49 protein-coding genes (2 of these 49 cut by a window edge) are annotated in these 57,671 nt (G+C 44.5%); 20 read left to right on the top strand and 29 right to left on the bottom strand.

The window, feature by feature from the left end:
• Positions 1-798, top strand: the 3' portion of a protein-coding gene (locus tag G493_RS0124595; protein ID WP_028582472.1) for an ABC-F family ATP-binding cassette domain-containing protein. Its footprint begins 822 nt before the window's first position; the window shows 798 of its 1,620 coding nt (coding positions 823-1,620); its start codon lies beyond the left edge, outside the window; it ends in the stop codon at positions 796-798.
• 108 nt (positions 799-906) lie between these two features.
• Positions 907-1,830, top strand: coding sequence for an RluA family pseudouridine synthase (locus G493_RS31200; RefSeq protein WP_161629889.1), 924 nt, complete (start codon positions 907-909; stop codon positions 1,828-1,830).
• A 255-nt stretch (positions 1,831-2,085) separates the two neighbouring features.
• Here G493_RS31200 and G493_RS0124585 read toward each other — a convergent pair whose 3' ends face one another.
• The 4 genes from G493_RS0124585 to G493_RS31195 form a co-directional block, all read right to left on the bottom strand.
• Entirely contained in the window at positions 2,086-3,135 is a 1,050-nt protein-coding gene (locus tag G493_RS0124585; protein WP_084813762.1) for a radical SAM protein, read from the bottom strand.
• Between the two features lie 893 nt (positions 3,136-4,028).
• Complete coding sequence (locus G493_RS0124580) at positions 4,029-4,457, bottom strand: single-stranded DNA-binding protein (protein WP_028582470.1); 429 nt, start codon at positions 4,455-4,457, stop codon at positions 4,029-4,031.
• A 75-nt stretch (positions 4,458-4,532) separates the two neighbouring features.
• Positions 4,533-5,657 (bottom strand): SPL family radical SAM protein, encoded by a 1,125-nt coding sequence (locus tag G493_RS0124575; RefSeq protein WP_035275874.1) that lies wholly within the window; start codon positions 5,655-5,657, stop codon positions 4,533-4,535.
• A gap of 75 nt (positions 5,658-5,732) precedes the next feature.
• On the bottom strand, positions 5,733-6,593 hold the full coding sequence (locus G493_RS31195; RefSeq protein WP_232363831.1) for a glycosyltransferase family 2 protein: 861 nt from the start codon (positions 6,591-6,593) through the stop codon (positions 5,733-5,735).
• A gap of 656 nt (positions 6,594-7,249) precedes the next feature.
• Here G493_RS31195 and G493_RS0124565 point away from each other — a divergent pair.
• From G493_RS0124565 to G493_RS0124545, 5 genes are all read left to right on the top strand, one after another.
• Positions 7,250-8,749 carry an Rne/Rng family ribonuclease gene (locus G493_RS0124565; RefSeq protein WP_028582468.1) on the top strand — a complete coding sequence of 500 codons (1,500 nt, stop codon included), beginning with the start codon at positions 7,250-7,252 and terminating at the stop codon, positions 8,747-8,749.
• A gap of 235 nt (positions 8,750-8,984) precedes the next feature.
• Positions 8,985-10,373 (top strand): M23 family metallopeptidase, encoded by a 1,389-nt coding sequence (locus G493_RS31190; RefSeq protein ID WP_035275872.1) that lies wholly within the window; start codon positions 8,985-8,987, stop codon positions 10,371-10,373.
• Positions 10,374-10,459: 86 nt separating this feature from the next.
• Positions 10,460-11,890: an LptF/LptG family permease gene (locus tag G493_RS31185; RefSeq protein ID WP_051309903.1), complete on the top strand. Its 1,431-nt coding sequence runs from the start codon at positions 10,460-10,462 to the stop codon at positions 11,888-11,890.
• Positions 11,887-12,792 (top strand): lysylphosphatidylglycerol synthase transmembrane domain-containing protein, encoded by a 906-nt coding sequence (locus G493_RS0124550; RefSeq protein WP_161629888.1) that lies wholly within the window; start codon positions 11,887-11,889, stop codon positions 12,790-12,792. Before G493_RS31185 ends, G493_RS0124550 begins: the two co-directional genes overlap by 4 nt.
• Positions 12,793-12,822: 30 nt before the next feature.
• Positions 12,823-14,040 (top strand): glycosyltransferase family 9 protein, encoded by a 1,218-nt coding sequence (locus G493_RS0124545; RefSeq protein ID WP_028582465.1) that lies wholly within the window; start codon positions 12,823-12,825, stop codon positions 14,038-14,040.
• On the opposite strand, the gene G493_RS32760 is transcribed toward G493_RS0124545, so the two are convergent.
• Positions 13,994-14,731: a phosphatase PAP2 family protein gene (locus G493_RS32760; protein WP_051309900.1), complete on the bottom strand. Its 738-nt coding sequence runs from the start codon at positions 14,729-14,731 to the stop codon at positions 13,994-13,996. The genes G493_RS0124545 and G493_RS32760 overlap by 47 nt on opposite strands.
• A 435-nt stretch (positions 14,732-15,166) precedes the next feature.
• Here G493_RS32760 and G493_RS0124535 point away from each other — a divergent pair, with 435 nt between their 5' ends.
• From G493_RS0124535 to G493_RS0124525, 3 genes are all read left to right on the top strand, one after another.
• Entirely contained in the window at positions 15,167-16,729 is a 1,563-nt protein-coding gene (locus tag G493_RS0124535) for a glycosyltransferase family 39 protein (RefSeq protein ID WP_028582464.1), read from the top strand.
• 142 nt (positions 16,730-16,871) lie between these two features.
• Entirely contained in the window at positions 16,872-18,479 is a 1,608-nt protein-coding gene (locus G493_RS31175; protein ID WP_035275871.1) for a bifunctional ADP-dependent NAD(P)H-hydrate dehydratase/NAD(P)H-hydrate epimerase, read from the top strand.
• Between the two features lie 259 nt (positions 18,480-18,738).
• Positions 18,739-19,197: a CBS domain-containing protein gene (locus G493_RS0124525; protein WP_028582463.1), complete on the top strand. Its 459-nt coding sequence runs from the start codon at positions 18,739-18,741 to the stop codon at positions 19,195-19,197.
• A 355-nt stretch (positions 19,198-19,552) separates the two neighbouring features.
• Here the strand turns inward: G493_RS0124525 and G493_RS0124520 are convergent, their stop codons facing one another.
• From G493_RS0124520 to rplU, 9 genes are all read right to left on the bottom strand, one after another.
• Positions 19,553-20,887 carry a two-component system response regulator gene (locus tag G493_RS0124520; protein ID WP_028582462.1) on the bottom strand — a complete coding sequence of 445 codons (1,335 nt, stop codon included), beginning with the start codon at positions 20,885-20,887 and terminating at the stop codon, positions 19,553-19,555.
• Between the two features lie 40 nt (positions 20,888-20,927).
• Positions 20,928-22,616: an ATP-binding protein gene (locus G493_RS31170; RefSeq protein ID WP_051309898.1), complete on the bottom strand. Its 1,689-nt coding sequence runs from the start codon at positions 22,614-22,616 to the stop codon at positions 20,928-20,930.
• Positions 22,617-22,619: 3 nt separating this feature from the next.
• Positions 22,620-25,913: a UvrD-helicase domain-containing protein gene (locus G493_RS0124510; protein WP_028582461.1), complete on the bottom strand. Its 3,294-nt coding sequence runs from the start codon at positions 25,911-25,913 to the stop codon at positions 22,620-22,622.
• A 7-nt stretch (positions 25,914-25,920) separates the two neighbouring features.
• Positions 25,921-26,565, bottom strand: coding sequence for a nicotinate (nicotinamide) nucleotide adenylyltransferase (nadD, locus tag G493_RS0124505; protein ID WP_028582460.1), 645 nt, complete (start codon positions 26,563-26,565; stop codon positions 25,921-25,923).
• Positions 26,566-26,578: 13 nt separating this feature from the next.
• Positions 26,579-27,838 (bottom strand): glutamate-5-semialdehyde dehydrogenase, encoded by a 1,260-nt coding sequence (locus G493_RS0124500; RefSeq protein WP_028582459.1) that lies wholly within the window; start codon positions 27,836-27,838, stop codon positions 26,579-26,581.
• 101 nt (positions 27,839-27,939) lie between these two features.
• A complete protein-coding gene (proB, locus tag G493_RS0124495) occupies positions 27,940-29,115 on the bottom strand; it encodes a glutamate 5-kinase (RefSeq protein WP_028582458.1) in 1,176 nt (391 codons plus the stop codon).
• Entirely contained in the window at positions 29,096-30,124 is a 1,029-nt protein-coding gene (gene obgE / locus G493_RS31165; protein WP_035275869.1) for a GTPase ObgE, read from the bottom strand. Before obgE ends, proB begins: the two co-directional genes overlap by 20 nt.
• A gap of 133 nt (positions 30,125-30,257) precedes the next feature.
• On the bottom strand, positions 30,258-30,512 hold the full coding sequence (gene rpmA, locus G493_RS0124485) for a 50S ribosomal protein L27 (RefSeq protein ID WP_028582457.1): 255 nt from the start codon (positions 30,510-30,512) through the stop codon (positions 30,258-30,260).
• A gap of 31 nt (positions 30,513-30,543) precedes the next feature.
• Positions 30,544-30,855 (bottom strand): 50S ribosomal protein L21, encoded by a 312-nt coding sequence (gene rplU, locus G493_RS0124480; protein ID WP_028582456.1) that lies wholly within the window; start codon positions 30,853-30,855, stop codon positions 30,544-30,546.
• A 404-nt stretch (positions 30,856-31,259) separates the two neighbouring features.
• Here rplU and G493_RS0124475 point away from each other — a divergent pair, with 404 nt between their 5' ends.
• The 9 genes from G493_RS0124475 (at position 31,260) to G493_RS0124430 (ending at position 38,225) form a co-directional block, all read left to right on the top strand.
• Entirely contained in the window at positions 31,260-31,418 is a 159-nt protein-coding gene (locus G493_RS0124475) for a rubredoxin (protein ID WP_028582455.1), read from the top strand.
• A 215-nt stretch (positions 31,419-31,633) separates the two neighbouring features.
• A complete protein-coding gene (locus G493_RS0124465) occupies positions 31,634-32,404 on the top strand; it encodes a metal ABC transporter ATP-binding protein (protein WP_028582454.1) in 771 nt (256 codons plus the stop codon).
• Positions 32,364-33,248 carry a metal ABC transporter permease gene (locus tag G493_RS0124460; protein WP_232363830.1) on the top strand — a complete coding sequence of 295 codons (885 nt, stop codon included), beginning with the start codon at positions 32,364-32,366 and terminating at the stop codon, positions 33,246-33,248. The genes G493_RS0124465 and G493_RS0124460 overlap by 41 nt, the downstream gene beginning before the upstream one ends.
• A gap of 67 nt (positions 33,249-33,315) precedes the next feature.
• The gene (locus tag G493_RS0124455) at positions 33,316-34,419 is read left to right on the top strand and encodes an MlaE family ABC transporter permease (RefSeq protein ID WP_232363829.1); all 1,104 of its coding nucleotides are present in this window, start codon (positions 33,316-33,318) and stop codon (positions 34,417-34,419) included.
• Positions 34,420-34,423: 4 nt separating this feature from the next.
• Positions 34,424-35,188, top strand: coding sequence for an ABC transporter ATP-binding protein (locus tag G493_RS0124450; RefSeq protein ID WP_028582451.1), 765 nt, complete (start codon positions 34,424-34,426; stop codon positions 35,186-35,188).
• Positions 35,185-36,201 (top strand): MlaD family protein, encoded by a 1,017-nt coding sequence (locus G493_RS0124445; protein ID WP_028582450.1) that lies wholly within the window; start codon positions 35,185-35,187, stop codon positions 36,199-36,201. Before G493_RS0124450 ends, G493_RS0124445 begins: the two co-directional genes overlap by 4 nt.
• A 91-nt stretch (positions 36,202-36,292) precedes the next feature.
• Entirely contained in the window at positions 36,293-36,913 is a 621-nt protein-coding gene (locus G493_RS0124440; protein ID WP_028582449.1) for a PqiC family protein, read from the top strand.
• Positions 36,914-37,417 carry a DUF3124 domain-containing protein gene (locus G493_RS0124435; RefSeq protein WP_028582448.1) on the top strand — a complete coding sequence of 168 codons (504 nt, stop codon included), beginning with the start codon at positions 36,914-36,916 and terminating at the stop codon, positions 37,415-37,417.
• Complete coding sequence (locus tag G493_RS0124430; RefSeq protein ID WP_028582447.1) at positions 37,407-38,225, top strand: ABC transporter substrate-binding protein; 819 nt, start codon at positions 37,407-37,409, stop codon at positions 38,223-38,225. The genes G493_RS0124435 and G493_RS0124430 overlap by 11 nt, the downstream gene beginning before the upstream one ends.
• A gap of 275 nt (positions 38,226-38,500) precedes the next feature.
• Here the strand turns inward: G493_RS0124430 and G493_RS31160 are convergent, their stop codons facing one another.
• The 8 genes from G493_RS31160 to G493_RS0124385 form a co-directional block, all read right to left on the bottom strand.
• Entirely contained in the window at positions 38,501-39,403 is a 903-nt protein-coding gene (locus G493_RS31160; RefSeq protein WP_035275867.1) for an ABC transporter ATP-binding protein, read from the bottom strand.
• A 2-nt stretch (positions 39,404-39,405) separates the two neighbouring features.
• Positions 39,406-40,239, bottom strand: coding sequence for an ABC transporter permease (locus tag G493_RS0124420; RefSeq protein WP_028582446.1), 834 nt, complete (start codon positions 40,237-40,239; stop codon positions 39,406-39,408).
• Positions 40,240-40,260: 21 nt separating this feature from the next.
• Entirely contained in the window at positions 40,261-41,328 is a 1,068-nt protein-coding gene (locus G493_RS0124415; RefSeq protein WP_028582445.1) for a putative urea ABC transporter substrate-binding protein, read from the bottom strand.
• A gap of 151 nt (positions 41,329-41,479) precedes the next feature.
• Complete coding sequence (locus G493_RS0124410; RefSeq protein ID WP_028582444.1) at positions 41,480-42,688, bottom strand: toxic anion resistance protein; 1,209 nt, start codon at positions 42,686-42,688, stop codon at positions 41,480-41,482.
• Between the two features lie 11 nt (positions 42,689-42,699).
• Positions 42,700-43,539: a hypothetical protein gene (locus tag G493_RS0124405; RefSeq protein ID WP_028582443.1), complete on the bottom strand. Its 840-nt coding sequence runs from the start codon at positions 43,537-43,539 to the stop codon at positions 42,700-42,702.
• A gap of 118 nt (positions 43,540-43,657) precedes the next feature.
• Entirely contained in the window at positions 43,658-45,229 is a 1,572-nt protein-coding gene (locus G493_RS0124395) for a phosphate ABC transporter substrate-binding/OmpA family protein (protein ID WP_028582442.1), read from the bottom strand.
• A 26-nt stretch (positions 45,230-45,255) separates the two neighbouring features.
• Positions 45,256-46,065, bottom strand: coding sequence for a vWA domain-containing protein (locus G493_RS31155; protein WP_051309896.1), 810 nt, complete (start codon positions 46,063-46,065; stop codon positions 45,256-45,258).
• 9 nt (positions 46,066-46,074) lie between these two features.
• Positions 46,075-47,796 (bottom strand): ABC transporter substrate-binding protein, encoded by a 1,722-nt coding sequence (locus G493_RS0124385; RefSeq protein ID WP_035275866.1) that lies wholly within the window; start codon positions 47,794-47,796, stop codon positions 46,075-46,077.
• A 159-nt stretch (positions 47,797-47,955) separates the two neighbouring features.
• Between G493_RS0124385 and G493_RS0124380 the strand changes: the two genes are divergently transcribed.
• The gene (locus G493_RS0124380; protein WP_035275864.1) at positions 47,956-49,455 is read left to right on the top strand and encodes an AAA family ATPase; all 1,500 of its coding nucleotides are present in this window, start codon (positions 47,956-47,958) and stop codon (positions 49,453-49,455) included.
• A gap of 276 nt (positions 49,456-49,731) precedes the next feature.
• Here the strand turns inward: G493_RS0124380 and G493_RS0124375 are convergent, their stop codons facing one another.
• The 7 genes from G493_RS0124375 to G493_RS31150 form a co-directional block, all read right to left on the bottom strand.
• On the bottom strand, positions 49,732-49,965 hold the full coding sequence (locus G493_RS0124375) for an antitoxin (protein WP_035275863.1): 234 nt from the start codon (positions 49,963-49,965) through the stop codon (positions 49,732-49,734).
• A 580-nt stretch (positions 49,966-50,545) separates the two neighbouring features.
• Positions 50,546-52,342, bottom strand: a complete 1,797-nt coding sequence (locus tag G493_RS0124370; protein WP_028582438.1) for an ABC transporter ATP-binding protein — start codon at positions 52,340-52,342, stop codon at positions 50,546-50,548.
• Positions 52,332-54,125 (bottom strand): ABC transporter ATP-binding protein, encoded by a 1,794-nt coding sequence (locus G493_RS0124365; protein WP_084813757.1) that lies wholly within the window; start codon positions 54,123-54,125, stop codon positions 52,332-52,334. The genes G493_RS0124370 and G493_RS0124365 overlap by 11 nt, the downstream gene beginning before the upstream one ends.
• Positions 54,122-55,123: a hypothetical protein gene (locus G493_RS0124360; RefSeq protein ID WP_028582436.1), complete on the bottom strand. Its 1,002-nt coding sequence runs from the start codon at positions 55,121-55,123 to the stop codon at positions 54,122-54,124. The genes G493_RS0124365 and G493_RS0124360 overlap by 4 nt, the downstream gene beginning before the upstream one ends.
• Before the next feature lie 47 nt (positions 55,124-55,170).
• Positions 55,171-57,150 carry an ATP-binding response regulator gene (locus G493_RS0124355; protein WP_028582435.1) on the bottom strand — a complete coding sequence of 660 codons (1,980 nt, stop codon included), beginning with the start codon at positions 57,148-57,150 and terminating at the stop codon, positions 55,171-55,173.
• Positions 57,143-57,511, bottom strand: coding sequence for a response regulator (locus G493_RS0124350; RefSeq protein WP_028582434.1), 369 nt, complete (start codon positions 57,509-57,511; stop codon positions 57,143-57,145). Before G493_RS0124350 ends, G493_RS0124355 begins: the two co-directional genes overlap by 8 nt.
• Positions 57,508-57,671 carry the 3' end of a hybrid sensor histidine kinase/response regulator gene (locus G493_RS31150; RefSeq protein WP_051309895.1) on the bottom strand. The gene runs 1,552 nt beyond the window's last position, so 164 of the gene's 1,716 nt are visible here — the last part of the coding sequence; its start codon lies off the right edge, out of view; its stop codon occupies positions 57,508-57,510. The genes G493_RS0124350 and G493_RS31150 overlap by 4 nt, the downstream gene beginning before the upstream one ends.

Here is a 57,671-nt window from a genome sequence, read left to right as displayed (position 1 = left end):
AATGCCTCCAAGGCCAGGCAGGCAACATCAAGAAAAAAACTTCTCGATAAACTCGAACTTGAAGACCTGCCAGCATCATCAAGAAGGTACCCTTTCGTGCTATTCAAAGCTGGGCGATCATGTGGCGACGTTATCCTGGAGATTACAAACCTTACTAAAGATATAGAAGGAACCAGGGTTCTGGATAATTTCTCCCTGCAAGCCAATAAAGGCGATAAAATCGGTTTTGTTGGCACTAACAGCCTGGCCATAACCACTCTTTTTCAAATCCTTGTTGAAGAACTGGAACCGGACAGCGGTAGTTTCAGGTGGGGGCAGACCATGTCCACATCCTATTTCCCCAAAGAAAATAGCGCCTTCTTTGCTGATGATGTAAGCCTGGTTGATTGGTTGAGCGAATATACCCCGCCATCAGAAGGTGAAAGCTATGCCCGAGGATTTCTCGGAAAAATGCTTTTCTCCGGAGAAGAAGCCCTGAAAAAAACCAGTGTACTCTCTGGTGGTGAAAAAGTACGATGCATGCTCTCAAAAATGATGCTGAGCGATGCCAATGCTCTCATTCTTGATGAACCGACAAACCATCTTGACCTTGAATCAATCACTTCACTCAACAATGGGATGAAAGCATTCAAGGAGATCATCCTATTTTCTTCACACGACCATGAACTGATGGCTACCGTGGCAAACAGAATCGTTGAGATTACCCCCAATGGGGTGATAGACAAGATGCTGTCCTACAACGATTATCTGATTGACCCTGATGTTCAACGGCAAAGGGAACAGTACTCACTCTCATGATAACCGTGTTTTCATTCCGCTCCCATTTAGTTGAATGTTTGGTTGGAAATGTAATACGTAAAAGATATCTGAATAGAAATGACAAAAAATACTAAATGCGGGCATCACATGACGCAAAAAAAGAAGCCCACTTCGTACACGGTTAAGACGGAGGACACGCTTCTGGCAAACCTCTTGACCAACTTGCCCCAGAAAAAACGTAAACTGATCAAGGCTGTTCTCAGAGACAGGCAGGTCTCAGTTGATGGAGAAATCATCACCCAATTTGATCATTCACTGACTCCCGGGCAACGTATCGAAATACTGTGGGATAAAATCGTACAAGAGAAGCATCCACGTGAACTCAACATTGTCTATATGGACGATGACCTTATTGTCATCAACAAGCCATCGGGTTTATTGACAGTTGCCACCAACAAAAAGGAAACAAAGACGGCTTATGCAATGTTGCACAAGTACCTCAGGGCTGAAAACCCTGAGAATAAACTATTTGTTATCCACAGGCTTGACCGGGAAACCTCCGGTCTACTCGTGTTTGCCAGAAGTGAATCTGTCAGAAATGCTCTTCAGGAAACATGGAACAGCACCATCGGGCAACGGGATTATGTAGGAGTGGTGCAAGGAGAGGTTGAGCCGGCGCAGGGAACTCTCTCTTCATGGTTAAATGAAAGTAAAGCATTTACAGTTTATTCATCGCAAAAGCAGAATGGCGGGAAAAAAGCTGTCACTCATTATACAACCATTCAGGGAAACAGCGAATTTTCACTTCTACAGCTTAACGTGGAAACCAACCTTAAGCATCAGGTTCGAGTACATATGCAGGATATACAACATCCAATACTTGGAGATAAAAAATACGGCTCAACAGCCGATCCAATTGGACGAATGTGCCTACATGCCAAAGTACTTGTTTTTACTCATCCAACTACTGGAAAAACATGCCGCTTTGATACAGGAGTCCCTACCCCGTTTCTGAAATTTTTTACTATTGAAAATGGCAATCTCCATTGTCCAAAGAGTGCAGGGAAATAACAAAAAAAGCTGCAAACAGCCACTTGCTGATTGCAGCTTGTCATTTTGCTCGAACAACCATTCTTGCCCTTTCAGCAAATCGACAAACACACGTGTAACTAGTTGAAATATCTGTATCGTTAACCCCGCGATCAGTTACGTTTCCCCAAAAAGATCAGAATGGTAGCTCCATTAAATCTGTTCGCATCAAATCCTAGTTTGGGTCAAAACGTATTATTATATCTTCATATGCAGCTCTTTTCTAAAAAGAAATTATTATTGCTTGTGTAGCTTCAATCGATTGATTATTTTTTTAATCCCTTCACCTTTGTGGTGCGTATAGAAAAAAGAATCATATGCACAGTTGGAGTAACAATCAATATTACATGTTTGTACTTTTTCTTTCAGTGCAAACCGCAATTTGCTAATTTTTTTGGGATCTAAATCAAGAAAGTGTAAATCAAGCTCATCCATTTTTTTTGTACAGCTTCTAATGTACCCTGATGGCGCGACATTGATCCATCCATATCGAGTGGGATAGTTACAGTTCCAAAATTTTTCACGACGAATAAACCTAAAAATATTTTCAAAATAAGAATCAGGATCTAAAATAGGGTAGCCTGATTTTTTCTTTTCTAGAATACCGGAAACAATATCATTTAAAATCGGCACATCGCCAGTCGAAAAATAGATGTCATCATTAGTCCTGTTTTCTGGATGTAATGGAGGTACAATGAATCCAAGTGATATTTGAATATCCCATCTTTTAGAGAATTCAATCAGTTTCAGTATTTCCTCAAAGTTATTTTTATAGATCACCGAGTTTATCCTGGTATGCATATGGTATTTTTTTCGTGCTTCTTTCAAAGCTTCCATCAATCCAGGTTGAAAAATAGAATTTTTGCTGGTTACTTTAGTAGACTGAACTCCATCAACAGAAATATTAAGGTAATCAAGGCCGCACTTCCCCAGACTTTCAATCGAAGATTCAGTTAGAAGAGTTCCATTTGTGGTCAAATCTGTCATCACATTCCGTTCAGTACAAAGCGCAAGTGCTTCATTGAGAGATTGCCAGATCATTGGTTCTCCGCCTAGAAAAGTCATTAACCCTACTTTGAGTTCTTTAGCTTTATCAAGATAAGCGCAGAAGGAGTTGATGGACATGTCAGTAGCGTTATTGTCGCGTTGCCAGCAATACGTACAATGCAAGTTACATCGGTCAGTCGGAAGCATCCTTACGAATGCGGCGGTGCCATGCCGATAACTGGACAGGTAAGCCTTGCTTAAGTTCTCAAATTTTGCAATTCGCTGAAGTCTTCGTTTCATTTCTATATACCTGACGGGTTAATAATAACTGATGCAAATAGAGCATAGCGCAATTTACATCCAGATTATTTGCTTTATAAAAAGGTCACCTCAATATTTTTTGGTAAATCACAGAGATGGCCCAAAGCCTGTTAAGCAACGGTTAACATTGCCACTACTCTTTTGCGTTCTGGGAGCTTTTTTCTAACAGCCCAAGGTGCGTAAGTGTGAGTCCAATGCTCCCCCATGAAAGAATGAATTTTCATCATCCTGCAAGGTTAATAGCAATTAAGATGCCAGGCGTACACAATACATATATGTCAATGATTTTACATATCATTTACCACTTTCTTGAAACGATCTCATGCCTTAGGCGGTATATATATTGCACAAAATGTACAGGCTTTATTCATTAATAGTCAGGTATGTACTGAGAAAACTCGCAGAAGAGTTGCTCGAATCAAAACACATCTGTTTGGGGTGAAACAGCGTAATGTTTAACTGTATTATAGGGTTGTCTATAATTTGTCGCGCCGCTAACGGTTTAACCAGAGTGTAAAATGGGTATGATTTCATAGTAAGGGGTCACGAAAAAATAAATAATCCAATAATCCGATCTTGCTTGTCTCTCAACTTGGTAACGTCATCGCGTCAATGGCTCAATACGGCCAGTATGGAACCATTGACGCGACGACGTTACCGACCCCATACCCTACGCAATTTTTGGATATTTCTTATTTTCAGCGACCATAAATACATACGAAAAGATGAGTAGGGGTGGGACCTTTAACATTTTTTGCAAAGTAGTTCATAAGCAAGATCAAGTTGAAATACTTTACAAACGCTAAAACAAAAAAGGCCGCGTGAAACGCGGCCTTGAGAGGTATTTTTTACGTTTTGGTCTCTGATGATTCTCAGAATGGGACATCCTCACCCATATCTGAGGGACCTGAATAGGATGGACCGGGATCGCCATAATCCCCACCAAAACTACTGCCTGCTCCACCACCGCCGCCGCCTTTAGGTGTGAGCATTTTCATCTCCCTGGCAACAATTTCTGTGGTATAGCGGTCATTGCCGTTCTGGTCCTGCCATTTTCGTGTCTGCAATTTACCTTCTATATAGACCCTTGAGCCTTTTGAAAGATATTCTCCACAAATTTCAGCAAGGCGTTGCCATGCCACAATTCGGTGCCATTCTGTCTGTTCCTGCATCTGGCCATCCTGACCTTTCCATCTTTCTGTAGTGGCAATATTGAATGTTGCCACAGCAGTACCGCTCTGGGTGTATCGAATCTCAGGGTCTGCCCCAAGATTACCTATTAAGATTACCTTATTAATCATTGTTTAAATCCTCGGCGTTGTTCTTTTCTTTAAAAGCGCACACTATACTGGGATAGATGTAAAAATCTACCACTATTAACATGGAGCAAGCCCAACTGCTCTGTCGAGCATGGCTGGAATACCTCCTTTCTCCTCTGGCACAAAGCCAAACACCTCCTGCCAGATCTCATCGTTTTCCATACAAAAATACACACAGGTGGAGGGTGCTGCATATTTTTGGATTTCGGCAAGAATAAAACGATACATGGCAACTCGTTCAGTACGAAAATACCGTTTCTTTCCATCCAGTCCATCAACGAATTCTTCGTAAAAAAACCTGGAATCAGAAAATCGAAGCCCTGCAATTTCTTTTAAAGCCGGAAGATAACGCAACGCACCAAGACTGATCCATACAATTTTTTTAGTCGGAACTGATGCAAATAACCTGCGGATAGTTTCACGATATCCTTCTTGCCATCCATCATGGTAAATAATGGGGTCAAAATGAAATGCTAAATGGTATCCCCATTCAGCAACCTGGGCAGCAGCCTGCAGTCTTTCTTCAAAAGATGCGGTACGAATCTCTTCTTGGGCCATCACTTGCTGACTGTTAAGTGACCAGGCCAGAATTGTCCGCCCATTGTGATCCAGTCCTTTCAGATTATCGATGACAACACTTTTACTCTTAAGTTCCAAAATGCAGTTTTCTTTATCTCGTATGTAGTTGACCAGTCTGGGACTCAGATGGGTAATACTGTCAATGGCCAGACTGTCTGTAAATTCACCTGTACCAATGCGAAACACCCTACTCTTGTCAGCGAGGCCCTGATCAAGTTCTGTAAACAACTTTTCGATATTTACAAAAAAACTCATCCAGGGATTATTGAGGTATGCCTGCAGGATACAATACACACAGTCCATGGGACAGCCCATCCCGATATTAAGCACCTGGTAATCGCAACATCGATATTCCTTTGTACCAGGACATGGTTTAAAAAATGTACCGAGATTCTTACAAAGCAGCAGGTGATGCTTACCCTCTGTCAGGTTACCAGGATACGTACCTTCAATGACAGGACGTTCAGCTGTTTTTAAAATGGTATACGGCAATCCTGTTCGCTCAAGAATCTCCTGAGTGTACCGATTGTCTTCGCAATCTTCGGTAATATGGAGGTGACGCACATATTTGGCAGGGTCACCATATGATTTGTTTCGTGTCATGATGTACTACTCGTGTATAAATATGACTGTAGAGAGCTTCGAGGGCAGGAAATCCATATGGCAGAATAATGGCACTCACCCATCCTGACTCGCTGTTTCAAGAGATTGCGCTATTTGCCCGGGTAAGGAAAGATAATAGTTTCCTTCACCTGGTCGGCCATGTTTCATACAACCGTTACCATAAATAGTACATTTCCTGCTGAGTTCTTCTAAAACCAGTTGCTTTTGCCCGGTTGCCAAAGAATGGTTTGCCAATAATCTACAAAGAGCCTCAATGCGATAAACATCCATACCAAGACGATATTGATATGAAAGCTGATCCTCCCTTCCTCCATCTTTACAGATGAGTTGCTCAGGGACAAGAAGAAACTCCTCGTGCGCTCCGATGCGAAGCCAGAGTTCATAATCTTCACAACATGGTAACCGTTCGTCAAAGAGCCCGAACCGGGTAAAGGTTTCCCTCCTGACCATGACTGTGGACATACCTACCATACACATTTGCAGACTCGGGATAAAAATATCTCCGTGGGGCGGATCATGCTTTTTTTTCTGGTTGACCCGCACCCCCCTCCGATACCATATCTCACGTGTATGGGATACCAAAAATTGTGTATGAGACGACATTGCTTGAAACTGCTTTTCCAGTTTATGGGGCAGCCACCAGTCGTCAGAATCCAAAAAGCTGAGATAAGGATAACGAGCTGCACAAATTCCACGATTTCTTGCAGCTGCTGCACCGCGGTTTGCCTGGTGAATCAATTCAATGGGGAAAGAGCAGTCATTGGCCATTTCACTTACCACTGCAGCTGTATCATCTGTTGAGCCGTCATCAACCACTATGATTTCCTGTGGTTGCAATGTCTGATGCTGAATGGAACGTATCGCACGGGTCAAACGGGAGGCACGATTGTATGTGGGAAGTATAACTGATATCAAGAGTTCTTGAATAAAGGCTAGAGTTAAGGTAACAACTAAACAGACGGCAATCCGCCGCCTGAATATGGAATGTCATTTCTCACTGTGTAAGTATGTGCCAAAAGTATGGAACATCAGCCACCATGAAATCCACAAAAGCATGTCCGAATACATAGTTGTCTTCACCCATTGTTGTATATATTCAACAAATAGTGGTGCGGTATTCAATTGAAATCAGCAGATGGCGCTCCGATCATTGCAAGAAAAACTATTTACTTTTGGCAGATTTATCCTCTCTATAGTATAGTGCGAGGTTATCAAAGGAAAACGATTTCAACCCGGATTTCTCACGAGTAGATTTTACAGTGCGGACATGCCGCCGCAGTGTTTTAGCGGTCTCTACTTGCCGTAAGTAATTGTAAATCAAGAAAATACCGCATAATATACTCGCACATTGGGAGCTTTTTTCAAGTTTCCTAAAAAGTGTTTTGCCTTTCAGGCATGTTTGACAAACGCTATTATTTCAAATACTTAAATATAACATTAGGAAATATCATAAAAAAATGCGGGCTTAAGCGACAAAGCACATTATTTCTGACTCCCAACAAACAGCACTTTCTATACAAAAAAAAAGCCTGACAATCTTCTCCCGCCGAGCTCAGGTAAATTACGCATATATGTACACAGACATACTCATCAATGCAACACCATATGAAAATCGAATTGCCCTTATTGAAAACGGCACCCTTATCCAATTTCACCTGGAACGTCTTTCAGAGAGAGGCCTTATCGGTAACATCTATCTGGGCCGCGTCGTCCGGGTGTTACCGGGAATAAATGCCGCATTCATTGATATAGGAATGGAAAGAACAGGCTTTCTATATGTGGATGATGTAGTTAACAATACAGAAAAATATATCCATTCTCCAGAAGAACCAAACCAGGAAAAGACGAGCGGGAAGTCCGGATCTACAGCAGCTATACAAAATCTTCTCAAGGAAAACCAAACCATCCTTGTACAGATAGCTAAAGAACCCATCGGTTCAAAGGGTGCCCGTCTAACCTGTAACATCACCCTGCCCTGCCGTAACCTGGTTTATATGCCGCAAACTGATCATATCGGCATTTCCAGAAAAATTGAAAACGAGGAAGTGCGCCAGCAGCTCAGAGATAAAATCAAACAGCTTCGCCCTTCCGGAGCCGGCTTTATTATCAGGACAGTTGCTGAGCATATCAGTAGTGAAGAAATAGAGGCTGATATGGAATTTCTCCTTCTACTTTGGGATGAAATTCTTTCCAAATCAGAAAAAGTGACAGCCCCCTGTCTCCTGTATCGCGATCTTGATATCATTCGCCGAGCTGTACGTGATTATTTTCATGAAGATATCAAGCAGCTTGTTGTAGACGATCACGATGTATATGCAGAACTCCTTAGATATGCTAGAATATTTGCTCCAAGCCTGGAACCAAGAATATTCCATCACGATTCCAGCTATCCATTGTTTGAAGCATACGGAATAGAGATGGATATCAATTCTGCCCTTGACAAAAAAGTCTGGCTTCGCTCGGGTGGATATATCATCATCGAACCTACAGAAGCTCTGACTGTTATTGATGTGAACACCGGACGATTTGTGGGCAAAAATGATCTGGCAGAAACCATATTCAAGACCAATATGGAGGCTGTAAAAGAGATAGCCTACCAGATATGTCTTCGTAATATTGGGGGCATTATCATTATCGACTTCATCGATATGGATGATGAACAGGATCGCGAGGAGTTATACGAAGCCTTTAAAAAGGCCATGCAGGATGATAAAAGTAAAGTCAACATTCTCAAATTATCTGAGTTTGGACTCGTACAGATGACCAGAAAGCGTCTTTCTGAAAGTCTGACCCAGATGATGTGCGAACCCTGCTGCTACTGCGGTGGTGACGGCTTTCTCAAATCACGCCGTACAATCTGTTATGAAATTTTTCGAAAAATCACTAAAGATGCGAGAAAAATTTCAGCCTCTGGGGTGGTTATCAAAGTACACCCAAAAGTTGCGGACATGATGCTTAATGAAGAAGCAGCACACATCGAGGAACTGGAAAAAATTACCGGAAAACAGTTTACCATTACCGCTGTTCCTGATATGCATATCAAGCGGTACGATATTCTCTGGAAGGAATAAACACCTACATGGTTTTACCCTGATTCAATATAGCCTCCATTTGCAACTATGAATCCAAGGGGCGGGTGACCTACCCAGGCTTGAAAGCAAGCCAAAAAAACGTGGAAAAACAACACCGTACAATCCACATCTCAACAAAATGGTATGAGCAAAACAAATCTATCCTACCAGAAATAGAACAAATCTCAAAATTTCGTTTCAGGATAGATATAAGATACACAAAGAGCAAAATAGCATGGCAAAAAGAAATAAAAGAAGATCACTTTCAGGTCATAGACGAGGTGGATTTCTCAAAAAATTTTCCTTAACCCTTATTATTGTTGCTGTTATTGCTGCAGCTGTTTCCGGCCTCATTCTTTTCGAAACTGAAGACCCCGGCTTAACCCTGGAAAAAGAAATCACCTATCTGGGAAGTAATGTTGAACTCCCGTTTAAGGTTTATGATAAACGCAGTGGTGTAAAGTCTATTGTTGTCAGTCTGGAACAGCAGGGTGTCAAAAGTGAAATTTTCAATCGAAGTTTCGAACGTCAGGCATGGTTCAAACCAGCCGGCCCTGCAACTGTCGCAGAAACCGTGAACATCGACACTAAAAATGCCCAGCTGCAGGATGGCAAAGCAGACTTGGTCGTCACTGTCCGCGACTTCTCGCTCAACGGGCTTCTCAAAGGCAATGAGACGGTAAAGCGTATCCCTGTCATCATTGACAGTGTTCCTCCGCGAGTATCCATTACCCATGCTCAAAATTATATTCGCCCAGGAGGAAGCGGGATTGTTATTTACGAGGTATCAGAGAATTCTCCCAGACACGGCGTGCAAATTGACGATCTCTTTTTTCAAGGCTTTCCCCTTGATCAACATCCCAAGCAGTTCATCAGCTATATTGCTCTTCCATGGAATAGTGAGGAACCGCAAAACGCAAGTGTCATTGCCAGGGATGAGGCCGGGAATGAAGGTAAAGCTTTAATACACATGAATTTTAAAGCAGTTGCTAAAAAATCAGACAGGATTAACGTCAGTGACAATTTCCTGAAAAACAAACTGCCCGAATTTCAGGAACGTTACCCTGGAATGCAGGGTACGCCTATTGAGCAATATCTGCATGCCAACAGGGATATACGCCAGCAAAATGCGGCAACAATATCTAAGATATGCTCCAATCCAGACCCAAAACAGTTATGGAATGATCGATTTTTGCGAATGGCTGGGGCAAACCGGGCCGGTTTTGCCGACCAGAGGACCTATTTTTACAATGGCAGCCCCGTTGACAACCAAACCCATCTTGGCATTGATATAGCCTCCACGGCCAGGGCAGAAGTCAGAGCTGCCAACAGCGGTAAAGTGGCATACGCTGATTATCTTGGAATCTATGGATATATGATTATTCTTGACCATGGTCAGGGACTTTACAGCTTATATTCTCACCTCAGCAAAATTGACACAACCGTAGGCTCTATGGTTGAAAAAGACGCTCTGATAGGGCATACAGGAGCAACAGGTATGGCCGGTGGCGATCACCTGCATTTTTCCATGCTCATTCACGGTATTTTTGTAACGCCAAAGGAATGGTGGGATCAGCACTGGATCGATGTGAATATCAAAGAGTTCCTGAAACCAGGCGCATAGCGTTTTCCAGGATACGGGGTTAATGCCCCCACGGGGGCAAAAATCAAATCTATCAAACATTTCATTATTGAAGCTTCTACACCTGCATGCGTTTGCCACGTTTACCGCTTCTGTTATATAGTTATGTAGCAACGGAGTTGCTTGCTCCTTTTTTTGCAAGCTTCATTATTCTATACTCTGTTTTTTTCCTGGTCAGACTCATTCCTCTGCTTGAAGTTGTCCTGGAACTGCGTATAGGTTTTGCCGACTTTATACGTCTTTTCTGCTACATTTTCCCCCATATGCTTTTGTATGTCATTCCCATGGCAAGCATGACCGGAGTTATTATTGGCTTCACCCGGCTGACCAACGACAGGGAAATTCTGGCGTTCAAGGCATGTGGAATCAGCCTCCTGCGCATGCTTCCACCAGTGGTGATTATTGCCGCGACCATAGCCACATTGACTGGTTTTTTCTCTGTACATCTGATACCTGCCGGTGAGCAGAACATGAAACTGCTCATGTTCCAGCTCGCTAAAGAAAAAATCGATAAGGGATTAAAAGAAAAAACTTTTACCGAAGCACTTGGGGATCTGGTCGTCTATGTAGATGATATAGACGAAAATGATCATTGGCACGGAGTCTACGTCTCCGACATGCGCGACAGGGATCAACCCATTATTACAATAGCGAAAGCTGGCAGGATGGAGGCAGAGGTTAAAAAAATGATGGTCACCATCATTCTAGAAGACGGTACCCTCCACAATGCCGAAGGAGTAGACAACCAGGTCATTCGCTTTGAAAAATACCAGCTGCAGATACCGCTTCAAGCACCTAAAACCGTTGACGGCGAAAGCATGGATCAAATCAGCAGAGGAGCTCTTACCCAGGAGCAGCTGATTCAAATGGCGGAACGCTTTGGACCGGATAATAAAAAAGGTATTGTCTTCCTGACAGAATATTGGGATCGCTATGTCATGCCCGTGGGTTGTTTCATCCTCAGTCTGCTTGGCCTTCCTCTGGGATTGCAGGCAGGCCCAGGAAAACGAGCTGTAGGTATTCCCATTGGACTTGGATTCTTTGTTGGCTTTTACGTTGTTTCTACGACCTGTAAGGTCATGGTTGAAGATCTGGTCCTGCCATTACTCTTGGGTATGTGGCTGCCGGACATCATATTTGCATTGCTGGCCATCTATATTTTCTACAGAGTGGAACGTGAGTACCCCATTTTGCCGGAAACAGTTCAGAATTTCCTGGCAAGCATATTTGACATTACTATAAAACCGATTCTGTATTATCTTGGTTTGTTCATGAAATGGTTGCTGCATCGCCGTACACCGGTTGAAGTGAGTGATGCAGATACCATCGGAACCAAGGTTCATGCGAATGCAACGACCAAGGAATACCATTTATCACAATGTGAAAACTACACTTGCAGCCAATGTACCATTGAATTCCTGAGTCCAGAGGTTGCAGAGGAATCAGGTTTCAGACCCTGTTCATATTGCCAGACATTGCTAAACAACCAGAAACCTTGAAATACTGTATTAAGCTTGCCCTCAGCGGAATCATTCTTTTTTTGATTTTCCGTCAGATAGATATCCAGGTTGCACTTCATGCCGTGCGTAAATTACCACTCTACATCCCGATAAGTGTGGTATTTTTACTGATATGCGGGACATCTCTTGCTGCCTATCGTTGGTCTCTCATCATGAAAAGTCTTGGTTGCCGTCAACCTTTGTCTTTTTATTTGATGAGTTATTATAAGGGCTGTTTTTTTAATCAGGGCTTGCCAACCAGCATAGGCGGCGATGCATTGCGTATCCTTGACTGCTCCCGCATACTTGACAACAAGGAAGACGCATTTTACGGTACCTTCATTGATCGCATTATAGGGTTGAGTGGTCTGCTCCTGCTGAATCTGTTCGCCTTGCTTTTCAACATGGAACTCTTGCCGGTTCAGATTTCTACTCTGCTGATACTGCTGACCCTGTGCCTCCTGATTGCTTTGATTTCACTTTTCTTTCTTCGCAATGTAAATATTCTCAAGCGATTAAAGTTTCTGGCATACATTCCCCGTCTATCACAGCGTTACAGGGATGTGTACGCCACACCTGTTGCCATATTAAACCAGCTCAGCCTCAGCATTTTTATCCACCTTATTACCATGTTTTCTTTTTATATGCTGGGAAATGGCCTGGGGCTGGAATTTGATCTTGCTGTATATATTACACTCGTACCTCCGGTACTTCTCCTGACGATACTGCCCATTTCCCTTGCTGGATGGGGCATACGGGAAAGTGCCATGATAGGATTTTTCCTGCTCATAGGGGCTGATAAGTCTCTGGTTTTATTGTTCTCTATTATTTTTGGTTTACTGTTACTTATTTCTTCGCTGCCGGGATTTGCTATATTTCTTTTCCAGAAGCGTCATATATAAAAGACCTCGGCCCACTACATACAAAAGATTATGACTGTTGACTCCATGCGAACCATCGACCGGTGGTTCGGAATACCTCTTACATTCATCCTTACCTGGCTCCTGAAACTGGCCCATGTTTACGGAAAGAAACAACCGGTTGAAAGCAGGAAAATTTTGTTCGTTGAACTTTCAGAGATGGGTTCTACCATTCTCGCCAACCCGGCAATGGAAAGGGCAAAAAAAAACCTGCAGGCAGAGATATATTTTGTAATTTTCCGAAAAAATAAGGCAAGCTTACAGCTGCTGAACACTGTTGAAGAAAACAACATTTTCACGCTGCGGGAAAACAACTTGCTTTCCTTGATAATCGATACTTTACGATTTCTCTTCTGGACTCGAAAAAAAGGTATTGATACGGTTATCGATCTGGAACTCTTTTCACGTTTTACCGCTCTGCTGACAGGTCTTTCAGGGGCGAATAAAAGAGTCGGATTCCACGCATTTCACAACGAAGGTCTTTACAGGGGTGAACTTCTAACCCACCGTGTGGCATATAATCCTCATATCCACATTGCAAAAAACTTTGTGGCTCTTGTCTATGCAATTGAAAGTAAAGAGGAGGAAGTCCCCTATTCTAAGATCCATATTTCTGATAAGGAGATCGGTCTGCCAACAATTCACCCGACGCTTCAGGAACAACAAACAATACAGAAAACCATAATCGATCGATTTAACGAATATAAACCTGGATACCACAAGATAGTCCTGCTGAATCCCAATGCAAGTGAACTCCTACCCCAGAGACGATGGATGCCCGAAAGATACCAGGAACTAGCGAGTAAAATCCTCTCACGGAACGACAAGTTTCTTGTCCTGATTACAGGAGCACCCTCTGAGAATGAAGAAGCAGATATGCTTTGCAGAAAAGTTGGCAGTCAACGGTGTGTTAACTTCACAGGGGCAACAACTCTGGCAGAATTACCTGTTCTCTATTCAATGGCTTTGCTTATGGTAACCAATGACTCCGGCCCAGGACATTTTTCATCGATAACCACACTGCCAACCTTTGTACTCTTTGGCCCGGAAACACCTGCTCTATATGGTTCACTCGGAAATTCAACGCCTATTTATGCAGGTTTGGCCTGCTCTCCATGTGTAAGCGCAGCCAATCATCGAAAAACCGCCTGCACAGATAATAAATGCCTCCAGGCCATCACCGTTACACAGGTCTTTGATCAGATAAAGGAATATTTGCACAGTGACTGATTTTGAAAGCAGCATTTCCCGGCGGCAACTCCGGCTTAAGCAAGATGGCAAGTATCTCTCCGGTTAGATAGACAAAGGCTCCTGCCCAAACAATATCACTGAGAAAATGGGCTCCCTGATAGATACGGGCATAACCGACAACTCCGCCCCAGCAGATAGAGGCTCCCAGTATTCCGTACTCCAATTTTCTGTTTCCTCTCCTACGTATAAGAAACCAGGGTCCCATGGTGGAAAAGGCTATAGCTGCATGGCCGGAGGGGAAAGATGAATTGGTACTGGTGGGGCCAGGCTCCCAAAACTGATGATACGCATAGTTCCCGTTGAAATCAGTTACCTCACGGGGACGCGGCCTGCCCAGATTTTCTTTGAAAACCACATTAACAAGAAGCCCTGGCCCGAGAAGAAGTAAAAGCAACATAAAAAGAGCAGCTCTTCTATAGTAACGTAATGAGATGTATTTAATACCAAGCAGGAGGACAAACAGGGCAATAACACCTAAAACTATTGAGGGAATTGGAGCCACCTGATATACGAAACACCATATATCCTGGGTAACTCCCGGACCCGGCCAACGCCGGCCAGGTACATAAAAAAGTGAAGAGATATACCTGTCTGCATTGGTCAGCCACATACAAAAAGTGAGTACTATAAAGGCTATGCAGATAAGAAAGATACGATTAAGACGGTCCAACAGAATAACTCCTGAAATACAATATAACTTACAACTTGTTTATACAAACAGGCTGCCACTTTGTGTGTAGATCCTATTTTAGCCTTTTTCTGCTTAAGAGAACAAGTATTCATTAACAACACTATGACTTTCATGAAAAAAATATGCCAACTGCCAATTCAACTAACTGATTTTTATAGAAAATTAATCAAAAACTTGAATATCACAGGCAAATATGTGAAAAATATGATGCATTGCTAATCTTCTAAGTTAAGGGCCACGAAAAATTACATGGTCCAGCCGTGTAGACCTCTCAACGTATTCTCATGGCTGTATCAATGGATCAATACGACATAGAAACATTCAGGAAAATGAACCTATACCCTGCACAATTTTTAGGTAGGTATTATTCCCCACGGCCTTCAATTCCCACCGAATATGACTTTCAGTTGCCCTATGGATAACAGTAATATAAAATCACCCCTTTATACAAGCCTGTGTATTATCATAGGTTTTACCCTGCTTCGAGCTCTTCTGAGCACCCAGTTTCTTCTTGCTCCAGATGAAACAAATTACTGGCAGTGGTCCAGGTATCTGGATCTCGGTTACCACGATCATCCCCCCATGATTGCATGGACCATATGGCTTTCAACCAAGTTGTTTGGCCATACAGCCTTTGGCGTACGTTTACCAACACTCATAGGTGGAGCAATATTTTCCATATATACCACCAGGTTGACCGGTCAACTGGCTGGCTGGCGTCTTGCTCCGGCAGCCGCTCTCCTGACGCAAGTCGTCCTCCTCTATAATGGCTCAGCACTGATTGCCACCCCTGACGGTCTACTCCTGCCGTGCTGGGCTGCAGCATGCTACCATGCCGCCATGGCTCTGACACTGCGAAATAAGTCTCACTGGATAGCAACAGGAATTTGGTTCGGTCTGGGGATGCTCAGCAAATACACAATGCTGCTTTTTCTCCCCAGCCTCTTTTTCTACATGATCTGTACCCCGCGATTTAGAAAAGAACTCGCCACGGCATGGCCCTGGGCCGGCTTGTTTTTAGGCCTTGTTCTTTTTTCTCCTGTTCTTATCTGGAACTGGCAGCACGAGTGGGCAACTTTCAGGCATGTTCTCTATCAGGGTGGTCTTGATGATGGTCCTTTTTTCACTCTTAGATTTGTTGGCGATTTCTTTGCGTCTCAAGCTGCACTATTATCACCATTCCTATTTCTGTTTATCCTCATATTGTGGTTTTACCCACCAATGAGTAAAAACCTTGGCAAGGAGGCACGGGCCTACCTCTGTTGGATGTCTTTACCAGGCTTTCTCATATTTTTACTACTCGCCTTCCATGTACGTATTTATGGTAACTGGCCAGCACCAGTCTTCACCACAGCCATTATTCTTTTTCTTGCCGTTTTTGCCCCGCCTCATAAAAAACCACAATCAAAATGGCCATGGCGTCTTTCTCTGTATGGTGGGATATGCATTACTTTACCAATTTTACTGCAGGTTACTTATCCATTACTCCCAATCCCCTTGAACCTGGATCGTACTGCCCGTGAGACTACCGGCTGGGATCAACTTGGTGCCATAGTCTATAAAGAGCGGGAAACCATGAAACGACCTGAATCAACTTTCATTTTCGGTCTTCGCTATCAATATGCCAGCGAACTGGCTTTCTATACTCCCGGCAACCCTCAAACCGTCTCCATAAATAGATGGTCGCGCCCCAATGTCTATGACTTCTGGTGGAATGATTCAATGTTGCAGGGGCAAGATGCCATTGGGGTTTTCAGTTACCGCCCCATGGAGCAGCAGTTGGCAGGTCTGTTTCAACGTATTGATCCTGTAAAAGAAATCAACCTTACAAGGAACTCTCCCTGGTTTGGCCTCCAAAATACACAGAAATTATATCTGTTTAAAGGATATGGATTTAAAGGTGGTATCCGTTGGATTCCTGAAAATAAAAACGATATTCGGGCCACCAGATATCAAACCACTGAGCAAAAGCAATAGTTCACAGGCCTTATTATAGTGAAAGGGTGGTTCCAGCTTTATTTGAACTGACAATCGGATTATACTGCACGCAGGAGGGAGGCCAAAGACACATAAACCTGGCCTGCATACAGTGTAGACACATCTAATCATACAAAAAATTATGTATATTGCTCAAGCTGCACAAATGAGGGAATTGGATAGGCTGGCCATTGAATCCATTGGGATCCCCGGAATGGTGCTCATGGAGAACGCAGGCCGTGGAACCGTTGATTACATGGTTGAAAGATTTGGCTCGCCTCGAGGTAAACATGTAGTCATTTTCGTCGGGCCGGGAAATAATGGCGGAGATGGTTTTGTCATAGCAAGAACCCTGCTGAACCAGGGTGCATGTCCTCTATTGTATCTTCTGGTACCTCCGTCTAAACTGACAGGCGATGCCCTGGGAAACTATACAATAATCAAAAACATCGGTTTACCCTGCACTATTCTCAGCTCGAACGAGGAAGTTCAGGAAATTTATGACCACATAATTAGCCACCATCGAAAAAATCCCGTATACACAGTAGTCGATGCTCTCTTTGGTACAGGCCTGACCAGGGAAGTTGAAGGGCATTTTCTTGAAGCCATCCACTGTATCAATTCACTGAAACAACAGGAACAGATTCCTATTGTCGCCGTTGATATTCCCTCCGGAATGAACAGCGATACAGGCCAGATACATGGGGGCGTAATACAAGCTGATTTGACGGTCACCTACGGCCTGCCCAAACCAGCCCACTTTCATAACGGTGGTGAGGGAATAGGTGATGTTCGAGTCGTGGACATAGGTATTCCTCCTCAGTTATACAGAAAAGTAAAAATACAGGGTAAAGCTCTGACAGAAGGAACTATCCCTGTTCCTGCCGGCAAACAGATCACGGCTCATAAGGGAAGTAATGGCCACCTTGTCGTTATTGCAGGTTCTATTGGTAAAACAGGTGCTGCAATTCTCTGCGCAAAAAGTGCTTTATATAGTGGTGTCGGCCTGGCCTCGCTGGCAGTACCTGCTGATTTGAATACGATATTCGAAATCTCACTGCCAGAGGCAATGACTCTTCCTTTACCACATTCCCAGGCAAGGTTGTCCATTGATGACCTGAATACCATCCTCGAATTTTGCGAAGATAAAGAAGCAGTTGTCCTTGGACCTGGAATCGCCACAGATCAAGTGACAGCCACCTTGGTTTATGAACTGTATAAGCGACTACAGATTCCCATGGTCATTGATGCCGACGCACTTAACATCCTGGCCACCCAACCAGAAACCATTGATAATCCGGGAGGGCCACGTATTTTCACACCGCATCCAGGCGAAATGGCCCGACTCTGCCAGACTTCCGTTCAAAAGCTTCAGCAAGATCGTCTTGAGTCGGCCCTCTGGCAAAGTACCCATTCAAGCGGGCATGAATTGATCACTATCTTAAAAGGAGCAGGTACTGTTCTTGCCTCATCTTCCGGTTGCTGGGCAATTAACACCTCCGGCAATCCAGGAATGGCCACTGGAGGTATGGGAGACGTGCTTGCTGGAATTATCGGCAGCCTGCTTGTCCAGGGCTATGCCCCATGGGACGCGGCCTGCCTTGGAACCTTCCTGCATGGATTTGCCGCCGATCGTCTGGCTCAGATAAGTCCATATGGCTACCTGGCTTCAGAAGTAGCAGAGCAACTCCCTGTTTGCATAGCAGAATTGGCAAAAGGTTGCCGAAAATTAGGAAAAGGTGTCAGGTAGTTTTGAGCGGTAGAATAATAGATTGTTTTTAAAGGTCGCGGAAAATACTAAATATCCAAAAATTGCGTAGGATATCGGTGGTTGGTAACGTCGTCGCGTCAATGGGTCCATACTGGGCGTATTGAGCCATTGACGCGACGACGTTACCAAATTGAGAAACAAGCAGGATTGAATATTTTTTTCCGTGCCCCTAACATTATGAGAAGTGCGGACTACTTGTCCCCTACTCTTTTATAATCCAGACAGATGAGGTTAATATATGCTGACAGCAAAAGATATTATGTCCACAGAAGTGATGGTAGTTAATGAATCAGATTCTATCCGTGATCTGGCTACAATTCTTCTGACCAATAAGATAAACGGAGTTCCCGTTGTAGATGATGAAAACAATGTGGTCGGGATTGTGACGGAAAGTGATCTGATCTTTCAGAATAAAAAAGTTCATATTCCAACAGCTGTAGCCATTCTCGACTCTTTTCTGTTTCTGGAACGGCCGGATAAGATGGAAAAGGAATTGCGAAAAATCTCAGGATCAAAAGTGAGTGATATCTGCACGTATGATCTGGTCAGTGTAACTCCTGAAACAACCTTGGAAGAAATCGCCACCCTTATGGCTACCAAGAATGTCCACACCATACCGGTCATTCAAGATGGCACCCTGCAGGGAATCATTGGCAATGCGGATATCATTAAAACCATAGCTCATAAACAGGGGTGATATCTCCTTTGCTGTTTTTACAGCATACTCATTTTCAGGAGTCTGTCGGAGAATTGCTTTTTTCTCAGCTCAACATATTTCAGTAAAATATGTTGAGCATAATTTTTCTGAAACATAACTACGCATAGGGGAGATGGATAAAAATTTGAAAAGCCCCTGTGTTTGTAACTGGTTACAGAGTGCCTGAAATTTTTGCAAATAGGCTGGCGAAGCGTATTGGATCATACGTAAGCCAGGCTGATAGGTGAAAAATCAGGTGCACAGAGCCGATTATGCAGAACCACTGCTTAATCGGTGAAGAGTTCACCTTCAGACAGCCTCCTGGTTGACAGCTGCCAATTAACCTGACACCTAATCAATTGGCAGCTTTTTTAGTACTCTTCTCTGTCGAAGAATAAAAAGCCCAGCAGTTGCGTCCATTTTTCTTTGCCTCATACATGGCAATATCTGCATGTCGCAACATGGCTTCCGCATCTGCACAATCATCAGGATAAACAGATATACCAACGCTTGCACCGATGTAACAGACATGGGCATTTACATCGATGGGCTCATTGAGTAAATCAATAGCTTTTTGAGCAACATGACTTGCTCCCTCAAATGTGTCTGTAGATTCAAGAAGAATAACAAATTCATCTCCCCCTAAACGGCATACGGAGTCAGATGCCCGCAACGTAGACCGCAGACGATTCGCGACCTGTATGAGAACCATGTCACCTATACCATGGCCATAGGTATCGTTTATGGGTTTGAATCGATCAAGATCAATAAATAGCAGACAAAGTTTTCTTCTTTGTCTCTGTGCCAGTGAAATCGCCTGTGGAAGACGTCTCTTAAAATAGTTCCTGTTGGGCAGGTGGGTCAAAGCATCATGATTGGCCATATAACGAATCAGCTCTGCAGCCTCCTGACGCTCTGTAATATCTTCGAAAATCAGTACACCACCGACAAGCCTGTTGGACTGAATGATAGGTGTTGAACGAAAGTCCGCTGGAAAACTGCTTCCATCCTTCTTTAATATACGGATTTCGTTGAAATATGTCGTTTCTTGAAGGGTTCTATCTGAAAAAAAGGGACAACTCTCCATATTAAAATCATCTTTTCCCGGAGAGGAGAGATAAAAGATGTCTTTGTAAGACTTACCTGTAACCTCTTCAAGGGTGTAGCCCAACATACCCAGGCCCACAGGATTGATGTAGCTGATGTTCCCTTGAATATTTACGCCGCAAATACCATTGGCAGCTGCATCCAGGATCATTTCGTAATTTTTTGATAGCAACTCAAGTTCAAGTTTTGCACGATGAGATCCCAATATGTAACGAATACGATTTTTTAGCACAGGCCAACGTATAGGCTTACGTATATAATCAACAGCTCCGGCATTAAAGGATCTATCAATGGTATCTTCATCATCCAAAGCAGTTACCATCAAAACAGGTGGCGGGTTGACAAGGGATGTGGAAATATGTTCACAAACACTTGGACCGTCAATACCAGGCATAGCTATGTCTAAGATTACCAGGTCAAATTGTTTTCCCCGAACGTATTCCAATGCGTCAGATCCGTTGTCAACCTCTTCAACTGCATAGTGCTCTGACTCCAGAAACTGGCGAAGCACCACACGGATAACCTCATCATCATCGACAATTAATATCCGTGGGATGGCTCCGGAAAAAAGCGGCTTCTTCATAATGACATATCTTTTTCTGCTAAAGATTCAATACAACAGATCAGTTACGTTGTTCCTTGAAAAAGTTAAGCACTTCCTTCACCATATGTTCGATTTTTGGCATGAGTTGCCGCACTTCTTTCAGGCTACCTCTTCTCCCAGCCTGTTCCATAGCCTCACATAATTTAGCGAGCTGTTCTGCGCCAACCTGGCTGCTGCTGCCTTTCAACATATGTGCGTATTTCTGTACTTCATCTGCTCTCCCTGCGAGAAAAGCAGCTTTTAGTGCTTTGGTTCGTTGTTCCAACGCACCAACGAACACCTTTACAACATTATCAATATTACCAACATGCTGTTCGAGCTTTTGTAACGCGGCCCTATTGATAACACTATTTTCTTCGTCGGTCTCAACGGCAGATTTATCATCTGTAGAAAAAATATGTATTTTTTCTTCAGAGTCAGGCAACCACACCTGGAGTACCTCCTGTAATCGTCTGAAATCAATTGGTTTCACAAGGTAGTCGACCATGCCAACATCATAACAGCGTTCGTGAGTACGTTTGGTTGCATCCGCGGTTAACGCAATGATTGGGGGGACTGGACGCTTTTTTTCTTTGAGTTCTTCTAGAATTCTGACAGTGGCCTCAAATCCATCCATGACAGGCATCTGGCAATCCATAAAAATCATGGCAAAAGATTGCTCGCTGCACATTGAAATGGCCTGTTGCCCATTTTCAGCAAAATACGTCTTGGCAGGGGTATCCTTGAATATTTCCTCCATGACTATACGATTTGTCTGATCATCATCAACAATAAGCAGACGCAGAGTATTACTCTTGTCATCCTGGCTCATGCCACAGGTTGTATTCTGGCCATGATGCAAGGGAATTGCAAAATCCAACTGGGGACCAGCAATGATGTCACCTGTTTTTTCGGGCTTGAAGGGTAATGTAAACCAAAACCTGCTGCCCTTTCCGCTTTCAGACTTAACTTCAATTCGCCCTCCCATCAGTTCAACAAGCTTGGAACAGATGGAAAGCCCAAGACCTGTACCTCCAAAACGACGGGTTGAACTTATATCAGCCTGGACAAACGGCTCAAATAACGTTTTAAGTGCATTTTCGGCAATCCCCATGCCTGTATCAATCACCGTAAACCGAAGCAGATCCGTATCTTCTTGACGATCCACATGTTCAACCGTTAGTGTAATCTGTCCATTATCGGTGAATTTAATCGAATTTCCAAGAAGATTAACCAAAATCTGGCGAAGCTTAACGCCGTCTCCGGTATAGTAGCGTGCAACATCTTCTCCCACCTCAAGCTTGACTGCGATTCCTTTTTGTTTACCGGAAACAATATAGAGTGTTAACAGCTGCTGCAAAAGATCTCTGAGATCAAATGAGATGATTTCCAATCCCATCTTATGCGCTTCTATTTTACTGAAATCAAGCAGACTATTGATAAGGGTAAGGAGACTTCGAGCCGAAGTGAGAATCAGCTGAGCAAAATGTTTTTGACGAGGGTGGAGTTCTGTGTTCAGTAATAATTCGCTAATCCCTATAACTCCATTCATAGGTGTACGAATTTCATGGCTTATCATAGCCAGAAAGTCTGATTTAGCCTTTGATGCGGTATCAGCCTGATTTGCCGTTTCCCTGAGTTCCAAATTCTCAAGACGCAGGCGCTCATTGGTCTTCTTGAGGATGATGATCTCCTGCTGGAGATCTTGTGTTGTGGGTAGATCAGGCATTGGCTAGCTAAACAGTGAAAGTTGTTTATAAGTTCTTTGTTTTTTCTGCGCTGTTCTCACAACAGGCGGAGACTCAAGATATTCTTCTGGCAATTCCGAATAAAATTGAGATACCTGGCTGATACATTTTTGCCCATTATGGACTCTTGTGGTACACCACGTCAGGTACAAAGTTTCCACAGCTCTGGTCAAACCCACATACGCAAGACGCCGTTCTTCTTCGATGTGGGCCTGCATGGCTGGGAGAGAAAGTTCTGTTCGTGGTTGAAGCGGAATGAGTTGTTCTTCAAATCCGGCAACAAACACGACTGGGAATTCAAGCCCCTTGGCAGCATGTAATGTTGACAATGTAATTACATCACTCATTTCATCATACAGTACACTATCACTGTAGCGCAAAAGATAGGTGGCAAAGCTATCGATATTCGGCCCATAATTTACCGCAAGTTGGCGTAATTGCTGCACACTATGCTGCTGTATTTCAAAGCCATAGTGTTCGGCAAGTTGTTCGACCAGATTTGCCATTGGCATGCCTTCTGCACACGCTTTCTTTATTTTATGGAAAAAAGATTGAAAAGCCAACAAAAGAGATGGAGTTGAGGATGAGAATAGTCCATGAATTTGCTCGCCAAGGATATCAGGAAGTTGGTCTACCCTACCCATCCACTTCGAAATTGTCCTGACAGCCCCTTCACCAACTCCCTTCTCCTGTCTGATGAGAAACAACTGATGTTCAAGCTGTGCCTTACCTGCCAGTAACAGGATAGCATAAAATAATGGCCGCATTTCGTTTTGCGCATAAAAGGCCTTTTGATCAACCCGTTGATAAGGAATGCCCCTTTGGTTCAACACGTTGCTGAGTGATTCCATTTGCCTGGATGTGCGGAACAGTACAGCAATATCCTGCAATCCGTAATCGCCATTGTCAGAGATATTCAATCCTTCAATGACACGGTGCGAAGTCCCGCCCAGGTGAGCTTCAATATGATCGAGAATAAACCGGGCTTCCTGTTCTGGAGTGGTACATTGCTGCACATAAATGGAACCGGAAGACTTGCTTACTGCAAGCATGGGTTTACGTTCCTGGTGAATGGTGTTTCGTGATATCAGCTCTTCAGCACACTTGATAATGTGCAGACCACTTCGATAATTATGTATTAATTGAATAACCTGTGCATGAAATGTTTCCACAAAGCGGGAAAACCATTGAACATCAGCTCCTCTGAATCCATAAATAGACTGATCAGGATCTCCAATCACAAAAACAGGGGAAGATGTAGCAAGTAAGGAGACGAGTTGATATTGCTCCTGATTTATATCTTGGAATTCATCAACGAAAAGTGCACCTGTCTCTGCTCGTATCTGTAAGCTCTGGGGTGTATTTTCCTGGAGAATTTCAATCAAGCCCGGAATAATCAGATCGATATCAATAATATGCTTTTGCTGAAGAGCGTCCCGGTAGATTTGAACTTCAACAGAATTTCTTCCATCAGGATCACCAAGGAGCTGTACGAGAACAACCGCTTTTTCCTTGGCCTGCTGGAGAGATAAATCCGGCTCTAGCCGCATCAGCATAAAGGGACGGTCGTTTCCACCAAGAACTGTCAGTGAAGGATCGTTTTTCCGTAACCAGCGTAGACAGTAGCCATGAAAAGTACTGACATGCAGTTTCTCTTTACCATTACCCTCCTCAAACTGTGCACTCAATCGGTCGTGGAGTTCATCTGCGGCCTTATTGGTGAAGGTGATTACTGTACACGGACTATCCTGCTCATCCAGGTGCTTTTGAACCCTGGCAACCAATGTATGTGTTTTACCGGTACCTGGCCCTGCCTGAACCGCAATTATTGGTGATTCTGCATCAACTGCGGTTTTTTGTTGCGGATTAAGCTCACGAGGCACCGCTGTACAGGCAGTATTATCTACTTTTTTTTTAGGCTGAGGTGTTACTTTGCGCTTTTTTTTTCCAGGGGGACTGGCCGCCATACCGAACAGGTTTCCCTGACCAATAAATTGCTCTTTTTCATCCTGTTCAAAAACTCGAATCACACCAAATTCACCATCATACCCAGGTTTACGGATAACTTCATTTTCTCTAATACGCCGAATTGCCTCCTGAAACAGCGCATTACTTTTTGCACCTATTTCCTCAAGAGGAACATCAATCAGAATAGAGAACTCCGAGCCAAAGGTTCCTATAGCACGTGCGTAAGCCTGGCTCACTTTTTTACTCGCAGGTCCGACATTCAGCAGTTCACTCAAGACTTCTGCCAGGGGGGTAATACTGTACACTGCAGGATCATAGGGCTGGTACTGTGGTGATGTTCGATCAGCAAGCTCCACAACGCGGTTGAGGACACCAATGGTCAGTGGCTTGTTACAGACCGGACACAGATTATCATGTTTAATACTTTCCTCAGGCTCATAGCATATTTGACATTTTCGATGTCCGTCGCAATGATATTTCCCCTCTTCCGGATAAAATTCAATTGTTGCTTCAAACACCTGTTTTTCCTCTGCATTGCGGGGCTTTCGAATGGCATCCCGCATATGATAGAAACTCAGCTCAGTGTTAAAAATATTTGCCTCTCTCCCTAACTTGGCAGGTGAGTGACAGTCTGAATTAGAAATCAGGGTAAAACGATCCAGAGATGAAATACAGCGGTTCATTTCCGGATCAGATGAAAGTCCTGTTTCCAAGGCAAAAATGTGTGGTGTAAGTTCCTCAAAACATTCTTCAATGGTATCAAATCCGGATTTAGAGCCAAACAGGGAAAACCAGGGAGTCCAGATATGTGCCGGGACTAAAAAGCCTTCAGGAGCAAGTTCCAACATAATATCAAGCAAATCCTTTGCATCGAGCCCCAGAATTGGCCTGCCGTCTGAATGGATGTTACCTATAGTAGCCAGTTTCCGGTTGATGCGACTGACCGATTCAAGGTCTGGGGCAAAAAGAATATTATGGTTTTTCCTCACCCTACCAGCTTTTTTGTAAATGGAACTGATTTCAGCAGTGAGTACAAAACGCACCTGTTCTACGGTTTTCATACCTTGAAGCTCTGGAGGCAAAAAGCTGTCACAATCAAGGTATTCATCACGTAGACGATACATTCCGGGCTCATCCTCTACCAGTTGCTCGCATAGGTGTGTATACCATTCCGGATGGGTAAAATCTCCTGTGCCGATAACGTTGATTCCTTTAATAGCTGCCCAGGCAGCCAACCCTTGCAGATTACTTGCTTTACTGGTAGCTCTGGAAAAGGCAGAATGAATATGCAAATCAGCAATATATTTCACTATTTTGTTACCTGTAGAGATTATGCTCACGAATATAGGAGTACACGGCGGGGTTCACTTCAGCAGGGCATCGGTTGTGACTGAGATCAGCACGAACTTGGGAAGAGGAAATCGGTAAATGGAGATTCCCATGGCACACAAGGCTTGTGCCAACATCGGAAAGGTAGCTATTGCTTTCTCTATGCCATCGAAACGCAGGTTTCAAGGAGATTATACAGCGTTCCAGATAGCTGGAGCTCATCAGATCACGCCCTACCACAATGATATTAACCAAGGAGAGTATACGTTCTGAACAGTACCAGGAGCCCAGATCCTTCAATGAATCCCCCCCTATAATCATAGAATATCGGGTATGGGGATTTCTTGCCATCAGTTTTTCAATGGTTTCGACAGTATAAGACGGCCCCTCATATTCGTTCTCGATAAGGGATATATGCAAATGTGGCTCATTGTGAAGGGCCAGCTCCAACATGGCCACCCGATGGGCAAAGGACGCTCCGAGGGAGTTTTTATGCGGTGGAGACGGGGCAGGTATATAAAGAATCTCTCTTAAACAGTGATGCATAAGTACATAACGGCCAATGGCAATATGACCGTTATGTACCGGATCAAAGCTTCCGCCAAAAAGGCCAACTTCCTGCTGGCATGACACGGAACCCCCCTCTTTATTGTCGGATTTCACCCTGTCCGTAAACGATAAATTTACGTGTGGTCAATTCTTTTAACCCCATGGGACCATAGGCATGCAGTTTTGTCGTGGAGATACCGATCTCTGCACCAAGACCAAATTGACCACCATCATTAAAACGGGACGAAGCATTAACCATCACAGCAGAGGCATCTACGCTGCGAAGAAACGTTTGACTCCTTTCATAGGAATCGGTGATGATGATTTCTGTATGCTGACTGCCATGTTCAGCAATATACTCCATGGCCTCGGTCATACTGGAAACCACCTTGACCACCATGATCAAGTCAAGGAATTCAGTTCCCCAGTCTTCGTCGGCTGCTGGTTTCATGGAAGGAACAAGACTGCAGCTTTTCAGACAACCAAGGAGTGTAACATTGCTTTCCTGTAATTTAGCAGCTATCTGTGGCAGGATGGTTGCCGCACACTCTTCATGCACAAGTAGGCCTTCGAGGGCATTGCATACCCCAGGGCGTTGAACCTTGCCGTTATATACGATATCCACTGCCATTTTCGGATCAGCTGAACGATCCACATATGCGTGGCAAACACCTTTATAGTGTTTGAGAACCGGAATCATGGATTTTTCAGTCACTGCGCGAATCAAGCCCTCACCGCCCCGAGGGATAACCAGATCAATGTATTCTTCCTGTTTGAGAAGAATATCCACAGCGGCACGGTCAGTCATTGGTAGAACCTGAACTACAGACGAATCAATATTATGATTTTCCAGCACCTGTTGCATTATTTTTGCCAGGGCAACATTGGAATTGATAGCTTCTGAGCCTCCCCGAAGAATAACGACATTTCCAGCTTTCAGACAAAGAGTGGCTGCATCTATGGTCACGTTTGGGCGTGACTCATAAATCATACATATCACTCCCAGAGGTACGCGCATACGACCAACAGAGATACCACTTGGACGTTGACGCATTTCTTCCACTTCACCTACAGGGTCTTCCAGAGCTGCAATTTCCTTAACACCCTGAACCATGGAAGCGATCCCCTGCTCATCTATCTGCAAGCGATTCAACATAGCCGGACTGAGACCTTTCTCCTTGGCAGCCTGTAGGTCTTTTGCGTTCTCAGCCATAATCTCTTTTTGTTCTTCGACCAAAGCATCGGCTATATCAAGGAGGATTTGATTTTTTGTCGCCGTTGGCAGATTTGCCATGATACGGGAAGCTTTTTTGGCTTTACCGGCAATTTCGATGATTGACTGTTCCAACTGCTCCATCACTCTATCTCCTCCTGTGTTCCCCCTTCACAGGGGGCTGTATAAACGATTGGTAAAGTGCTGCAACCCTCAACGTATTGATCAGTCACATACTGTATCGGTTATTCATATATTGCGTTGGTTTTCAGGACAAGATTATCACGATGAATCACTTCATCACTGTCCTTATGCCCCAATACACCAGAAATCTGGTTACTTTTCAATCCTTTAATCAGTTCAATTTCAACGGAACTGTAATTACTCAATCCTGAGGCAATATTCAGCCCCTCCTGATCCAGGCATCGGACTGGGGCCCCGACATCAAACTCTCCCTGTACGCTGATAATGCCTGAAGGCAGCAAGCTTGTCCCATTTTCCTGCAAAGCTTTGCAGGCACCACGATCAAGCACCAAATATCCTTCTGGTTTCAAAACGTATGCTATCCAGTGTTTGCGACGGTTAATCCTATCTTTGGCTGGCAGGAAAAAGGTCCCGATAAGTTCACCGCTGAAAAGCTCCTGCAGGATATCAGGATTTCTTCCGGGGCCAATAAAGCTGCATCCTCCGCATTCAGATACCATTTTAGCTGCCCGTAACTTGGCAAGCATACCACCTGTACCCAGTGAACTGGCTGAATGACCAGCCATTTTCTCCACAGCCTGGTCGATCTCGGCAACCGTATAAATCGGCCGCGCAGACTCGTCCGCCATGGGATTTGCGGTATAGAGACAGTCCACATCGGTGAGAATCATAAACATATCCGCGCCGATCATGTTAGTGATTAACGCGCCAAGGGTATCATTGTCACTGAAACGAAGCTCTTCACCAGATACAGTGTCGTTTTCGTTTATAATAGGGATAACACCTAAATCAAAGAGTGTTGATAAGGTGTTACGGACATTAAGATATCTGCCTCTATGGGAGAGGTCGTCGTGGGTAAGAAGAATCTGCGCGACCTTCTTACCATGCTCAGCAAAGGCATGTTCATAGGCCTGCATCAGCAGTCCCTGTCCGGTAGCTGCCAAGGCCTGTTTGATCCTCAGAGGTTCAAGTGGTGATTTTTCAACTCCAAGCACCTGACGACCTGCGGCAACAGCTCCGGAACTGACCAGAATTACTTCTCTGCCACTGGACTGCAAAAAGGCTATCTGCCTGCTGATGTTGGCTATGACATCTGAACGTAGCCCACATTCGTCTGTAAGTACTGCGCTTCCTACCTTTAGAACAACTCGTCTGGCCTTGTCAAAATATGTCTGACGATAAAATAACCCATCTTGTCTATTCACTTGAAAGGTCATCAGCTTCCCCTTCTCGTTGTTTCTCCAGGATATCTCCAATCAACTCTTTGAGAGCCTCGAGGCCTATCTCCATGTCAGCTGAAATGGCCAGACAATGATGAGCCTTATCTGCAAACCCTTCTGTCAACGCTTGTATGTCCTCTTCATCGAGCAGATCAATTTTATTTATGACCAGAATGTGAGTACGTGAAAGCAGTTCTTCATTATAGGCCGCGAGCTCAGTCATCAAGGTCTGGTAATCAGATAGTGCCTGTTCCAATCCAACGGAACCATCAACAACATGGAGAAGGATGGATGTTCGCTCTATGTGACGTAAAAATTGATGTCCAAGCCCTACTCCTTCATGGGCACCTTCTATGAGACCGGGTATATCAGCAATAATACACGGATCAGTATAAGGGAAATTCAGTACTCCAAGCTGTGGATCCAGCGTGGTAAACGGGTAAGCAGCTATTTTGGGGTTGGCGGCTGACAACTTTGACAGCAGGGTCGACTTGCCAGCGTTTGGGAGTCCTATGAGTCCGACATCTGCCAGGAGTTTCAATTCAATTTTCAGCCAGCGCTCCTCACCTTCTTTTCCGGGCGTGGCTTTTCGCGGGGCTCTATTGGTCGAAGTGGCAAAACGACTATTGCCATACCCCCCTTTTCCGCCCTGAGCGGCTAGAAATACCTGACCGTCTTGTATCAGGTCTACCAATACTTCGTCAGTCTCAGCATCTTTGATAACTGATCCCAAGGGAACTTTAATGGTACTGTCACTGCCACCTTTGCCATGCTTATCGCTCCCCTGACCATTGGTGCCACGCTCTGCCTTGAAATGGGAACGGTATCGAAAATCAATAAGTGACCTGAGCTGTCGGTCTGCTACCAGATAGACATCGCCACCTTTACCACCGTCGCCGCCATTGGGGCCGCCCTTGGGAACATACTTCTCGCGCCGGAAACTGACGCAGCCATTTCCACCGTCACCGGCTTTCACGAAAAATTTGGCCTCATCAACAAATCCCATGACTGTTCTTATTTTTTTTGAGTTAAATAAAAAAGACCCGACACCAATATCTCTATTGATGCCGAGTCTCGCAAGAATCGGTATGCAACCTGGTGCTGCCTATAGAGTCCTCTGATGCAGAGGCAATATACGTTTATTCAGGATAGACAGAAACTCTCTTTTTATCCTTGCCGAATTTTTCGTACTGAACAGTACCGTCGATTTTTGCAAAAAGGGTATAGTCGCGGCCGCAACCAACGTTCTCACCCGGATGGATTTTGGTTCCTAACTGACGAACCAAGATATTCCCGGCCTTGACAACCTGGCCACCGAATCGTTTAACGCCCCTTCTTTGACCGGCACTGTCACGTCCGTTCCTTGAACTACCGCCTGCTTTCTTATGAGCCATGGTTTTTTCTCCGTCTCAGATATCAGTGATCTTACGCTGTGATGTTTTCAATGGTCAACGCAGTATAAAACTGGCGGTGACCTTTTTTCACCTGATATCCTTTACGTCTTTTTTTCTTAAACACGATAACTTTTTTGTGCCTGCCCTGCTCAGTGATTTTTGCCATCACTTTTGCACCATCAACTACAGGCTGACCAACTTTAACAGTTTCACCATCAACTACAAGCAGAACATCATCAAGTTCTACGGTGTCGCCTACGGTACCTTCAAGTTTTTCAACCCGGAGTGTATCGCCGGCTTCCACCTGATACTGTTTTCCACCGGTACGGATTATTGCATACATGCGATTCCTCCTTCTATCCATTAAAACAAAAATATTTTTTACGTGCGTAACGAGAAATTTAAACACATCACAGGATTAATTGTCAAGCTGAATATGCACGTAACCATTTTTCAACCTCATTTTTTTTTGGGTATTCTCATGCCCAACCTGGCCAAATTCTTTTCCCGTTAACCTACACCAACTGTGTTTCTGTACCTAAAAGAAAGAACGCAGCAGATAATCACCTATATGTGTTGCGCGCATAATATACTGTAAAATCTGCATAAAAGACAAATTAAAGTACCACATCGTGGCGCATTCAATTTATATTACAGCCATCACTTTCTCTTGCCGAACATACCCCACGATAGTATGATGTAGTAACATGATATAAAGTGCCAATCTCAATTTACAGGAGAAGTGTTATGCAAAAAATGGAATGCCCTTGCGGGTACATTTATGATCCCGAAGAAGGGGACGCTGACAATGGTATAGATGCTGGTACTCCCTTTGAAGATCTTCCGGAGGACTGGGTCTGCCCCAAATGCGGTGCAGAAAAAGAATACTTTTATCCTGCAGACTGATCATATACAACATGCTGTGCAGGTCGATTCCCGGCCTGCATCCCCTTTTCTTCTTCCCCCTCTTTCAACGCGATTCCTGTTGAACTCATTCAGATTCCTTGTAAAAAAACGACGTTCCACTTGACCATTTCCCGACATAATGTCAAATAGAATAACATAATCATTAAATTACCTTTTCCTCTACAATTGGCCGTCTGCCACTCATTAACATATACATGACTGCAAATCAGGATTTTTCACCTGCCATTCAAATATCTCATTTATCCTTTGGCTATAACCAGAGGAATGTTCTCACAGATGTTAATCTGACAGTTGATGCAAATGATACACTTTGCATCGTAGGCCCCAATGGAGGAGGGAAAACCACTCTCATCAAACTGATTCTTGGTCTGCTTACGCCAAGCAGTGGGAACATATCCGTCTTTGGCCGCACCCCCCATGAAGCTCACATGGACTTCGGGTACGTGCCGCAGTACGCCAATTATGACCCCCAGTTCCCCATTTCAGTGCGTGATGTGGTATGTATGGGCAGATTGGGCCATATGACAAGTAATCGTTTCAACAAAGAGGATAAACAGGTGGCAATGGATGCACTGGAGCAGGTAACCCTTGCAGACAGGGCTAACAGTCCGTTTGCCGCACTTTCCGGTGGCCAGCGTCAACGCGTTCTCATTGCCAGGGCAATAGCCTCCACAGGAAGGATTCTCATCCTTGACGAACCTACAGCAAACATAGACCATGAGGCCGAAGAACATTTTTTTGACATGCTGGCCCGGCTCACGGACCGAATGACCATTCTCATGGTTACCCATGAAGTCGGCTTTGCCTCCACTTTCTTCAAACGTATCGCCTGCGTGAATAAAACCGTGGTTATTCACCCGACCAGCGAGCTCACAGGCGAATTAATTCAAAATATGTACGGAGGAGATTTGCGAATGATTCGACATGACCATAAATGCAGCTGTAAAGGACATACCATTGGCTGATCTGCTCTCGCTTCTTTCCAATCCAGACCTGCCCTTTTTTCGCTACGCCTTGCTCAGTGGCCTGCTTGCAGCCATCCCATTTGGGATTATCGGTACTTTTGTCGTTGTCCGTCGCATCAGTTATATCGCCGGGGCAATTTCCCACTGTGTACTTGGTGGCATTGGAGCTGGCTTATACTGCCAGCAGGTACTTGGCATTCCCTGGCTCAGTCCGCAGGTTGGCGCCATTAGCGTCGCTCTTGTGGCTGCTATCATCCTCACACTGGTGAGCCTTCGTGCCCAGCAACGAGAAGACAGTGTTATAGGGGCATTATGGGCTGCCGGAATGGCCATCGGCCTGCTGTTTATAGCTAAGACTCCAGGCTATATTGATCCGATGAGTTATCTGTTCGGGAACATCCTGCTCATCAGTAAAACAGATCTGTATTACATCATCGCCCTGGATATTATTGTTATTGTCCTGGTATACCAGTTTTACAGCCAGCTTCTGGCTGTCTGTTTTGACGAAGAATACGCAAGACTGCGAGGTGTTCCTACCCACTGGCTCTACCTGTTGCTGCTCTGCCTTACAGCTTTAACCATTGTGCTGCTTGTCAGGCTTGTGGGTATTGTTATGGTTATAGCCCTGCTCACGTTACCAGCAGCCATTGCAGGTACTTTTTCCCGTTCAATCCTGCAGATGATAATTGTAGCCACTCTTTTGTGTGGTATATTTATTACAGCAGGTTTAGGGATAAGCTATGAACTCGACCTTCCCAGCGGACCTGCTATTATAATCCTGGCCACCATCAGCTATCTTCTAGTGGCCATTGGTTCTACCCTGATACAGAAAATACGGTTGTAAGCAGGAACCATTTAATCTTTCGCAACCTCCCTATATGCTCCAACATTCTCCACCACCGGAATACAGAGTGCAGCAAATTACAGAGGAAGAGGTGCGACTGAAACTCCTTGGCAACTGGACGCTTGCCAGCACTATCCCAAGCCTGGACCCTATTCGTGATCTACTTGATCGAACTGCACTTCGCAGCATTTCTTTTGACACAAGCGAGCTCAAGACGTGGGACAGTTTACTGCCCGTATTTATCCTCCGACTGATTGATCTCTGTGCTCCCCCTGCTGTAGAGTTACAGTTCGACGGTCTTCCCGCAGGGGCGAAAAATCTCTTGCATTTAAGTTGCTCAACGCCACCAAAACCTCTGAAAAAAAAACCAGATACAAGCTTTATCACTCGACTTGGCCATACAACAATTTCTTTGGTCGATAAAGGAGAAGGACTCATTTCCTTTACCGGTGAAATAATCATAGCCTGTATACAGACCCTGAATGGGAAAAGTAAATTCAGGTACAATGACTTCTGGAACTTTATTCAGTCCACCGGTGCAGACGCTCTTCCCATTGTCTCTCTTATTTCAGTACTTGTGGGAGTTATTCTGGCTTTCGTAGGTGCAGTACAACTTCAAATGTTCGGAGTTCAGATATACATTGCCAATCTGGTTGGACTGGCCATGGTTATGGAAATGGGAGCCATGATGAGTGGTGTTATCATGGCTGGAAGAACCGGCGCAGCATATGCGGCACAGCTTGGAACCATGCAAGTCAACGAAGAAATAGATGCCCTCAGAACCCTGGGGATATCGCCGGTGGCTTTTCTGGTGCTGCCCCGAATGTTCGCACTGATGCTCATGTTGCCTTTACTCTGCGTCTATGCTGATCTCCTGGGAATTCTGGGAGGCGCAATTATCGGTGTCTCCATGCTGGATCTTTCATTGGTGGAGTACTTTGAATACACCCGGAAAGCAATTCAGCTTGATCAATGTTTGCAAGGGCTGATCAAAAGCGCTGTCTATGGTATCCTTGTTGGTTATGCAGGTTGTCTCCGTGGCCTGCAATGCGGACGGAGTGCATCTTCGGTGGGACAGGCTGCAACTTCAGCGGTGGTAACAGGTATCGTGCTCATTGTCATTGCGGATGCCATCATGACGTTTTTATTTAACTTCAGTAAAACCATGTGAAACGATGACAGCCGTGATCACCATTGACAACCTGACAATGTCATATGGCAGCGATATTATTCAGAAGGACCTCACTTTTACAATTAATCGAGGAGATATCTTTGCCATCATGGGCGGAAGTGGCTGCGGTAAATCCACCCTTCTCAGGCACCTTATAGGCCTGCACCGCCCCCGCACAGGTACTATTTATTACGGCACGGAAGATTTTTGGACGTTGGATGACCAGGAACAATCTCTGATTCTCCGAAAAACAGGAATTCTCTATCAATCCGGGGCACTCTGGAGCAGTATGACCTTAGCCGACAATCTCGCCCTTCCTCTGCAACAGTACACGAACCTCTCTGGATCTATGATACAGGATATAATCCATTTTAAACTATCTCTGGTCGGTCTGAAAGGATGTGAGGACTATTACCCTTCTGAAATCTCCGGAGGCATGAGAAAAAGAGCTGGTCTTGCCCGTGCCATCGTCCTTGACCCTGAATATCTTTTCTTTGATGAGCCTTCGGCTGGACTTGATCCTGTTAATGCCAAAAACCTGGATGAACTCATTGTAGAAATACGAAACAGTCTTGGTGCAACGGTCGTCCTGGTAACCCATGAACTTCATTCTATTTTTGCCATTGCGACTAACGCTGTGTATCTTGATGCAGAAGAAAAAACCATGCTGGCTGTCGGCTCCCCAGAGGAGATGCTGAACAACTCAACACATCAAAATGTCATAGACTTTCTCACCAGGGGAGAGGGAAGAAGGAGGACATCTTCGTGAGCAGGCAGGCAAATCCAACAATGATCGGAACCTTTGTGTTTGTATCCCTTGTCATCGCCATTGGAGCAACGATCATTCTCGGTAATCTGCAACTTCAACAAAGCCCCATCAAGTGTATCCTCTATTTCACAGGTTCTCTCTATGGCCTTGACAAAGGCGCTCCGGTGAGCTTGCGTGGGGTCAAGATTGGCAGAGTTACAGATATTCGCATAGATTTCAATTATCAGGAAAGCAACTATACTATTCCTGTCTACATTGAAATTGACCGACAGGCCAAAACAGAAAGCAAAACATCTCCCCTGTTCGAAGAAAATCTTCAACGCCAATCACTGAACGAACTCATTGAAAAAGGATTGCGCGCACAACTGAAAATAAGCAGCCTGGTAACAGGGAAGCTCTACATTGACCTGGCCTTTCATCCTGAAACAGAGATCACGCTTCACGGACAGAATACAAATATTTTTGAAATTCCCACCCTTCCATCCGGATTGGAGCAACTTACCCAAACGCTAACTGATTTACCGGTTCACGACCTGCTAACCAAAACAAACAGACTGTTGGACAATGTAAACACTATTCTGACATCACAACATCTCTCAGAAGCAATGGACAATTTTCAACATGCAATGCTGGAATTTGACGAGCTGATAACAACGATGAAACAAGACGTACCAGCACTCATGCAACATGCAGATGAAAGTCTTGAAAGTTTTGACAGCCTGAGTTCAGAAACGACTTTACTTGTACAGACGGCAAAAAACGAGCTCACACCATTGGGGATACAATCTCAAAAAATTCTTGCTGACGCTGACCAAATACTATTCACTCTACACAAGACTTTGCAACAACTTCAGGATATGGTTGACGAAACAGGCAATATTACGTATGACTTTTCTCAAACGCTACTGGAGATCAAGCAAACGGCCCGTTCAGTAAAAAATCTCAGTGAATTGCTGCGACAATCTCCCGAATCCCTTTTGTTTGGCAGGAAAGAACAACCCCCACAAAACTGATATACTATGATTTCAGGCTGCCACATCAGATAACGCCTGAGGCAGGCAGCTGCAATAATTTCTGCATAACCACATGAGGTCTTTGCTGACTATGAGAACACCAATCCTGCTTCTGTCTCTGTGCTGTAGCTTGTTTCTGGGTGGGTGTGTTGGGTCGACGACCAAAATGCATCAATACGCTTTGTACCCACTGGATGTGAATGGACAGGAAAAGCTACCGGGTAAGGAGCCGCTGGTCCCTGCAATGATTCTGATCATGCCCGTTGAACTGGCAGCCTTGCTGCAACACCCTGGTATACTCAGCCGTCCGGACGGCACCACCGTAACCATCGCCCGTACGCACGCCTGGGCTGCCCCTCTGGATCAGCAATTGACAACCGTTTTGAGCCAGAATCTGGGAGCCCTGCTGCATTCACCCAACATAGCCGTCTACCCTGGCCCCAGGTATGCCAAGTATGATTACCGTATAGAGGTAAATATCCAAGATTTTTCCATGACAAACAATACCTTTAACACCCTGGCAAACTGGACCATCAGTAATTCAAAAACCCAACGCGTTGTTAAACGTTCTTCATTTGCTCTCAGTACCGAGCTTGCCATACCTGATTATCCGCATCAGGTCACAGCCGGATCCCAAGCCATTTCTACACTCAGCGGGCAGATAGCGGATACACTCATCGGTCTGCAACAATCCCATACAGAGGACGACTAGATGATTCTCTCTTTTCAACGTACCTGTCTGTTTTTTTTACTCATACTCTCTTGCTGGTTGAAACCTGATGCCTACGGTGGGATGACCAATCTTGCCAGATGGACCGGACAGCTCGTCTATGTTCCTTTATACAGTCATATCTATGCAGACAAACGCTATGGTGACAAACCATTCCTCCTCACCGCCACCCTCTCTATTCGCAATACTGATCCGGAAAACGCTATCACTCTTCACCAAGTTGATTTTTATGATTCAGAGGGAAACCTGATCAAGCACTATCTGAAGGCCCCCCTATCCATCCAGCCACTGGGTTCCATGCAATATATTGTTCATGAATCAGAAAACCAGGGTGGATCAGGAGCTAAATTTCTTGTCAGCTGGAAAACGAAAAAAGACGCCACACAGCCAATTATTGAATCCATTTCCATTGGCACGAAAATGCAACAGGGGATCTCGTTTATCTCCAGAGGCATAGTCATCAAAGGAGAATCAATTGAAGAATAACCACTGGCTTCTTTTTCTTACTTTTTTCTGTTTCACAGGAATTACTCTGTTAATATGTGGATGCGCACAAAACAGTGGCCTTTCTCCCAGCAAAATAGAAGAATCTGCGAGACAGGATACCCTCAAGGTTGGAATTACGCCAACCGACCCACCTTTGGTATTCCGTGATCATGGCAAGGCCATTGGGCTGGAGGTTGCTTTTGCAAAAGGGCTTGCACAATACACTGGAAAAAAACTCAGTCTGGTCGAACTAAAGTGGACAGAACAAATCCCTGCTCTCCTTGATGGTAAAATTGACATTATCATGTCAGGGATGACCATTACAGAAGCAAGAAAATACCAAATCAATTTCTGCGAGCCCTATATGGTAACAAGCCAGATTTCCCTGGTCCGCCGAGAGGATTATAACCGGTTCAGCGAGGGTTTCCCTGCACTCCTTAATCCGGTAATGAAGGTAGGTACGGTGAAAGGGACCACCGGTGACTACCTCATTGAACAAAATAGAGCCAGGGGAAACAGAATACAGTTCAACTCCGCAAACAAAGCTGTTCTTGCACTCCTGGACGAAAGCATAGACGTTTTGGTTTACGACCTGCCAACCAATCTCTATTATGGAGCACAATACAGTGATAAAGGATTGAAGCCGGTTATAGTTCCCTTGACACGGGAATACACCGCCTGGGCAGTACACCCTGGTAACACAGAAATCCTGAACAAGGCGAATGCATATCTGCAGTCCATGAAAGACGAAAATACGCTGGTGCCTATGATTGAAAAGTGGATTCCATTTTATAAAAACCTGCTGTAATACTACCTATTCGTAGGGAGGGGGAAAGTGACTCATATTGACAAGTTCTCTTTTCTTGCAACAGGTTACCTGCAATATATCAGAATAAAAGAGGACTACAACGTAGCTTCAGCAGGGTCGCTGAAAATAATAAATATCCAAAAATTGTGTAGCTTATCGGTTTGGTAACATCGTGGCGTCAACGGCTCAATACGGCCAGTATGGAACCATTGACACCACGATGTTACCGAGTTTGAGAGGCAAGCAAGATTGGATAATTTATTTTTTCATGCCCCTTATATCCCGTTCTCCTCTCTGCGCAAAGTCTGAAAGGAATAAGGATGATTGAGGTTAAAATCGCGAGCATGCTGAAGGTAATCCGGATCAAATCCTTCCCTTCTGATCTGCTGGATCAGAGCACCGAAAGCGGCAACGCTTTTTACAGAGGTTGATTGTGCCTCTTTGGGAAGTGCTGTATCAAATACTATTTTCGCACCTCTGTTGGCATGGGAACCGTCACCTCGATCATCGGTATAATACTGGGACAAAATCAGAATACGAGTACCTAGAAACACGGCCTCTTCAAGATCATGGGTGACAAAAAATATTGTCATTTTAAATTCTTCCCACAATTCCAGAAGAAAAAGTTGCATATTCTCCCTGGTTCCCGGATCCAGTGCACCAAAAGGTTCATCCATCAACAATATTTTCGGCTTCATGATCAACGATTGTGCAATGGCTACACGCTGACGCATACCACCGGAAAGCTCATGGGGATATTTACGATAGTGTTCAGCCAGCCCGACCTTACGTAAATATGTAAAGGCTTCTTCACGTAATTCACCACGCACCCGCCACCTCTTTAGCAGCGGCATGGACAGCCTCGGTCCCATCAACACATTATCAAGCACAGTCAAGTGCGGATACAGTGAATATTTCTGATACACGATTCCTCTGGTGACATCGGGCAGACCAACGCTTTTTCCCTCCAGCGTAACCTGGCCTCTTGAAGGTAACTCCTGACCAAGAACCAACCTCAACAAAGTTGATTTGCCGCAACCACTTGGCCCCACCACGGTTATAATTTCTCCCCTGGCTACGGCCAGATCAATATCATCCAGCACCACCTTTGCACCGTAGGATTTATAGACATCTTCAAAGAAAAGAAAACTGTTTGCTCGAAGCGATTCTGTCTGCATACTTATCCCTGTTGCTTCATATACCATGAAAATTTGTACCGCAGAAGACTCTTCAAAATCCAATCCACAGTAATGCCAATACATACAATCCACAGCACATATGGAATAATCATATCCATAGCCAGATAACGCCGAACAAGAAAGATACGGTAACCCAGCCCGGATTGTGCGGCAATGGCTTCGGATGCAATGAGGAAAAGCCAGGCTGGCCCCATATTTATTCGTACCGTCTCAATAAGCCTGGGAAAAATCTGCGGTAACACCACACGGTATACCAAAGAGATCTGGGAGGCACCCAGGGTTAGAGTTTTCACAATCTGTTCCCTGGGAATCTTCTTGACTGTAAGATAGATATCTCGCGTTATAACAGGAAAGGTACCAATAAAAATCAAAACGACTTTGGCCAGCTCATCCACTCCAAAGACAATGAACAGCATGGGAAGAATTGCCAGGGGGGGGATGATGGACACAAAGGTCAACAGCGGTAGAAACAAATGCCGAATTCCAGGAAACAGACCTAAATTAAGCCCACAGATCACCCCCAATAACGCTGCCATCCCCAGACCTGTACCGATACGCTTAAGGCTGGCCAAAGTGTCTGACAAAAGCTGGTATTCACCTGTCCGTTTATTTTTTTCAAAAGCGACATGTTGCATGGTCGTTGCCATTTTACTGAAGGATGGCAGCAACTTATCCGATGGATTTTGCCTGTGCCGATATTCGGAGGCAAGCAGGTAACCCAAAATAAGCAGGACAAAAGGCAGAGCGAATAAAAACCAGCTCAACCATTTTGACGGTGCAGCATGGATTCCCCAGAATTTTGCTTTATTTTTCATCACTGCCGTCTACTTGTAATATTACAGTTGTCCCTGTGCAGCCAGGCTCATATACGTTGCATCAAATCGAAGTTTGACATTATTGGTATCACCGATCACCGAACCATCGGGAAAACGAATTCCAACCAGATCCTTACTTGGCGCACCATCTCCATACAGCCCGTGGTCAAAGCTGAATGTGCGAACATATTCCATTGTTTCTTTAAGTTGTGCTCCGTTGGTAAAGGCCGCGGCCTCAGCTGCAGAATAAAACATACGGGTTGTTTTCAGCTGTGCTTTAAATTCTGCCAGTGTTCCTCCGGCAGATTGCGCCATAAGTTCCAATGCCTCCTTCCCCTGTTGTTCGTGCCCGTTCATAATGGACATTGCCTCATACCAGGCTCCAGTCAAAGCTTTTTTCAGGTTTTCTGGTGCATCAGATCGTACAACCAGGCAGTCGATGATTTCACCTGGAATTTTGGATGAATCAAAAACCAGGTTAGCTCCAGCCACATTTCTCACCTGCATCAATAATGGATTCCAGGTACATGCTGCGGCTTTTGGATCTTTTTCAGCTTCCGAAACAAACAGGGCTGCAATATCTGCATCACTGGTATTAATAAGATTGAGGTCACCTTCCGTTAGACCATGCAAATCCAAAGCACGACTAAGCAAGTAATGGGATACGGACAACTCCACAATACGCAGATTGGCCCCTTTAAGATCCTTGACGTCGGTTCCATTTAACACGACGATACCATCGTTCCCGTTAGAAAAATCACCGACAACTACTATACTCGAATCCACACCACCTACAGCCGGAATGGTCAGGGCGTCCATATTGGTCATGACACAACCATCAAAATGACCGGTGGTGTACATGTTAATGCTTTCGATGTAGTCGTTTACCAACGTGATTTCAACCTTGTCGATCCCATATTTTTTTGCCCATTTATTCATAATGCCAGACTGTTGTATATACTCCCATGGTTCCCATCCTGTATAATGGGACCAGGCAATGCGATAGCTTTCACCTGCAAAAGACAGAGCAGGTAAAAGATACATAAGCACACCAATAATCGTAGCAATAATTCTATTTCTTAAATTCATCCTATCCTCCTGGGTAAGATAGTGTCTGTCCATAAATGAGGATTGTGCCCAAATAAAGACATGCGCAGAATTCGAAAACCATTTATGGACAGGTACAAGATAGCAAATATCGATGTCTGTTCGAGCAAACGAGCATGTTTAAAAAGAGCGATCAATCAATTTCGAGATATATAACAGGATTGACTTCAGTGCCTTTTTCCAATCGGGTGATGGCTTCATCTGTCTGCAGGGTTAATTGATCCATCTCGTTAAGTGTGGATGCCATTTTAGGGAGTGCTTTCTGCCTGAAATGAGATATATCGTCGAGGGCCGCGTTAATATCAGCAAAAGCCTGTTTCAGGGATTCCATATCAAGCTGACTGGATGCGGCCTGCTTGTGAATCTCTGTCCCCTGCTCCTTCAACTGTCTGGCTGTATCACCAATCAACTTATTGGTGGTTTCATTCACCGACTCAATCTTGTTTAACACTATTCTCTGATTGGCAAGGGCAAGGGCTACGGTCACAGCAACATTCAAAGCATTGGCTGTCACATTTATGGCCCTGTTGACGCCTCTGATAAGCTCTTTGTTATTACGTGTAATGATTTCAATGGCTAAAACAGCCTGCTGAGTAACAGCGAGCTGCTGCTGCAGATCCATCAATCTCTGACGCAGTGGAAACAGCAGTTCTTCTTCTATAAACTTGTAGCGGGAGTCGTCGGAAGGTATTTCCTGTTCCAATACCTGGTTGAATCTCTGGTCAACAATTTGTCCCAGATTGATGGTACGACGTAATTTCCCTGACAATTCTCTCAATTTCTTCTGGTCTTCAGTCAACGTGATGTTATCACGTTTGAGCATATCAGCACCGTCTTCCAGAGATCTGAAAATGGCATCAAGAACTGTCTGGGATGACTCAAATTTCATGAAGTAACGTTTAATCGGCTTTCCGACCCCAGGAATAAAGCCGAACATACGTGGAAACCATCCAGCCTCAAAATCAAACTTCCCTGGATCCAATTCTTCAACTTCCATATTCAGATCTACCAGGGCATTGGCAACTTCCCCTCCATCTTCCCCTCTTGATGCCAGCTTCTGGATCGGTTCTTTGAGCATGGCACTGCGCAAAGCAGATTCTTTTTGTATTTTTGCTCCCAAATTTTCCACAGATGCAACATTCTGGCTTCGCAATACTGATTGAGAAGCATCATCAGGATTAAATTCCAAAATCTTTTGCACAAACTCGTCAGCCAGTTTCTGCAAGGCAGGATCAGCAGAATCTCCTTCAAGTACAGGTTCTTCTTCAATCCCTAATTCAAGTTGTACATCGGCTGCATCTGCCACTTGCAGGGCCTCTTCTTTATGCCTGAGCTGCGCCATCTCGCTCTCCTTTATCTTCGGTTATACAAATGCGCGTTACCTGCTATTTCCTGCAGTTGCAAGATAGCAGAATCATACTCTTCATGGGAGGTGGTTCCGGTTGTCTGCATGGCCGCAATGGCGGCGGTAGTTTCCTCCAGTGCAGTCATTGCTTCTTCATTAACAGTCAGCAGCTGATTCACCAGGGCAAGCTGATTTTCCATCAGCGTGATTCTGTTGTGCAAGGTTTCCTGTTCCTTCACATCCGCTGAATCACGCTTTGTTTTCATGTTCAAAATATCCAGCCTGGTCCTGATATATTCAGTATCAATACTGCTTAAACTCTGAAGCACAACCACCAATTGCTTCAAATTCTCAAGCCCACGCAAATAGACCTGTTCTGCGGCTCCAATAAATCGACCATAGGTCAATTCTCCTCTTTGCAGTTTTTTGTCCAGTACTATGCGTACATTCTCATACTTCCTTTGCAAGCGGGCGAACTGTTCGGTAGCCTGAACAGCATGTTCACCACCAACCACCTGTTGTCTGCATGCCTGTAAATCCTCCTGAAGGGAGGCCAATGCCCGTGTTTCTTCTGCTTTTATTTTTTTAGAGAGACGCTCAAGATAGCGGGCACCAATGGTCTCTTCTCTGAAGAAAACATGAATGATTGCACTGGCAAGGCTTAAAGTCAACGTACCGACCAGGCCAAAATACAGCACGGGCATATGAAAAAGAAATCCAGCCAACCCGATGGGAATTCCAACTGCTGTGGGATACAGGGTCAGCCAATGAGTCAATCCCTCGCGCACAACTTCCCTGCGAATAGCTTTACGGGAATAATCATTGACCTGATCTGATGTTTTTTCCACCTCTAATTACTCCCTTTAGGTAGCGCCTGTCCATAAATGGCCTTCCCTGAGTCTTCGCTTACCTGCTCTCGATCGTAAATTCTCATTACAAAGTACAGATAGTACGTCGTACTGATCATCAGATTTCTTCCCGTACCAGTATCAACTCAACCCTGGGCAGTCTGTATTGATAGGCTCGATCGCTCTCGCCGGATTTTTTTTCAAGAGGCATGCTCCCGCCCACTCCTTCTGTGTACAGCCGATTCTGATCGATACTGTACGTGATGGTCATGTATCTTGCCACTGCTTCAGCCCGTTGTTGTGACAATTGCTCATTGGCTGTTGTGTCTCCCCGTGTTCCGGTGTGTCCACGTACAATGACACGAAAATGGGGGTAATGTTTCAACCTGGCAATGGTGTTGTCAACGACCTGTTTTGCAATCAATGTCAGTTGGGTTGAGCCACTTTGAAAAATAATGGGATCTATACGCAATGTTCCTATTTCTTTCAGTTTTTGCCATCCTTTGTCATCCAAAGGTGTAAATCGCGCTTCAAGACTATCCTTTGACTCCTTCAACACCGTATTGTTGGCAGGCACAGAAAAGCCTCCCATTCCTTGGGTAAACAACTCTTCAAGAAACGAAGAGTTGGTCAGTCGATATGGATTATTATTGGGTATGGGAGTTGTTGAGAAATCACCAGCGCTGATCAATACTGCAGCTGTGGATTCGAGGGTTTCGACAAGGCTTTCCTCTGTCTCTGCACCTGGAACACCGATACCGAACCATTGTTCACAATTTTCGTTAAATGATGCCCAATGGACCCCGGAAAGCATTACCGTAATCTGCTGGTCAGTCAGTTTGGTCTGTTTTTTTACATGCTTTCGAAGCAACTTTTCATCACTTCTATATTTTTTTAAAATGGAAAAGTAGGTTGACAGCAACAGTTTCACTACCTTTGGTGACTTTTGAGAATACTCCCTGTTTACCAGTAGAATATCTACAATCAAACGCTGGGTGTCTTCTGTACCAAGGACTTTCTTCACCCCTTCCTGCTCAAGAGCTTTACTGACATCCGGTTCCCACAGTACAGCAACATCAGCAGCCCCGGTAAACAATTTATCCCTTGCCTGTTCAGATCCGGCGGTTTCAATACGGTGTGATCCTGCAGACGGCAGGAGTTCAGGAACATTAAAATGATCAGCAGCAGCCTTGAGAAGGTAATGGCTTGGACTGGAGGGCGTAAACGCCACGCGAAGATCATTTCTTCCCTTGAAGTCGTCCAGGCTATTTACATTTTTTTCTCTGGTCAGGATAGCATCCCCACCCTTTGATTCATCAATTACAGAGACAATGGTGGCTGGAAACCCATGAGCTTTCGCATTCAACAGATACGAATCCACCGTAGCCACAGCAAAATCAAGTTCACCATTTTTCAGACGTTGCATACGTTCGGCATAATCAGCACGGTCATCTTCGCAAATAAGAATATATCCGGCCTGATGCATGGCACTTTTCATTTCCTGTGAACACAGGGGAAAATATCCTATCCAGTTGTCCACCCCTATCCGAATTTTTTCACTGGCTTTAGCAGCATCACTGGTATGGGACTGATGTCTGTCCTGTAGCATTGGCAAAAGCAGCCAGGCGACGACAACCACTATCACGGAAAGAACAAGGAGCAGTAAAGCCCCCACAACTTTTTTACTCATACAATGCGTCCTGAATGTATAAAGGTCTACTGGGATAAACTGAAATCTGAAAGGTCAAACAACTCAGATTCCGCCAGGATATCCTGAAGTCCACGTTTAAGATCTTCCTGGTTATTGGCAGCTTTATACACGGTTCTGCCTGGGATATTAAGGGCATGATCCTCACCAATACAAAAACCTATTGTATGAATTTCGATGGGGGTATTGTCCAGGATAGCATGCACAATTGCAGTCGGGTCTTCACCTTCGCTTGGAATTCCGTCAGTAACGATAACCAGATAGTATTCACCGTATCCCATTTGTCTGGAGGCCTGTTCCGTCAATTTACGATACCCAGATTGCATTGCGGTCGCCAAGGGAGTACCTCCGGAGGGGTTGACGTTTTCCAGAGCGTCAATAAAAAGATTTCTATTGTCCGTTCCCAGGGGTACGGCTTCTTGAATAATGCTGTTAGTAAAAATACTCAGCCCGAGGTTCGCCTTGTCAGGTACCAGGGATGCAAAATGCGCAATCGCGTCTACAGCAACGGAAATTTTACTCCCTGCGCCATAGCATTGCTGGTCTTTCATGGAACCGCTGTTGTCTAAAATCACGTAATAATTTTTTTTCAGCAAATCAGACTCAACACTATTTTCATTCTTGACAACAGGGGGCCAGGCCTCTGGAACCAACTCCTTATTAGAGATTCTTTGTTCAGGGGATATCTGGGCTACCTTCACTTTTTTTGTTTGAGTCGAGGGGGGTTGTTGCACAGGAGCCTCGTCTTTACCATACTGAGTATAAATCCAGGCAGCGACAACTGCAGATATCAGAAGGATACGAAGTATTCTTTTCATGATATCCCCCTAAAGAGGTTTAAATACGGAAGATTCAGCTTCAATTTGGATAATCCTGAACTCAACCCGCATATTATCTCGCCACTGCTGCTCTGTTTTAGGTGCACAGGGATCAGAGCCACAAAGACCATTCCTGGGCTTCATAATACCATGCCCTACCACGGCAAATTGCGTCTCATCCATAATGATACCCCTTTTAGAGGCATAGTTAATCAGACTGGTACGCACTGCATTGGCCCTTGACAGGCTTAAATTCTTGGCAGATTGCTTGACCTTAGTCAGCAACAACTTGGAATCTCCTCTTTTTTTGGCTTTCAGGTAACCTAATGGATCAGAATGCCCTTCAACGGTGATAATAGCACCACCATAAGTAGAGGCCAGGTCAATGACCCTGTCAAAATCCTTTGCATACATATCTGCAGCAAAGGTATTCTGGTTGGGTTGAAAAAAAACTTCAAAAGAAAAAAGTTCTCCTTCTTCCAATGCTCCCTGCTGCTGTTTGCGTTGCACCAGAGTGCTCACCTGAGCAGTATCAAATTTGGGCAGGACAACATCCTCCACTTCTGTCAACCCCTGTTTTAATCGGGTATAATCAAGCTCTGCAGCAGTCAGTGTTATTTTAGTATCCAACAGGCCGAGGGTAATGAGTGCACTCTGAACCTGGTCGGCAAGTGTCTGTAGATTTCTTGGATAGTTAGAATCAGTAAGAAAGCGTACATTACCGGCAAATCCAACAAACTCGCAATCCCCATATAGTGCTTCGGCGTCGGCTACGGCATCGGGACTATCAAGCAGAATCTGCGCAGCAGCTGTCATGGTCTGCATGTACTGTTTCTGCCTGTTGGCAGAATTTTTCACGATATGGCTGAATTGTTCTTCTGCCAGCATCAGGCCATGAACAAAACGTTCCACCTCTTGACGATGGGACTGATAATAATCGGAACGAACAGCATAAACATCACTAATTACCCGATTGGCGGTCTTGGTGGAAAGCAGTATTTTTGCTCCTTTGACCGATCCCTCTGCTCCAGTACCGACAGTTCCATTTGAGGTAAGCAGCAGCCCGTCAGTACTAATCATTAAGGCAGCATCCACATTGCTGTCGTAAAAGGCTTCCATAGGGGTTTCAGCTGTTCCGGTGAGGTCTTTTACCCATTTAACAGTTACATCTCTGAGAGAAAGCCCGGCATCGGAAAGAACCTTCGAAAGGTAATAGACATGAGGCCCATAGGCTTGCAGGGCGATGGTCTTCCCTTGCAGATCCTTTGCTGTACGAATGCCGTCCTTCACAACCAGACAATCACCTCCATTGGACCATGTCAGCTGATAAATCACGATAGGTCGTGTCCGCGGATCTTTATTCAAAACACCCAGAGCCATATTGAGCATTCCCAAGGTTCCTCGAATATACGGAGTGTCGCCTTTAAGGTAATTTTTTATCTGATTAGTGAATATGTCTTCTCTTGTAAGGGTTATATGTAATCCCTTCTCTGAGAAAATGGAGCCTGACGACGTAGTGGCAGCATTGCCATTAGCCAGGATGGTTGCTTCATCTCCACCCCAGGTAATGAGCGGAACCTGAACAGTATTCTTGCTGCGAACCTCTCCAACTGGCGTGGAGATCTTGTTCTGCAATGCCTGGACCTCCATATAGGTAACGGCAAAGGCTGAGTTAAACCAGGACACCAAAACATAAAAGAGGATTGATAGAGGTGTAATCCTTGCAAACATTATATTTCCCCCTGAAAGCATACAGTAAAAACATGCAAAACGTATCAACAAGTGAAATTCCTGTAAAAAAAATATACAATAGAAACTCAAGGACTCACAGATATTTTCAATGATATCTCGTTCTGATTTATAATTTCTCACTCATAAAGAGACAATACTATGCGCAAGGTGACTGAAAAGACAAGCTCTTTGATCGATGAATTAGACCTGTACGTCAGAGCTCGATACCCTATTTTATATTTGGTTACAGCTGAAGAAAACAGAGCTGAACATATTATTTCACAAGCTGCGGAACGAACGCAGAAACCCTGTTATTACTGGACCGTCACAGAGGGTTTCTACAATACAACCCGTTTAAGCAAAAGCACCGATCCTTATCAGGCACTGGACATAATTCTCCAGTTTGATGGTCCTGGAATTTTTATACTGAAAGACTTTCATCCGTACATGGAGAATTCTAAAATAATACGGAAATTCCGCGACATTCTGTTTCACCTGCGTAAAAGCTATAAAACCATCTTTATCATTGCTCCAATACTCACCCTGCCTCCCGGACTGGAAATGGGTATCACTCCAATCGATATTCCTCTACCAAATACAGAAGAGCTTAAAAAGATACTCCTGGATATTATACATCCTCTGGAAAAAATGGGGAAAATTCAGACGCAGTATGATGATGACCTTATCGAAAAAGTTGTCCACGCATCTTCAGGACTTACAGAAATAGAAGCACAAAACCTTTACGCCAGGCTCGTCATCAATAATAAGTCATTTGATGAACAGGATATCCCCTTTGTAGTTGAAGAAAAAAAGAAGGTTATCCGCAAATCAGGGATACTTGATTATTATGGTTTCATCGAGGACATGGGGGCTGTTGGAGGACTTGAAAAACTCAAACACTGGGTAACTCAAAGGGGATTGGCATTTAGCCATAAAGCACGCGAATTCGGCCTGCCCGAACCTAAAGGCTTAATGCTGCTGGGCGTGCAGGGGTGTGGTAAATCACTGGCTGCAAAAGCCACGGCAACACTCTGGAACCTGCCACTACTCAAACTTGATGTGGGAAAAATATTTGATTCATATATAGGTTCTTCTGAGAAGAACATGCGGGAAGCCATACAGGTTGCTGAATCTCTGGCACCGAACATCCTTTGGCTGGATGAAATAGAAAAGGCCTTTGCAGGTATGGGATCTGGTCATACATCCGATTCAGGAACCTCAACAAGAGTGTTTGGCACCTTTCTCACCTGGATGCAGGAAAAGACTTCGCCGGTTTTTATTATTGCCACTGCCAATAATATTCAAGCTCTTCCGCCAGAACTCCTGCGCAAAGGCCGCTTTGATGAGATCTTTTTTATTGATCTACCAAATGAGGAGGAACGAGCTGTTATCCTGCGCATCCACCTAAAAAAAAGACAACGCGATCCGGAGCAGTTTAACCTCACCCAACTGGTAGAGCAGACAGAAGGGTTCTCCGGTGCAGAACTGGAACAATTGATTATTTCCAGCCTGTATACCGCATTTGGAGAAGGTAGAGATCTCGAAGAAGCAGATATTGTGGCAGAAATACAAGAAACAGTGCCCTTGTCTGTTACCTATAAAGAGTACATAACCTCTTTACGCAGCTGGGCGGCAACCAGGGCAAGGCCAGCAACATAAGACGCAACCGTTTAACAGGCATAATGTTCAACCGATCAGTTCCGGTCGGAAGCCACCTCTCAACAAAATAGCTGGCTGAGCTGAGCAAACCAGGGATCCTGGCCAAAGGGTTACAATCGAATTGTACATCTATAGTGAGCAAAAACATTTTGCCCCTGCGGTATCTGCCATGCCGTAGCATATGGGCACATTGAATTTCGCATTCTTTAAGCCCTCAGCTACCCTGGAAAATAACCGCAGGGAGGCTATAACACTTCTGAAAGATACCCTTGCAGATTACTCCGTAGCGTGATCTGCAGTATCTTTGACTTCATCCACCATTTCTTCAACATGCTCACTGGTTTGTTCAACAGCCTGCTCCGTTGCTTCAGTGGCAGATTCAACAGCTTGATCAACCTTTGCACCAGCTTTTTCAGCTGGTCCGTCAGAAGAACAACCAACCAGGCTTACCGCTGAAGTGGCAACAAAAAGACAGAAAAAGAGGGTGAACAGAGATTTTGTATAACGCATTTTGACTCCTTAAAATATAGTCTTTTACAGTATTGCTGTACTAAAGAAAACCTGAGTGGGTTTTCCATGGAACACATTGTTCCTCCATTTAGAAGCAATTACTTTGCCACATACAACATATCGATGTGAAAGAGGGTCATATACTTCTCCTGAACCCTTTTTTCTCTGACCATTCAGATTTTCAAGGCCATGCCATTTCAACGTAACATCAAGGTGTTTTCACTACAGTCCAGTACTAAAAGCTCTTCTCTGTGATCAGCAATATCAAAATACAATCTTATATGAACGTGCCTTTGAAAACAAAGGCAAAGGGAAAAGCTTCCTGTAGATCACCTGAATATGTCAGCCAAAACCAACAGTTACTCTTGAAAAAGGTTATAGCAAACCACTGAGAGATTCCGGTCAGGCACAAAGGGCGGATATCTTCATCTGTCAGATATAGCCGACAAACGCAACCTCTGCAGGTACTATACAATCTGCCCGGCCAAAAAGGATATTGTCTGAATTGTCCTGAAAAAAGACAACGTATGAAGGTAATCGAACGTTGCCACTTCCCTTGCGAGTAAGTCCATTGAAAAAATCATTTCATGGAATTCTTGAGGTCTAATGTAACCAGATTACTGTATAGAGAATCCGTAGACATAAGCTCTTCATGGGATCCCTGTTCCACAATCCTACCCTGATCCATAACAACGATTCTGTCCACACGGCGAACTGTGGAAAGTCGATGGGCTATGATTAAAGATGTTTTGTTACTGAACCCTGCGGCAACTGCTTCTTCAAGGAGATTTTCTGATTCCGTATCAATGGACGCTGTCGCCTCATCGAGTACGAGAATAACAGGATCTCGATATAATGCGCGAACAAAGGAGAGCAATTGCTTCTCTCCCACAGAAAGTTCTGAAAATCCTTCACCAATTTGGGTCTGTAAACCATTGGATAATCTACCAATAAAAACTTCCAGGCCTGTCTGCTGCAGGATACGATCCAGTTTTTCTTTATCCAACGGTTGGTCTAAAATAATATTTTCCTGTACAGTGCCTGGCAATATAAAGATATCCTGCATGATCAAACCTACGGTCTGACGCAATATTGGCAGTGGAATTGTACGGATATCCACGTCATTGAGGGTTATATTGCCTGCATGCGGATCATAAAATCTTGCCAGGAGCTGAATCAGAGTAGTTTTTCCAGCACCTGTGGAACCGACCAGCGCAACGCTCTCTCCTTTCTTTATATGGAGATCAAGACCGTTGAAAACCAGTTTAGATGCTGAATACCCAAAAACAATTCCTGAAAAATTCACATCGCCATCCAGGGCCACCGCTTGTTTCCAAACAGGAAAATGTAAGTGGCTTTTGGTATCGAGCAGATGAAAAATCCGTTCCGCCGACGCCATGGCTGACTGGACGATGGAATACTTTTGTGACAACTCGCGTAACGGTTGAAAAAACAAACGCATATATGATAAAAAAGCCACGAGTTCACCAAGAGAAAGCCGACTCCTGAGCACCTCTCCGCCTCCGTACCAGAGGATGAGGGCAACAGCGCCTGAACTCATCAATTCCGTCAGTGGCATAAAAAAACCAAATATCGAAACCTGTTTTAGGTTCCTCTGCAGATATTCATCGGTCAAATCTGTATATGTCTTTTCTGCCCAGTCATGCCGCCCAAACAATTGGATAATATCTATAGCCTGCAGAGCTTCGGCAAGAAATGAATTAATCTTTGCCAATTGGCTGCGAATCTGGCGAAACACCTTCCTAGCATAATGCGCAAACTGTCGGGTAATGAAAAATGCCAGGGGAACAAATAAGGTCATAAGCAGCGCAAGGCGTGCATTCATCAGATACAGAAGACAAAAAATGCCCACCAGTTTCAAAGCATCATTAAACAGCGTGACCATGACCGAGGTAAACATCTCATGCATATTCTGGATGTCGTTGGTCAAACGAGTCACAAGCTGACCAGCCCTATGCTCATTGAAAAATGCCAGATCCAGATGAACAAGGTGATCAAATAACTGCTTCCGCAATTTGTGCATTACTGACTGACCAATCCATTCAAGCAACACTATTTGCACAAAATTGGTAAGAAATATACAGCAAACCAGAACACCGTACACCACGGCTAGATGTTGCAGCCCCAAAATCCGTGCACTGATTTCCAGGTGGCTTTGGGCCATATACCCGTCGATTCCCTCCTGCATAATCCTGGGCAACATGAGAGAGCAAAACGTCACGACAAAAGAGAGCAACACAGCAACAGCAAGCGGTATTTTATAACGACGGCAATACGTAAGAATTCTCCGCCATAGACCAAAGTCGTTAACGCGTCCTTCCTCGCCTTTTTCAGTGTATCCGAAGCTACCGCGCATTGTTTTGCTGTTTGCTTACCATGACCTTGTATAAGGGTTGCGCCAGGAGTTCATCATGGGTTCCCTGGGCCGCAATTTTTCCGTTTTCCATCACCACAATACAATCTGCTGTTTCCAAAACATTCACTCTATGGGAGACAATAACAACCGTTTTGTTTTGAAAAGCGCTGTGAATCCCCAGCAGAACCTGTTGTTCTGTTTCCACATCTATGGCATTGAGACCATCATCAATAACCAGCATAGGCCTGTCACAAAGAAGCGCGCGAGCCAATGCTAAACGTTGACGCTGACCACCTGAAAGTTTCACTCCACGTTCACCAATCACGGCATCGTATCCTCCGGGTAGCCTGAGTATATCTTCATGTATTGCAGCAGCCCTGGCAGCTTTATAAACGTCTTCATCTGTAGCATCCTGCCGACCAAAGGTAATATTTTCGCTGATGCTATGGGAAAAAAGGATAGGCTCCTGAGCAACATATGCTATGTGATTTCTAACATACTTAATATCCAGGTCATTTACGTCAATTTCATTGAGATTAAGCATCCCATCTCCCACAGGATACATACGAAGTAATACTTTACAAAGGGTGGATTTGCCTGAACCGGTACGACCAGTTATACCAAGAATACCAGGTGTAATATCCAGAGTAACGTTCTCCAGCACCTGTCTGGCTTCTCCTGGGTAGGTAAAGGAAAGGTTCCTGCAGTGAAAAGTGATTTGGTCGGCTTCAGGCAGGTCTGCCTGAGGTTGACATTTCACTTTAGGCTGTTCTGAGAGAAGTCGCTGGATACGCTGCAGTGATGTGAGACCGCGTTGTGCCACATTGGTCACCCATCCAACTGCCATTATCGGCCAAATTAACAGAGAAAGATAGGTTGTAAAGGCGACAAAATCACCAAGAGAAATCTGTTGATTCACTACCATGGTTCCGCCTTTATAAAGAACAAGCAGCATTCCGATATTACCGACAAAAGTAGCCGTGGGAAACATGGTCCCCTGAATGAGTGCAACCCGAAGGTTACTGCGCACATACTCTCTGCCGAGTTGATCGAACTGTTTATTTTGCAATTTTTCCAGAGTATATGCCTTGATAAGGCGAATGGAGACAATAGTGTTGCGGGCAAACTCAGTGAGTTGTGAGAATTGTTCCTGCACCTTGTTAAACCGCCGATGAAGATGCCCTGAAAGATACTTGGTGGAAAGGGCCAGAAAAGGCATGGGAAAAAGTGCATACAAAGTGAGTTCCCCACTGATAGCCACCATAAAACAGATCGCTGCCACAGACATGAACACTGCATCGGAAGCAGCGACCAGCCCCATACCGCATGCCATCTGGATTGCATTGAGATCATTACTGGAATGGGCGATTAGATCACCTGTGGTCCAACGTCCAAAAAATTGTTGATCCATGGCGAGTATGTGTCTGAATAACTGGTCACGCACTGATTTTTCTAATATACGGGAAAATCCAATGAGAAGATAACGCCAAAAAAAACGAAATCCTGCCACAATGCACGCAGCGATGAAAATGGTTACAGCAAGAATGAAAAGACTATGCTCGGTGGCACCTTCCTGAGCAAGGGAATCCACGCCTTGTTTGATGAAACGTGGAATAATCAGCTGCAAAAGGTCTACGACGATAACTGCAATGAATCCAGCCAATAACCGTTTTTTATGACGCAGAAATAACGGAGTAATAATACCTAGTGCTTCCCGAATGGACGACTGTCCTTCATGAGTGGTACCTTGAGGATCATTATTTTGTTCCTTAAACCGCATCATAAACGGGTTCGTAAAAGCTCTTGATATGCAGAGGTCAGGGCAATGAAACTATCATGATCGCCCCCTGTGTCCGGATGTGCAGAGTGTGCCTTTTTGCGGTACAAGGTAGTCAGAGCTTTTTTATCCATTTGCGCCAACTCCTTCCGGGTTAATCCCAATGTCGACAGTGCTACATCCATGGACATGGACTGTGCTTTGGGAGCTTGTCGAAACTGGCCCCTGAAACTACGCGCCTGCGGCCCCTGGCTGAAGACAAAACTGCCTTCAGCCAAGATATCAAAATACCAGATAAGGTATTTGAGTAAATACTCAGGAGTGTGGTCACTACGCTGAAACCCCTTCCAGAACGCAGTTTCCTGGTCCTGCTTACAAAACTGATTCAAAAAAGCTTCATCGAGTTGCGATTGTTGTAGCGTATGCACCATATCTCGATGCCATTGCCTGCTGAAACAGTTTTGTAGATCAAATATGGCAAACAGGTAATTGTGTAATTCCCTGGGACGCAGATCCTGTTCTTTCTCCTGGATCAATTGCTCAATCTCATCCCGCGATTTATATAACAGTGCACGATACAGGGAAGGTGATCTGTCAATCAATCGTGGTGAACTATGACCGAAACGAAGAAAATGAAGGCGGCGGCGGTCAAAAATATGAGTTTGCTGATATACACGCGCCTTACTTTCACTGGACATGGGCTTCCAGTTTCTATACTTATAACGATTACGAAACGGTTCGGTTTTATATTTCACATAGGGATCAATAAATGGATAAAACAACTCTTCTACATCAGCCTGCTCGGCACTGATGCCTTTCTGTTTTAACCGTTGCAGCAATAATGAATCAATTTCGTAAGATACCTCACTGGTATATCTGATATATAAAGCCGGATCCGTTCCCAGGGGAACCAAATCCCGCGAGAGATAGAGGTCACCACGGGCAAATGATTCTCTCAGGATGTATTGAACGCCTTCAGGAGAAGCGTGTCTTGCCAGATACATAATTCTATTGAGCCTGCACGTGTTTGTTATAGAAAAAAATTACAATATCAAGGGCTGCCTGTATACACAAACCTTCTAACAATCTGTTCTATGGTCTCGATGGCAAAAGGTTTAGCAAGTGCTTCATCAAAGCCATATTGTTTATAATTCTGTATGACATCATCGGTGCTATCGCCGCTCACGGCTATCTGTCTGACTTTGGGCAACAGGTTCCGAATTTTTTTGGAAGCCAGCAGGCCTCCCATCCCTTTTTCCACCCTTAAATCGAGCAGAATCAAATCAAAGGGCGCGTCTTCAGCCTGTGAGTTTTGAATGTAGGTGATCGCTTCTTCACCATTATGTACGGTAATCACATCACACAAAAAATGAGCAAACATTTTTTTATACACCTGCAGCATCATTTCGTCATCATCCATGACCAACACGCGCTTGACTTTGATATCGGGACACAACACCCCCTGATGTCCGCTTTTATGTTCGTCTGCAGGCAGATACAAATGAATACACGACCCTTTGCCTACTTCTGATTCAACCCAGACCATTCCACCATGTTTGATGATGATAGAATGTACGATGGTCAGGCCAAGCCCCATTCCTTTTTGTGCTCCCTTCTGCTTTGTTGAATAATAGGGATCGAAAATTATATCTAAATGTTCGGCTGGAATACCAATGCCAGTATCCCTGAAACTGATATGCACATGCCGTCCTTCAGGTATCGGTTGATCAGTACGTTCAATCTCAGAAACGGCATCAATAAGTTCGCAGTCGACAGTGATGCATCCTCCGTCGGGCATGGCTTCTATGGCGTTCAGGGTGAGATTGGCAAAAACCTGCTGCAGCAGAACAGGATCAAGATACACCTTGGGATACTCGCCAATTTCATTAATCTGCCATGTAACAGATGTACCTTCCGTCTCGACTTCAAGGGTCTGTGTTATAAGATCATGCAGGTTGACCGAAAATTTCTGGGGAAGATAGTTGGTTGAGAATATAGAAAATTTCCGAATCAACTGCACAGTTAGGTCCAGAGCTTTCACGGCCTCTTCCAAGAGAGTTCCCACTTCACCATGATTGCTCAAATAACGGGCCATTTCAATATTGCCGTTTATGATTGTCAGTAAATTATTAAAATCATGGGCAATACCACCGGCCATTACAGACATGGCATCAATCTTTTGTATACGCTTTATTTCTTTTTCCAGCTGCTGTTGTTTTTTCTCGAGAATCTTGCGGGCGGTAATATCTTTAACAAGACAAATATAAAAATTTTTCCCCTCTTCTTTAAGAGGCATGATATGTAAAGTAATTATTTTTCCTTGAAAACAAGCGGGATGGTCGTAACTGTAATCAAGGGACGAACAGGAAGAAAAGGATTCATTGCCACATAACCATTGCTCAAACTCCTGTTTTTCCTTCTCCTCGAGCAAGCTCTGAAATTTCATGCCAAGGATCTCTGCTTCAGGCACCTCACACAGTGCAACCCCAGCCTGATTAACCATTACAATACGGCCATCATGATTCAGCTCAAATACCCCCTCCACAATATTTGCCAGTATTATATCATTATGCCGTTTACTTATCAGCAATTCACTGGTTACTTCACGAGGATACAACTCTTCAACACCCTTAATGGCTCCCTGAGCCCTATCTCCTGAATGATATTTTTCCAAAGACGCGAGGATATGCTTCCGCATGGAGCCAGCAGGCCCTTTGGCAATACAGACATCAGCACCAATCTGTATGGTGTGTTGATCATCTTCCATGGCTACGCCAGAAAGAACAACAATAAAAATGTCTGCCAACTGCTTGGTACTCCTGATAATATATGATAATTTCTCACCATCAATCTTAGGCATTATCAAGTCGGTGAAAACAATGGCAGGCTGTTTGCGGTTCATCTGATCAATGGCCTCAAGACCATTTTCCGCCATCAGCACCTCCCAGCCCTCTTTTTCAAGTACAGAAGCAACTATGCGGCGAATAACGGGACTGTTGTCAACAACCAATGCAGTACGAGAGTTATCCATTCTCCAGCAACTCCTTGACCGTCTGGGCCAACTCTTTTACGTCGAAAGGTTTACTGAATACCCTGTCAGCTCCCAGTTCTTTTGCAGCAGGCAGGTATGCATCTGGTCCGATACGCCCTCCTCCGGAAATCGCAATGATTTTGATATCCGGGTACTCTTTTTTCAAACCGGTAATAGTTTCAAGCCCTTCCTGCTCCGGCATAATAAGGTCGGTGATAACCAGATCCGCTGGTTGCTGCCTTTGCTTCACCATACCCTCCCGACCATCTTCCGCCTCGAACACCTCGTATCCAGCCCATTCAATGACTTGTCGCAGTAGCGTCCGCATTTGCTCGTCATCATCAATAACTAATATTCTCATAAGGACTCCGTCTTCCGACTCTTTAGCAATTCTCGTATGGCCGTTGCGAGTTGACGCATATCAACGGGTTTTGCAATGAAGCGATCAATACCGATTCGTTCAATTTCCTCTGGAGATATGGCATCACTGTAACCCGAGCAGAGGATTATCGGCAGGTAGG

The organism is Desulfogranum japonicum DSM 18378 (assembly GCF_000429945.1).
GTDB classification, from domain to species: Bacteria; Desulfobacterota; Desulfobulbia; order Desulfobulbales; family Desulfobulbaceae; genus Desulfogranum; species Desulfogranum japonicum.
This window is presented reverse-complemented; position numbering and strand designations above follow the sequence as displayed.

What these genes read in the sequence shown, in the direction of transcription:
- G493_RS31200 (WP_161629889.1), top strand. Translation starts at nt 907, where the DNA reads ATGACGCAAAAAAAGAAGCCCACTTCGTACACGGTTAAGACGGAGGAC.
- G493_RS0124585 (WP_084813762.1), bottom strand. Translation starts at nt 3,135, where the DNA reads ATGAAACGAAGACTTCAGCGAATTGCAAAATTTGAGAACTTAAGCAAG.
- G493_RS0124580 (WP_028582470.1), bottom strand. Translation starts at nt 4,457, where the DNA reads ATGATTAATAAGGTAATCTTAATAGGTAATCTTGGGGCAGACCCTGAG.
- G493_RS0124575 (WP_035275874.1), bottom strand. Translation starts at nt 5,657, where the DNA reads ATGACACGAAACAAATCATATGGTGACCCTGCCAAATATGTGCGTCAC.
- G493_RS0124565 (WP_028582468.1), top strand. Translation starts at nt 7,250, where the DNA reads ATGTACACAGACATACTCATCAATGCAACACCATATGAAAATCGAATT.
- G493_RS31190 (WP_035275872.1), top strand. Translation starts at nt 8,985, where the DNA reads ATGGCAAAAAGAAATAAAAGAAGATCACTTTCAGGTCATAGACGAGGT.
- G493_RS31185 (WP_051309903.1), top strand. Translation starts at nt 10,460, where the DNA reads ATGCGTTTGCCACGTTTACCGCTTCTGTTATATAGTTATGTAGCAACG.
- G493_RS0124545 (WP_028582465.1), top strand. Translation starts at nt 12,823, where the DNA reads ATGACTGTTGACTCCATGCGAACCATCGACCGGTGGTTCGGAATACCT.
- G493_RS0124535 (WP_028582464.1), top strand. Translation starts at nt 15,167, where the DNA reads ATGGATAACAGTAATATAAAATCACCCCTTTATACAAGCCTGTGTATT.
- G493_RS31175 (WP_035275871.1), top strand. Translation starts at nt 16,872, where the DNA reads ATGTATATTGCTCAAGCTGCACAAATGAGGGAATTGGATAGGCTGGCC.
- G493_RS0124525 (WP_028582463.1), top strand. Translation starts at nt 18,739, where the DNA reads ATGCTGACAGCAAAAGATATTATGTCCACAGAAGTGATGGTAGTTAAT.
- G493_RS0124520 (WP_028582462.1), bottom strand. Translation starts at nt 20,887, where the DNA reads ATGAAGAAGCCGCTTTTTTCCGGAGCCATCCCACGGATATTAATTGTC.
- G493_RS31170 (WP_051309898.1), bottom strand. Translation starts at nt 22,616, where the DNA reads ATGCCTGATCTACCCACAACACAAGATCTCCAGCAGGAGATCATCATC.
- G493_RS0124500 (WP_028582459.1), bottom strand. Translation starts at nt 27,838, where the DNA reads ATGGAGCAGTTGGAACAGTCAATCATCGAAATTGCCGGTAAAGCCAAA.
- proB (WP_028582458.1), bottom strand. Translation starts at nt 29,115, where the DNA reads ATGACCTTTCAAGTGAATAGACAAGATGGGTTATTTTATCGTCAGACA.
- obgE (WP_035275869.1), bottom strand. Translation starts at nt 30,124, where the DNA reads ATGGGATTTGTTGATGAGGCCAAATTTTTCGTGAAAGCCGGTGACGGT.
- rpmA (WP_028582457.1), bottom strand. Translation starts at nt 30,512, where the DNA reads ATGGCTCATAAGAAAGCAGGCGGTAGTTCAAGGAACGGACGTGACAGT.
- rplU (WP_028582456.1), bottom strand. Translation starts at nt 30,855, where the DNA reads ATGTATGCAATAATCCGTACCGGTGGAAAACAGTATCAGGTGGAAGCC.
- G493_RS0124475 (WP_028582455.1), top strand. Translation starts at nt 31,260, where the DNA reads ATGCAAAAAATGGAATGCCCTTGCGGGTACATTTATGATCCCGAAGAA.
- G493_RS0124465 (WP_028582454.1), top strand. Translation starts at nt 31,634, where the DNA reads ATGACTGCAAATCAGGATTTTTCACCTGCCATTCAAATATCTCATTTA.
- G493_RS0124460 (WP_232363830.1), top strand. Translation starts at nt 32,364, where the DNA reads ATGACCATAAATGCAGCTGTAAAGGACATACCATTGGCTGATCTGCTC.
- G493_RS0124450 (WP_028582451.1), top strand. Translation starts at nt 34,424, where the DNA reads ATGACAGCCGTGATCACCATTGACAACCTGACAATGTCATATGGCAGC.
- G493_RS0124440 (WP_028582449.1), top strand. Translation starts at nt 36,293, where the DNA reads ATGAGAACACCAATCCTGCTTCTGTCTCTGTGCTGTAGCTTGTTTCTG.
- G493_RS0124435 (WP_028582448.1), top strand. Translation starts at nt 36,914, where the DNA reads ATGATTCTCTCTTTTCAACGTACCTGTCTGTTTTTTTTACTCATACTC.
- G493_RS31160 (WP_035275867.1), bottom strand. Translation starts at nt 39,403, where the DNA reads ATGCAGACAGAATCGCTTCGAGCAAACAGTTTTCTTTTCTTTGAAGAT.
- G493_RS0124420 (WP_028582446.1), bottom strand. Translation starts at nt 40,239, where the DNA reads ATGAAAAATAAAGCAAAATTCTGGGGAATCCATGCTGCACCGTCAAAA.
- G493_RS0124415 (WP_028582445.1), bottom strand. Translation starts at nt 41,328, where the DNA reads ATGAATTTAAGAAATAGAATTATTGCTACGATTATTGGTGTGCTTATG.
- G493_RS0124410 (WP_028582444.1), bottom strand. Translation starts at nt 42,688, where the DNA reads ATGGCGCAGCTCAGGCATAAAGAAGAGGCCCTGCAAGTGGCAGATGCA.
- G493_RS0124395 (WP_028582442.1), bottom strand. Translation starts at nt 45,229, where the DNA reads ATGAGTAAAAAAGTTGTGGGGGCTTTACTGCTCCTTGTTCTTTCCGTG.
- G493_RS31155 (WP_051309896.1), bottom strand. Translation starts at nt 46,065, where the DNA reads ATGAAAAGAATACTTCGTATCCTTCTGATATCTGCAGTTGTCGCTGCC.
- G493_RS0124385 (WP_035275866.1), bottom strand. Translation starts at nt 47,796, where the DNA reads ATGTTTGCAAGGATTACACCTCTATCAATCCTCTTTTATGTTTTGGTG.
- G493_RS0124380 (WP_035275864.1), top strand. Translation starts at nt 47,956, where the DNA reads ATGCGCAAGGTGACTGAAAAGACAAGCTCTTTGATCGATGAATTAGAC.
- G493_RS0124375 (WP_035275863.1), bottom strand. Translation starts at nt 49,965, where the DNA reads ATGCGTTATACAAAATCTCTGTTCACCCTCTTTTTCTGTCTTTTTGTT.
- G493_RS0124370 (WP_028582438.1), bottom strand. Translation starts at nt 52,342, where the DNA reads ATGCGCGGTAGCTTCGGATACACTGAAAAAGGCGAGGAAGGACGCGTT.
- G493_RS0124365 (WP_084813757.1), bottom strand. Translation starts at nt 54,125, where the DNA reads ATGATGCGGTTTAAGGAACAAAATAATGATCCTCAAGGTACCACTCAT.
- G493_RS0124360 (WP_028582436.1), bottom strand. Translation starts at nt 55,123, where the DNA reads ATGTATCTGGCAAGACACGCTTCTCCTGAAGGCGTTCAATACATCCTG.
- G493_RS0124355 (WP_028582435.1), bottom strand. Translation starts at nt 57,150, where the DNA reads ATGGATAACTCTCGTACTGCATTGGTTGTTGACAACAGTCCCGTTATT.
- G493_RS0124350 (WP_028582434.1), bottom strand. Translation starts at nt 57,511, where the DNA reads ATGAGAATATTAGTTATTGATGATGACGAGCAAATGCGGACGCTACTG.